General features: G+C 45.1%; 51 protein-coding genes and 1 pseudogene (2 of these 52 only partly in view). 37 read left to right on the top strand and 15 right to left on the bottom strand.

Features of this window, described 5'->3' with window-relative positions; all coding sequences use genetic code 11:
- The 9 genes from AAIH57_RS07960 to rbsB form a co-directional block, all read left to right on the top strand.
- A protein-coding gene (locus tag AAIH57_RS07960) for a YxeA family protein (RefSeq protein WP_430021196.1) crosses the window boundary here: on the top strand, nt 1–31 show its final stretch. Its footprint begins 329 nt before the window's first position; 31 of the gene's 360 nt are visible here — the last part of the coding sequence; its start codon lies off the left edge, out of view; it ends in the stop codon at nt 29–31.
- 197 nt (nt 32–228) lie between these two features.
- Nucleotides 229–1176: a helix-turn-helix transcriptional regulator gene (locus tag AAIH57_RS07955; protein WP_430021195.1), complete on the top strand. Its 948-nt coding sequence runs from the start codon at nt 229–231 to the stop codon at nt 1174–1176.
- A gap of 194 nt (nt 1177–1370) precedes the next feature.
- Nucleotides 1371–1871 (top strand): EVE domain-containing protein, encoded by a 501-nt coding sequence (locus AAIH57_RS07950; RefSeq protein ID WP_430021194.1) that lies wholly within the window; start codon nt 1371–1373, stop codon nt 1869–1871.
- Between the two features lie 362 nt (nt 1872–2233).
- Nucleotides 2234–3223 carry a LacI family DNA-binding transcriptional regulator gene (locus AAIH57_RS07945; RefSeq protein ID WP_430021193.1) on the top strand — a complete coding sequence of 330 codons (990 nt, stop codon included), beginning with the start codon at nt 2234–2236 and terminating at the stop codon, nt 3221–3223.
- Nucleotides 3216–4097, top strand: coding sequence for a ribokinase (gene rbsK / locus AAIH57_RS07940; RefSeq protein ID WP_430021192.1), 882 nt, complete (start codon nt 3216–3218; stop codon nt 4095–4097). The genes AAIH57_RS07945 and rbsK overlap by 8 nt, the downstream gene beginning before the upstream one ends.
- Nucleotides 4094–4495 carry a D-ribose pyranase gene (rbsD, locus tag AAIH57_RS07935; RefSeq protein ID WP_175398967.1) on the top strand — a complete coding sequence of 134 codons (402 nt, stop codon included), beginning with the start codon at nt 4094–4096 and terminating at the stop codon, nt 4493–4495. The genes rbsK and rbsD overlap by 4 nt, the downstream gene beginning before the upstream one ends.
- 14 nt (nt 4496–4509) lie before the next feature.
- Nucleotides 4510–5991: a sugar ABC transporter ATP-binding protein gene (locus AAIH57_RS07930; RefSeq protein ID WP_175398966.1), complete on the top strand. Its 1482-nt coding sequence runs from the start codon at nt 4510–4512 to the stop codon at nt 5989–5991.
- Between the two features lies 1 nt (nt 5992).
- Nucleotides 5993–6964, top strand: coding sequence for an ABC transporter permease subunit (locus tag AAIH57_RS07925; protein ID WP_175398965.1), 972 nt, complete (start codon nt 5993–5995; stop codon nt 6962–6964).
- Between the two features lie 14 nt (nt 6965–6978).
- Nucleotides 6979–7911 carry a ribose ABC transporter substrate-binding protein RbsB gene (rbsB, locus tag AAIH57_RS07920; RefSeq protein ID WP_175398964.1) on the top strand — a complete coding sequence of 311 codons (933 nt, stop codon included), beginning with the start codon at nt 6979–6981 and terminating at the stop codon, nt 7909–7911.
- Nucleotides 7912–8142: 231 nt separating this feature from the next.
- Here rbsB and AAIH57_RS07915 read toward each other — a convergent pair whose 3' ends face one another.
- Together AAIH57_RS07915 and AAIH57_RS07910 are read right to left on the bottom strand one after the other, a co-directional pair.
- Nucleotides 8143–8556 carry a cupin domain-containing protein gene (locus AAIH57_RS07915; protein WP_175398963.1) on the bottom strand — a complete coding sequence of 138 codons (414 nt, stop codon included), beginning with the start codon at nt 8554–8556 and terminating at the stop codon, nt 8143–8145.
- Nucleotides 8557–8590: 34 nt separating this feature from the next.
- Nucleotides 8591–9355: a carboxymuconolactone decarboxylase family protein gene (locus AAIH57_RS07910; RefSeq protein WP_430021191.1), complete on the bottom strand. Its 765-nt coding sequence runs from the start codon at nt 9353–9355 to the stop codon at nt 8591–8593.
- Nucleotides 9356–9556: 201 nt separating this feature from the next.
- On the opposite strand from AAIH57_RS07910, the gene AAIH57_RS07905 reads away from it, so the two are divergent.
- From AAIH57_RS07905 to AAIH57_RS07855, 11 genes are all read left to right on the top strand, one after another.
- A complete protein-coding gene (locus AAIH57_RS07905) occupies nt 9557–10111 on the top strand; it encodes a TetR/AcrR family transcriptional regulator (protein WP_175398961.1) in 555 nt (184 codons plus the stop codon).
- 160 nt (nt 10112–10271) lie between these two features.
- On the top strand, nt 10272–10838 hold the full coding sequence (locus tag AAIH57_RS07900) for a sugar O-acetyltransferase (RefSeq protein ID WP_175398960.1): 567 nt from the start codon (nt 10272–10274) through the stop codon (nt 10836–10838).
- 257 nt (nt 10839–11095) lie between these two features.
- The gene (locus tag AAIH57_RS07895) at nt 11096–12898 is read left to right on the top strand and encodes a sensor histidine kinase (RefSeq protein WP_430021190.1); all 1803 of its coding nucleotides are present in this window, start codon (nt 11096–11098) and stop codon (nt 12896–12898) included.
- On the top strand, nt 12895–14538 hold the full coding sequence (locus AAIH57_RS07890; RefSeq protein ID WP_175398958.1) for a response regulator transcription factor: 1644 nt from the start codon (nt 12895–12897) through the stop codon (nt 14536–14538). The genes AAIH57_RS07895 and AAIH57_RS07890 overlap by 4 nt, the downstream gene beginning before the upstream one ends.
- A 182-nt stretch (nt 14539–14720) precedes the next feature.
- Entirely contained in the window at nt 14721–16091 is a 1371-nt protein-coding gene (locus AAIH57_RS07885) for an ABC transporter substrate-binding protein (RefSeq protein ID WP_175398957.1), read from the top strand.
- Between the two features lie 68 nt (nt 16092–16159).
- A complete protein-coding gene (locus AAIH57_RS07880) occupies nt 16160–17062 on the top strand; it encodes a carbohydrate ABC transporter permease (RefSeq protein WP_175398956.1) in 903 nt (300 codons plus the stop codon).
- Nucleotides 17063–17075: 13 nt separating this feature from the next.
- The gene (locus AAIH57_RS07875) at nt 17076–17903 is read left to right on the top strand and encodes a carbohydrate ABC transporter permease (protein ID WP_430021189.1); all 828 of its coding nucleotides are present in this window, start codon (nt 17076–17078) and stop codon (nt 17901–17903) included.
- Nucleotides 17904–17938: 35 nt separating this feature from the next.
- Nucleotides 17939–18940 carry a glycoside hydrolase family 130 protein gene (locus AAIH57_RS07870; protein ID WP_430021188.1) on the top strand — a complete coding sequence of 334 codons (1002 nt, stop codon included), beginning with the start codon at nt 17939–17941 and terminating at the stop codon, nt 18938–18940.
- Between the two features lie 16 nt (nt 18941–18956).
- Complete coding sequence (locus AAIH57_RS07865) at nt 18957–22037, top strand: glycosyl hydrolase (protein ID WP_430021187.1); 3081 nt, start codon at nt 18957–18959, stop codon at nt 22035–22037.
- Nucleotides 22038–22117: 80 nt separating this feature from the next.
- Nucleotides 22118–24247: a discoidin domain-containing protein gene (locus tag AAIH57_RS07860; protein WP_430021186.1), complete on the top strand. Its 2130-nt coding sequence runs from the start codon at nt 22118–22120 to the stop codon at nt 24245–24247.
- An 86-nt stretch (nt 24248–24333) separates the two neighbouring features.
- Nucleotides 24334–24462 carry a DUF6254 family protein gene (locus AAIH57_RS07855; RefSeq protein WP_246311109.1) on the top strand — a complete coding sequence of 43 codons (129 nt, stop codon included), beginning with the start codon at nt 24334–24336 and terminating at the stop codon, nt 24460–24462.
- 145 nt (nt 24463–24607) lie between these two features.
- Here AAIH57_RS07855 and AAIH57_RS07850 read toward each other — a convergent pair whose 3' ends face one another.
- A complete protein-coding gene (locus AAIH57_RS07850; RefSeq protein WP_175398952.1) occupies nt 24608–25219 on the bottom strand; it encodes a TetR/AcrR family transcriptional regulator in 612 nt (203 codons plus the stop codon).
- A gap of 176 nt (nt 25220–25395) precedes the next feature.
- Between AAIH57_RS07850 and AAIH57_RS07845 the strand changes: the two genes are divergently transcribed.
- Nucleotides 25396–26133, top strand: coding sequence for an SDR family NAD(P)-dependent oxidoreductase (locus tag AAIH57_RS07845; protein ID WP_175398951.1), 738 nt, complete (start codon nt 25396–25398; stop codon nt 26131–26133).
- Between the two features lie 186 nt (nt 26134–26319).
- The gene (locus AAIH57_RS07840; RefSeq protein WP_430021185.1) at nt 26320–26460 is read left to right on the top strand and encodes a hypothetical protein; all 141 of its coding nucleotides are present in this window, start codon (nt 26320–26322) and stop codon (nt 26458–26460) included.
- Between the two features lie 501 nt (nt 26461–26961).
- On the opposite strand, the gene AAIH57_RS07835 is transcribed toward AAIH57_RS07840, so the two are convergent.
- Both AAIH57_RS07835 and AAIH57_RS07830 read right to left on the bottom strand, forming a co-directional pair.
- Nucleotides 26962–27726, bottom strand: a complete 765-nt coding sequence (locus AAIH57_RS07835) for a cytochrome c oxidase assembly protein (RefSeq protein WP_430021352.1) — start codon at nt 27724–27726, stop codon at nt 26962–26964.
- 40 nt (nt 27727–27766) lie between these two features.
- On the bottom strand, nt 27767–28282 hold the full coding sequence (locus AAIH57_RS07830) for a DUF2243 domain-containing protein (RefSeq protein ID WP_430021184.1): 516 nt from the start codon (nt 28280–28282) through the stop codon (nt 27767–27769).
- Nucleotides 28283–28552: 270 nt separating this feature from the next.
- Here AAIH57_RS07830 and AAIH57_RS07825 point away from each other — a divergent pair, with 270 nt between their 5' ends.
- Nucleotides 28553–29143, top strand: a complete 591-nt coding sequence (locus tag AAIH57_RS07825) for a GNAT family N-acetyltransferase (RefSeq protein ID WP_175398948.1) — start codon at nt 28553–28555, stop codon at nt 29141–29143.
- 464 nt (nt 29144–29607) lie between these two features.
- Here the strand turns inward: AAIH57_RS07825 and AAIH57_RS07820 are convergent, their stop codons facing one another.
- From AAIH57_RS07820 to AAIH57_RS07800, 5 genes and pseudogenes are all read right to left on the bottom strand, one after another.
- On the bottom strand, nt 29608–30375 hold the full coding sequence (locus tag AAIH57_RS07820) for an ABC transporter permease (protein WP_430021183.1): 768 nt from the start codon (nt 30373–30375) through the stop codon (nt 29608–29610).
- Entirely contained in the window at nt 30376–31137 is a 762-nt protein-coding gene (locus AAIH57_RS07815; RefSeq protein WP_175398946.1) for an ABC transporter ATP-binding protein, read from the bottom strand. It abuts the gene before it with no gap.
- Nucleotides 31138–31149: 12 nt separating this feature from the next.
- The gene (locus AAIH57_RS07810) at nt 31150–32013 is read right to left on the bottom strand and encodes a pentapeptide repeat-containing protein (RefSeq protein WP_430021182.1); all 864 of its coding nucleotides are present in this window, start codon (nt 32011–32013) and stop codon (nt 31150–31152) included.
- A gap of 14 nt (nt 32014–32027) precedes the next feature.
- Nucleotides 32028–32357: a PadR family transcriptional regulator gene (locus AAIH57_RS07805; RefSeq protein WP_090899236.1), complete on the bottom strand. Its 330-nt coding sequence runs from the start codon at nt 32355–32357 to the stop codon at nt 32028–32030.
- Nucleotides 32358–32778: 421 nt separating this feature from the next.
- A pseudogene (locus AAIH57_RS07800) lies at nt 32779–33795 on the bottom strand (alpha/beta fold hydrolase).
- 145 nt (nt 33796–33940) lie between these two features.
- Here AAIH57_RS07800 and AAIH57_RS07795 point away from each other — a divergent pair.
- From AAIH57_RS07795 to AAIH57_RS07785, 3 genes are all read left to right on the top strand, one after another.
- A complete protein-coding gene (locus AAIH57_RS07795; protein WP_430021181.1) occupies nt 33941–34840 on the top strand; it encodes a LysR family transcriptional regulator in 900 nt (299 codons plus the stop codon).
- Nucleotides 34841–35175: 335 nt separating this feature from the next.
- Nucleotides 35176–36453, top strand: coding sequence for a cytosine permease (gene codB / locus AAIH57_RS07790; RefSeq protein WP_430021180.1), 1278 nt, complete (start codon nt 35176–35178; stop codon nt 36451–36453).
- Complete coding sequence (locus AAIH57_RS07785) at nt 36422–37690, top strand: cytosine deaminase (RefSeq protein WP_430021179.1); 1269 nt, start codon at nt 36422–36424, stop codon at nt 37688–37690. Before codB ends, AAIH57_RS07785 begins: the two co-directional genes overlap by 32 nt.
- Nucleotides 37691–37832: 142 nt before the next feature.
- Here AAIH57_RS07785 and AAIH57_RS07780 read toward each other — a convergent pair whose 3' ends face one another.
- Nucleotides 37833–38702 carry a helix-turn-helix domain-containing protein gene (locus AAIH57_RS07780; RefSeq protein ID WP_430021178.1) on the bottom strand — a complete coding sequence of 290 codons (870 nt, stop codon included), beginning with the start codon at nt 38700–38702 and terminating at the stop codon, nt 37833–37835.
- A gap of 218 nt (nt 38703–38920) precedes the next feature.
- Here AAIH57_RS07780 and AAIH57_RS07775 point away from each other — a divergent pair, with 218 nt between their 5' ends.
- Nucleotides 38921–40612: an ABC transporter substrate-binding protein gene (locus AAIH57_RS07775; protein WP_430021177.1), complete on the top strand. Its 1692-nt coding sequence runs from the start codon at nt 38921–38923 to the stop codon at nt 40610–40612.
- Between the two features lie 228 nt (nt 40613–40840).
- Nucleotides 40841–43102: a glycoside hydrolase family 3 N-terminal domain-containing protein gene (locus tag AAIH57_RS07770; RefSeq protein WP_430021176.1), complete on the top strand. Its 2262-nt coding sequence runs from the start codon at nt 40841–40843 to the stop codon at nt 43100–43102.
- 194 nt (nt 43103–43296) lie between these two features.
- On the opposite strand, the gene AAIH57_RS07765 is transcribed toward AAIH57_RS07770, so the two are convergent.
- Together AAIH57_RS07765 and AAIH57_RS07760 are read right to left on the bottom strand one after the other, a co-directional pair.
- Nucleotides 43297–44646: a response regulator transcription factor gene (locus tag AAIH57_RS07765; protein WP_430021175.1), complete on the bottom strand. Its 1350-nt coding sequence runs from the start codon at nt 44644–44646 to the stop codon at nt 43297–43299.
- Nucleotides 44634–46355 carry a sensor histidine kinase gene (locus tag AAIH57_RS07760; protein WP_430021174.1) on the bottom strand — a complete coding sequence of 574 codons (1722 nt, stop codon included), beginning with the start codon at nt 46353–46355 and terminating at the stop codon, nt 44634–44636. Before AAIH57_RS07760 ends, AAIH57_RS07765 begins: the two co-directional genes overlap by 13 nt.
- A 406-nt stretch (nt 46356–46761) precedes the next feature.
- Here AAIH57_RS07760 and AAIH57_RS07755 point away from each other — a divergent pair, with 406 nt between their 5' ends.
- The 6 genes from AAIH57_RS07755 to AAIH57_RS07730 all read left to right on the top strand — a co-directional run bounded on the left by AAIH57_RS07755 (nt 46762) and on the right by AAIH57_RS07730 (nt 52979).
- Entirely contained in the window at nt 46762–47556 is a 795-nt protein-coding gene (locus AAIH57_RS07755) for an ABC transporter permease (protein ID WP_430021173.1), read from the top strand.
- An 18-nt stretch (nt 47557–47574) separates the two neighbouring features.
- A complete protein-coding gene (locus AAIH57_RS07750) occupies nt 47575–48444 on the top strand; it encodes a carbohydrate ABC transporter permease (RefSeq protein WP_175398934.1) in 870 nt (289 codons plus the stop codon).
- 64 nt (nt 48445–48508) lie between these two features.
- Nucleotides 48509–49546, top strand: coding sequence for an extracellular solute-binding protein (locus AAIH57_RS07745; protein WP_430021172.1), 1038 nt, complete (start codon nt 48509–48511; stop codon nt 49544–49546).
- Nucleotides 49465–50193 carry a hypothetical protein gene (locus AAIH57_RS07740; RefSeq protein WP_430021357.1) on the top strand — a complete coding sequence of 243 codons (729 nt, stop codon included), beginning with the start codon at nt 49465–49467 and terminating at the stop codon, nt 50191–50193. Before AAIH57_RS07745 ends, AAIH57_RS07740 begins: the two co-directional genes overlap by 82 nt.
- Before the next feature lie 84 nt (nt 50194–50277).
- Nucleotides 50278–51993 carry a discoidin domain-containing protein gene (locus AAIH57_RS07735; RefSeq protein ID WP_430021171.1) on the top strand — a complete coding sequence of 572 codons (1716 nt, stop codon included), beginning with the start codon at nt 50278–50280 and terminating at the stop codon, nt 51991–51993.
- Nucleotides 51994–52037: 44 nt separating this feature from the next.
- Entirely contained in the window at nt 52038–52979 is a 942-nt protein-coding gene (locus tag AAIH57_RS07730; protein WP_430021170.1) for a family 43 glycosylhydrolase, read from the top strand.
- Between the two features lie 62 nt (nt 52980–53041).
- Here AAIH57_RS07730 and AAIH57_RS07725 read toward each other — a convergent pair whose 3' ends face one another.
- Nucleotides 53042–53752: a DUF421 domain-containing protein gene (locus AAIH57_RS07725; RefSeq protein ID WP_430021169.1), complete on the bottom strand. Its 711-nt coding sequence runs from the start codon at nt 53750–53752 to the stop codon at nt 53042–53044.
- A 188-nt stretch (nt 53753–53940) separates the two neighbouring features.
- The gene (locus AAIH57_RS07720) at nt 53941–55293 is read right to left on the bottom strand and encodes an MATE family efflux transporter (protein ID WP_430021168.1); all 1353 of its coding nucleotides are present in this window, start codon (nt 55291–55293) and stop codon (nt 53941–53943) included.
- A gap of 136 nt (nt 55294–55429) precedes the next feature.
- Here AAIH57_RS07720 and AAIH57_RS07715 point away from each other — a divergent pair, with 136 nt between their 5' ends.
- The 3 genes from AAIH57_RS07715 to AAIH57_RS07705 form a co-directional block, all read left to right on the top strand.
- Nucleotides 55430–56110 (top strand): TetR/AcrR family transcriptional regulator, encoded by a 681-nt coding sequence (locus AAIH57_RS07715; RefSeq protein ID WP_175398929.1) that lies wholly within the window; start codon nt 55430–55432, stop codon nt 56108–56110.
- A gap of 201 nt (nt 56111–56311) precedes the next feature.
- Nucleotides 56312–56443: a YjcZ family sporulation protein gene (locus AAIH57_RS07710; RefSeq protein ID WP_430021167.1), complete on the top strand. Its 132-nt coding sequence runs from the start codon at nt 56312–56314 to the stop codon at nt 56441–56443.
- Between the two features lie 159 nt (nt 56444–56602).
- Nucleotides 56603–57671: the 5' portion of an MFS transporter gene (locus AAIH57_RS07705; RefSeq protein WP_430021166.1), read on the top strand. The gene runs 194 nt beyond the window's last position; 1069 of the gene's 1263 nt are visible here — the first part of the coding sequence; the start codon lies at nt 56603–56605; its stop codon lies beyond the right edge, outside the window.

Here is a 57671-nt window from a genome sequence, read left to right as displayed (position 1 = left end):
AAATACGTTTAATGCGTTAACTTCTAACTAATTTGGTCATACTTAAACTGCGACTCCAAAGTAGCTGTGACAGCTATTTTGGAGTCGTTATTTTAGTATATTTGTTTAAAAACAATTCATCTAATCGCTAGTAGAAAAACATTCATCTCTGATCTAATTAAGCTATCAGGCAAGAACCTATGATAGAATTAATAAGGCTTAAATAGAGCAATCGTGGGGGAACAGAAATTGAACAAAACGGAACGGCAGCTTGCAATCACGCTTGAATTACAGCGAAGCAAAACGCTAAGAGCAGAAGATTTAGCTACCCGGTTTGAGACAAGTGTACGTACGATATATCGGGATATTCAAGCACTAAGCGAAGCTGGGGTGCCAATTATAGGAGCACCTGGCCAGGGTTATTCCCTAATGGAGGGATATTTTCTGCCCCCGGTCAGCTTCACAGCAGAAGAAGCAGTATCCCTGCTAATGGGGGCTGATTTTATTGAGCAGAGGTTGGATACAGATTACGGTTTGAAGGCTAAGTCCGCTCAACGCAAAATTGAGGCCATTTTGCCGGAATCCGTTCGTAACGAGTCTACACGTGTTCGGGAAACGATGCGACTGCTTCATACAGTGGAACCGTTAACTGATGAAATGATTAAACCGTATCTTAACCAAATACGTAACGCCATTTTGGAACGGCGTAAGATCAGTTTTATGTACCTCAAAAAAATGCCGGGAACGGATGGCACTCGGAAAAATAAGCGTGAGGTTTCTCCATATGGATTGACGCTGCTTCATGAAAATTGGGTTCTAATTGCACGCTGCGACATGCGTCAGGATATACGTCATTTCCGCTTGTCCCGGATGACCGGGCTTTCCGTTTTGGAGGATCACTTTCTTTTGCCGGATGGGTTTGACCTGAGCAGCTATCGACCTCCTGACGACCGAAACAAGCGAGTATTAATCAGGGCAAACCCTGAAATAGCCGACAAGATCATAGAGGCGGTTCATTTTTATATTGAATCCATAGAGGACCACAAGGAAGGTGTGAATTTCCACTTTCGTGTCCGGTATCCGGAGGAACTATTGCATCATTTCCTTGGCTGGGGTGGAGATATTGAAGTAATTGAGCCGAAGTCTCTGCGCTTCAGAATTCAAGAAGTTGCGACAAACATTCTAAAGCACTACTGACATACCCTTGTCAGTAGTGCTATTTTATACTGTGGGTATACCCAAGATGAAGAGGAGTTGCTTGAAGGATGAGAAACACCATGGAAGTATTGAAGTCATTTGAAGCCTCAGTAGCAAGAGTCACCATTTTTATAGCTGGATCGATTGAAAAATAATTTAGAAATTGAATTTTGATAGAGAGTAGGGATAGTGTAATGTCGATGATAAAAAGTCAGAAAAACAGATATTGGATTGGTGTTGTATCGGCTTCTCATGTGAATGCAGCAATAGAGGGTGGGTTCGCTCAGATGTGTCACGGCAAGTCAGCTCCCTTACGTCAAATGGCACCAAATGATTGGCTGATATACTATTCTCCACGTTCAGACATGTCAAAAGGGAAGCCACTCCAAGCGTTTACCGCGATTGGTCAGGTTATGGATGGCAGAATTTACAGACATCAGTCGTCAGAATCATTTGTACCCTTCCGTCGTGATATCTGTTATTTTCCATGTCGAGAAGTCAAGATTGCATCTTTGTTAAACCAACTTACCTTTACCCGCGAGAATCGGAATTGGGGATTTATATTTCGTCGAGGTCACTTTGAAATTGGAGCTGAGGACTTTAAGACGATCGCTGCCTCAATGCTAGTAGAGGAGTGTCTGGAAGATAAACTTCTCCCAAAAGAGTCCTGCAATCAGACAATTCCGCTGCGATAAAGCTCATGAGAATTTTGATCTTGATACAGAAAAGTCAGGTGAAAACTCCAATGATCTACGAAGTGACCTACATCACGTCATTGGAGTTTATCCCTGCGGACTAAATTCCAATGACAACTGGCTCACGAACCTTTAAGTAATCAAATAAACGGCCATGATCTGGAATTCCAACGGATGCAGGCCGTATGATTAGCTTGAATAGATTTACCGATTTGAAAAAAGTATTTACCTTGATGTACCTCTATTCCAGCCCCCTTTCAGAGTGACTTGGATAAATTTCCAGTAACAAAAAGATTGTCAAAATAAAAAAAGTATGATAATTTAATGTCTGTAACCGGTTACACATAGAGGAGAACAATCTTATGACGACAATCAAAGATGTAGCTAGACTGGCTGGCGTATCGGTAGCCACTGTATCAAGGGTCATTAATGACAGGGGTTACGTTCATGCGGATACCCGCAAGAAAGTAGAAGATGCCGTGAAGGCGCTTAACTTCTCCCCCAATGAAGTGGCCCGCTCATTATATAAACGTAAGTCCAAACTGATTGGTCTGCTGCTGCCGGATATTGCAAACCCTTACTTCCCGCAGTTGGCCCGCGGCGTAGAGGATCGGATGCAGGAGCAGGAGTTCAGACTGATTTTCGGAAATAGTGATGAGGACGAACTGAAGGAGCAGGACTACATCCAGACGTTTATCCAAAATAACGTGGTGGGTGTGATCTCTTCAACGAACTACCCTCATTCTTCAATATATGAAAACCTGAAGATTCCGGTTGTATTTCTGGACAGGACTTCGCTGGATAGTCCTTCCGTATATGCGGACGGTAGAGAGGGCGGACGACTGGCTGCCAGAGAGATCATCAAACGTGGAAGCCGGCGGATTACGGTTATGCAGGGACCTTCACATATCCGGCCAGCGCAGGATCGTTTCGAAGGAGCCATCGAAATCATCCGGGACGCCGGTTTGGATTACAGCGTAATCCAGACGACCTCTTTTTCTTTTAACGAAGCAGGGTTATGGGCAGAAGAATTATTCAGCAAATACTCAGACACCGACGGGATCATTGCCAGCAATGATATCGCGGCCATGGCGATACTGCATGAGGCAGCGCGAATCGGACGAAAGGTCCCCGATGACGTGCAGGTGATTGGCTTTGACGATATTCCGATGAGCAGCTTGTTATCGCCGGGATTATCCACCATCCGTCAACCGGCATATGAGATGGGAAGAGAAGCAGCGGGATTACTTATCGGGCTTGTGGAACAAGCTCCAATTGAGAATAAAAACATACAGCTGCCTGTCGGGTTTATCGAACGAGGCACAACGAGAAAGGTGAATTCAAATGGCTAAAATATGCGTAATCGGCAGCAGTTCCATGGATTTGGTCGTTACTTCTTCAAGACGCCCGGGGGCGGGTGAAACCGTCCTTGGCGATAGTTTCAAAACCGTTCCAGGCGGCAAGGGAGCCAATCAGGCCGTTGCCGCAGCAAGGCTGGGTGGCGAGGTAACCATGATCGGCCGGGTAGGTGACGACGCTTTTGGCACAGACATTTTAAATAATTTCAAAGCAAATGGAGTAAATACGCAAAATGTGAAACCGGTTACACATTTGGAGAGTGGAACGGCTCATATCATATTGGCGGAAGGTGATAATAGTATTGTATTCGTTGAGGCGGCTAATCGCGAAGTCACTCCCGCATATGTTAATCAAGCGGCAGAGGTGATTCGCAGTGCCGATATCGTACTGATTCAGCAGGAAATTCCGGAAGAAACCGTGGTTCATGTTAGCGCAATGTGCGCTGAGTTCGGAACACCTCTACTGCTTAACCCGGCTCCGGCCAGAACATTACCGCAGGAAGTCATTGACAATGCTGCATATATCACGCCGAACGAGCATGAAGCTGCGATTTTGTTTCAAGGCATGAGTCCTGCAGAAGCATTGCGCCAATATCCAAACAAGCTGTTTATAACGGAAGGCAGTAATGGTGTACGTTATTTTGATGGAGCACAGGAGATCGTTGTACCTACTTATAAGGTGGAGGCAGTGGATACTACCGGGGCAGGGGACACGTTCAATGCCGCATTTGCGGTCGCTCTGGCCGAAGGGAAGCCTCTCCAGGAGAGCATACGGTTCGCCAATCGTGCTGCATCGTTGTCTGTGACCAAGTTCGGAGCACAGGGCGGCATGCCGACGAGAGATGAAGTGGAGGAGAGTTTGTCATGAAAAGAAACGGCATGCTGAATAGTCACATTTCCAAGGTGCTGTCTGATTTGGGTCATACGGACATGATTGCCATCGCGGATGCTGGCCTTCCCGTTCCTGAAGGAGTAGTCAAAATCGATGTGGCTCTGAAATTGGGAGCACCAACTTTTCAGGAAGTTGTGGAACTGATTGCAGATGATATGGTCATTGAGAGAGTGATTGTGGCAGAAGAGATCAAGGAAGGAAATCCCGAGGCAATGCATTATATTACGGACAAATTCGGTGAGGATGCCGTAGATGCTTCCATCAGCCACGAACAATTCAAAGCACTAACCCGGCAGGTGAAGGCGGTCATTCGCACAGGTGAAGCTACGCCTTACGCTAATTGCATTTTACAATCGGGTGTCCATTTCGGTTAAAAGGGGGTTGCATTATGCACATTCAGATGCAAAACATTCATAAAGCATTTGGCACCAATCAGGTGCTGAGCGGAGTGGATTTCGAACTGAAGGAAGGCGAGGTTCATGCCCTGATGGGTGAGAACGGAGCCGGTAAATCCACGCTGATGAACATTTTGATCGGACTTCATCAGCGTGATCAGGGAACCATCTCCATTGACGGACAGGAAACCTATTTCGGCAGTCCGAAGGAAGCAGAGAAACAGGGCATTGCTTTCATCCATCAGGAGCTGAACGTATGGCCCGAAATGACGGTGCTGGATAATCTCTTTATCGGCAAGGAATTGACATCGTCCTTCGGACTGCTAAATACGAGACAAATGAAAGCGCTCGCTTCAGAGCAATTCGCCAAGCTGTCCGTACAAGTTCCGCTTGAACGTCCAGCAGGAGAATGCTCTGTCGGACAGCAGCAAATGATTGAAATTGCCAAGGCGCTGATGACCAATGCCAAGGTTATTATTATGGACGAACCAACTGCTGCACTTACGGAACGCGAGATTCAAAAGCTGTTTGGCGTCATTACTTCGCTCAAGAAGAACGGGGTATCCATCGTATATATTTCTCACCGAATGGAGGAGATCTTCACCATTTGCGACCGGATTACGGTGATGCGGGACGGCAGAACGGTGGATACGCAACCGATTCCGCAGACAAGCTTTGATGATGTGGTGCGGAAAATGGTTGGTCGTGAGCTTACAGAGCGATATCCGGCCCGGAATCCTTCATATGGTGAAGTGGTTCTGGAAGTTCGGAACGCAAGCAGTAAAGGGTTGTTTCGGGATATCAGCTTCACCGTGAGAGCGGGGGAAGTTCTCGGTTTCTCGGGTCTGATGGGCTCGGGAAGGACAGAAATCATGAGAGCGATCTTTGGTTTGGATGCGATGGACAGTGGCGAGGTCATCATCCGTGGGAAAAAGGCAAACATTCGCAAGCCGGCAGACGCGGTCAGACATGGCATCGGGTTTATTACGGAAGACCGCAAGGATGAAGGCCTGGTCCTTGACTTCTCCATTCGCGAGAACATGGCGCTGCCGAATCTGTTTAGCTTCTCAAGCAAAGGATTTATCTCGGCTTCGAAAGAACAAGATTTCGTCGATACTCTGATTAAGCGTCTTCAGATCAAGACACAATCCTCGGAAACGGCGGCCCGGAATTTATCAGGGGGCAACCAGCAGAAGGTGGTTATCGCCAAATGGGTTGGGATCGGTCCGAGCGTACTCATTCTGGATGAGCCAACGCGCGGGGTGGATGTCGGAGCGAAGCGCGAAATTTATCAGTTGATGAATGAACTGACAGACCGAGGCGTTGCGATCATTATGGTATCTTCAGAGCTCCCCGAAGTGCTCGGCATGAGCGACCGAATTGCGGTTGTGCATGAGGGGCGCATCACTGGCGAGCTGGCCAGGGAAGAAGCAACGCAGGAAAACATTATGACATTGGCCACAGGGGGACAGTGAAATGACAACAATACAGGAAAACAAAACTGCCAAAAACGGCTTCCGCTTATCAAACGTGACACAAAAATTGGGGCCACTGCTCGGTTTGATTATTCTTATTCTTATCGTATCGATATTAAATCCAAGCTTCCTGGAACCGCTTAACATTTTGAATCTACTGCGTCAGGTCTCGATTAATGCGTTGATTGCCTTCGGCATGACGTTTGTTATCTTGACGGGTGGTATCGATTTGTCAGTCGGCTCCATTCTCGCACTATCCAGTGCCTTTGTAGCCAATATGATGTTATCCGGGCTTGATCCGATCTTGTCCATCATTATCGGAGTAGCGCTCGGCGGTGTCATGGGTATGGTAAACGGATTGATGATTACCAAAGGGGGAATGGCGCCGTTTATCGCCACATTGGCGACGATGACGATCTTCAGGGGTTTAACACTTGTATATACAAATGGTAACCCAATTACAGGTCTGGGCGACAGCCTGCTGTTCCAACTGTTTGGACGTGGTTATCTGCTTGGCATTCCGGTACCTGCCATAACGATGCTGATTACCTTCGTGATTTTGTGGACCATTCTGCATAAAACGGCCTTTGGCCGCAAAACGTATGCCATCGGCGGCAATGAAAAAGCCTCCATTATCTCGGGTATCAAAGTAACGCGTGTGAAAATCATGATCTACTCCCTGGCAGGCATGCTCGCAGCCCTGGCAGGTGCGATTTTGACATCTCGCCTGAATTCAGCGCAACCAACGGCGGGTACGTCCTATGAGCTTGATGCCATCGCGGCTGTCGTATTGGGTGGTACAAGCCTCTCGGGAGGACGCGGACGAATCGTCGGCACATTGATCGGTGTTTTGATTATCGGTGTGCTGAATAATGGATTGAACCTGCTCGGAGTGAACTCTTTTTATCAAATGGTTGTGAAAGGCGTCGTAATTGCCATTGCTGTCCTGCTGGACCGCAAGAAAACGGCTTAAGGAGAGAAGCGAATATGAAAAAATGGACTTTAACGCTCGTAAGCATGCTGATGATTATCGTTCTGGCTGGGTGCTCTTTGGAGCCACCGGGTTGGGCTAAGCCTGACTCCGCTGGAAGCAATGGACAGAAGAAAATCGGACTGTCGATTTCTACACTTAACAATCCATTCTTCGTTTCATTGAAGGACGGGGTAGTTGCCGAAGCGAAAAAACAGGGAATTCAGGTTATTGTGGTGGATGCTCAGAACGACTCGGCCAAACAGACGAATGATGTGGATGATCTGATTCAACAGGGAGTCGATGCGCTCCTGATCAACCCTGCGGACTCCGCAGCGATCTCCACGGCGGTACAATCCGCGAACAGTGTGGACATCCCTGTAATTACGTTGGATCGCTCTGCAGATAAAGGTGAGGTAGCGGCCTTGGTCGCATCCGATAATGTTAAGGGTGGACGAATGGCGGCGGAATACTTCGTTGAACAGCTCGGCGAAGGCGCGAAAGTGATTGAACTTGAGGGTGTGCCGGGAGCTTCTGCAACGAGAGAACGGGGACAAGGTTTCCATGAAGTGGCCGACCAGAAACTTAACGTGGTTGCCAAACAGTCTGCCGATTTTGATCGATCCAAAGGCTTGAATGTGATGGAGAACCTGCTCCAGGGCAATCCTGATGCGCAAGCGGTATTTGCTCATAACGACGAGATGGCACTTGGCGCGATCGAGGCGATCCAAAGCTCCGGCAAAGACATTCCGGTCATTGGATTTGACGGGAATGATGATGCAATCAAATCCATTCAGGACGGCAAGTTGACCGCCACGGTTGCTCAGCAGCCGGTGCTGATTGGCCAGCTGGCAGTGCAAGCTGCTCTCGATGTACTGGGTGGTAAGCAGGTGGAAAAATCCATTCCGGCTGAATTGAAGCTGGTGACCAAGGAAAACGCAAACAACTAACATTCAAGATATCCCGTTTTGGCAAGCGCCAGAACGGGATTTTTTTATGCTTGGTTTCAATCGGTGATACCGCCGAATTCCACTTGTTCGGAAGACGGAATAGAATGTTAAATGACATCAAGTTCTTGTCCCGTGTTGATGGACTAAGAACTTGATGTCATTCTCATGTAGAACTCTATTATATATTTATCGAATACCTAAAAGCAGCCTTTGAACAATTGTATTTTGCACTCATTTGCTTGCTTTTTCGTATATCTCATCTGAAACAGGTTCCAACCATTCTGGCGTACCTGCCGTGATGGCAATGTGTTCGAACCAGCTATCTTTTGCTGCCCCATGCCAGTGTTTGACACCATCATGAGTGACAACAACATCGCCAGCTGTTAGGAATTGGGCAGGTTTCCCCTCCTCCTGATACCAGCCTTCTCCGCCAGTAACCAATAATAGTTGAAATCCATCTCGATGGATATGCCAGTTATTTCGGCATCCTGGTTCAAAGGTCACATTCCCAACACCGACATTCACTTTGGGATCAGCGACCAGTGTTTTGAGATAACTTTGGCCCACAAAGTATTGTGCGTATGCTTCGTTTTTCTCTCCAATAGGAAAAATAGTTCCATTTTTGACTGCTTCGTGCTTTGTCATTTTTTGATTCCCTCCAATGGTTTTACTTCATTATCTAGTTATAATCGTTCTCGGTAATAACTTCATTAATGCAGGCTAGTGCATTTAGCGTTCTTGGAAAGCCCATATAAGGAAGACATTGAGTTATCGCAGCAATTAATAGCTCTTTATCATTGCCAACATTTTTGTTTCCCTGTACATGTGCCCTAACTTGACTTTCCGTACCACCCAATGCACTGATTATGCAAAGTGTAACCAGTTCCCGTGTTTTCAGATCAATTCCACTGCGCGTATAGAAATCCCCGAAGCAAAAAGCGGACAGATAGTCCTGTATGTGTCTTTGATTTGACGGTGAACTTTCACGTATTTTTACAATCACATCACCGAAAATTTCCTCCTGTACCTCAAGTCCTTTACCTAAACGATGCTCTTCATTGACAGTTTTCTTGCTTTCAAGCGGCAATGAAATACCTTTGGATTTGAACACTTCATTCATTTCTGAAATAGCATTCAACGTCTTGGGGAACCCAATGTAAGGTGCGCACTGGTAAACGGCTTCTTTTATTTCACTCGGTGTAAGCCCAATGTTCAGAGCTGCGCTAATATGTGCCTTGAACTGAGGCATAGTCTGATTGGTGACATGTACGGCCAAGGTTATTAGTTCACGTTGCTTATCGTCTAAGGGTCCTTGATTATACACCTCACCATAGACAAATCTGCTTAAAATATCATGAAAATCAGGATCTGTGAGATGCAGACCTGTTTCGTCGTTACCAAATAGCTGCTGGAACTTTTCCTGGGACTTGCTGGCTCGATCCATAGTTCGCCTCCTTAATCCTTATCATTGTCCAAGGTTAATATACCAAGGATGATTTGCGTATGGATGCGATATCGCACATCTGTGTATAATATAGGTCGCAATTAAAATTACGACAATAATCAAATGACCAGGAATCGTGCCATTTGGCACATTTTGATGAAATCGTGTCATAAAACTTGAGGGAAGTTAGGTGTAATTCGAATGGATGTTAAGGATAGAAGAGTCTTGAGGTCCCAAGAAGCAATAAAAAAGGCTTTGATCCAGCTGATGACCGAGAAGGATTTTGATCATATAACGATCCAAGACATATCGGATCAAGCCAATGTTGGCCGGAGAACGATATATCATCATTACATGGATAAATTTGATTTGCTCGATAAGCTTATAGAAGAACATATCCATGAGCTAAGAGCGTTGTGTGAATCAGCATCTGAATTGTCATTTGCTGAGGGTAATTTGATCTGGTTTGAATACTTTGAAAAGAACTATACGTTTTTCTCAACGTTGTTGACGAAAAAAGGAGCACCCGTATTTCGGGGTCATTTTCTGAAATTTGTTATGGAGGAGTTGGAAGGAGAAGTAGATGTAACCAAAGGCATAAATCAAGGATTAAGCAAAGAATTGCTCCTTAGGTTCTTTGCGGCAGCTATCGTTGAAATCATAGAAGCCTGGTTCACAAGTGAATTACACGAGCCCACGCATGTCGTAGCAGAGCAGGTAGGATCTTTGTTAGATCGGAACCTGACCATTATCTAATCCTTGAATGAAGATTTAGAACATCGATAAATTCGAAAAAAAAGGATATTAGTTCTTATACGGGTAGTACATCAAAATTGATGTTGACCTAGAGTTAGATCGAAGTGGTACGGTAAAAATACTTACTACTCTATAAAGGAAAGTTGAAGGGAGAAACATAATGAGCAAAGATATCTTTGAGAGAGATCGTTCAGGAGAAATCATTTCAATCAGTGACCCTGAGTTTTATAAAATTGCCGAAGCTATTGAACGTGCACAAAAGCTAATTGCAGAATTAAATACGGGGTACCATAACACCAATAAAGTTAGGGATTTATTTAGCCAGTTAACGGGAGAACAAGTGGATGAAACGTTTGAACTGCTGCCACCGTTCTACACCGATTATGGTCAAAACATCCGAGTGGGAAAAGAAGTATTTATCAACCAGGGCTGCACGTTTATGGATCGAGGTGGCATAACCATTGAAGATCATGTGTTGATTGCTCCCAAAGTCAATCTTGTCACCATTAATCATCCAATCTCACCATCCCAAAGGAGATCCACCGTTTCAACTCCCATCGTCATCAAAAAAAGAGCCTGGATTGGCATTGCAGCAACCATTATGCCGGGTGTAACCGTCGGTGAGAATTCCATTGTATCCGCAGGGGCCGTAGTCACAAAAGATGTGCCTGACAACACGATTGTGGCTGGTATACCGGCAAAAGTGATAAAAACCATAGAGGAATAACCGATAGGGTTGGCATTTTTCAAAAAAGAATCACCCATTCAAAGTCGCTAAACTAGCGACTTTTTTTGTTTAATGCACTCACGGCAGCGCTTCTCGTCATCGTTTCCAATAAAATGGCCAAACGCCATCTTAACAAGAATTGAATTTTCGGAAACGAATAACCTGTTGCTAAATGGATAATCTGTTGTACAATATTCCGCGAATAGGTTTGTTAAATTCAAGGGTAAAGTCTGGATTTCAGGAGAGGTTGATGAAGTTTGATAAGACGACTTCAGTTGGAACGTGGAAAACTTAGCCGATGGCTTCACGGTATCTCTTTCAAACAAAGAGTTCGTTTGTCATTCATGGTTATGATAACGCTTGCAATTGGAGCGGTAGGCATGACAACCTATTGGATTGCATCCAAGGAGCTTCAAAAGAATGCATTTGAATCCAGCCAAGAGACCGTGAACAAAACGACCCAGATTCTGGACGATAAACTGTCTGGGATCTCCAATTCCGTTCGTTCCCTTATGTTCAGTTACGCGTTTAAGGATATGATGCTGGATGTGCAGAGTAATGACATCTCCAATTATTATGTGCATTTGTCCGAGCTTCAGTATGTATTTTCGCAGGTGTCTTTCAACGAACCTTTGATCGAAAGCATTCTCATTGCCACGCCGATTGGGGACTTTTATCCAATGTCGCAGCGCCGTTCCCAGACACAATCCTTTTATGAATCCAGCATGTATTACGACGTAAAAGAGAACTATGGGGGAGTCTGGATCAAGGGGCACACCGACAAGTTTTTTACCGGGAACAGTCGTACGCTGTCCTTTGTGACGAACGGAACGCTAGATAACGTTTCGAATACCAACGTATTTATTGTGGTGAACGTGAATGAAAGCGGGCTAATCGGCACCGTTAACAAACATTCTTCAAATGATGACAGCGACTACTTTGTCATTGATTTGAAAGGGGAGGAAGTGATCCGAACCGCATGGTCCTCCAGCCACAATCTTATGAAAGATAAGCTGCTATTAAATAATGTTTCCGAAGATACACAAGATTCTTTTTTTCATCATTTTGACGAAACCGATTATCTGGTGAACTACACCAGATCGGCCGTCGTTAACCATTGGAGCCTGTTCGGTATACAGCAGAAGGATAAGCTGCTTGAGCAAATGAACGGGGTCAAACGAAGTACCATTTTAATTATGCTTTTCTTTCTCCTTCTTACTTGGCTTCTATCCACGAAGTTGACCGCAATACTGCTGAATCCGTTATATAAATTGCAGCGGCTCATGCGGGAGGTCGAAGACAACCGTCTGAATGTACGCTTTGCAAGTCGTTCTACCGACGAAGTTGCACAGGTGGGATATCAGTTTAACCGGATGCTGGATGAAATCAATCGGCTCATCGATGATGTAAAACTGAGCGAATCCGGAAAAAGAAAAGCAGAAATGCGAGCGTTAACCGCACAGATGGAACCGCACTTTTTGTACAACACGCTAAACACCATCTATTGCAAATCGGTATTAGGAGAAAACGATGAGGTCAATGAAATGATTTTATCCTTGTCTTCAATGTTTCAAATCGGACTGAGCGGGGGCAAAGACTGGAACACACTGGAGGATGAGATTCAACATGTGAAACAGTACTGCCTGATCCAACAAAAATGTTATGAAGGACGGTTTGAGTTTAACGTTACCGTAACGGATGATTCGTTGCTAACCTGCCTTTTACCAAAAATATTACTACAGCCAATTGTGGAAAACAGTATTCAGCATGGATTTAAGGACATGAACTCAGGAGGTAGGATCGACCTGATAATCACCAGGCAGGTCCATGTGCTTCACTTGTGTTTTGAGGATAATGGGATCGGCATGGATGTTGAAAAAGTGACGGAGGGGATGCGACAACCGCCAGTCTCGAAGAAAGGGTATGCCTTGAATAATATTGTAAATCGGCTCAACCTCTTTTACGGCGAAGAAGCCGGAATCGAACTGACCAGCCTTCCTGGCAAAGGATCAAGAACGGAAATATGGATACCGATTAGCGAAGGGGAGGTTGTAGCATGACAAAGGATGGGCCTATGATTAAATTATGCATCATTGATGACATTCGAAGCGTGGTTGATATGATTGCCAAGAAGCCGCCATGGAACGAACATCATATAGAGGTTGTTGGTATGGCGCTGGATGGGGAGGAGGGGCTTCGCCTGGTCAAGGAAAAGAAACCAGAAATTGTCCTCACGGACATCCGCATGCCTAAAAAGGATGGGCTAGCCATGACTCAAGAAATTCTTGAAAATTCTCCCTCAACGAAAATTGTGATTCTGAGCGCGTATACGGATTTTTCTTTTACAAGACAGGCCATTCGTTTAGGTGCATTTGATTTCGTTAAAAAACCCTTTTCCATTGACGAGGTCATACAAATTGTATTAAAGGCAAAGGCGGCTTATCTAGAAGAATGGCAGGAGCAGAGAGAAGTCATGGAACTGAAGCAGAATATGATCAAGAGCTTGCCGGTTTTGCAGCAGGAATACTTGTCACTGGTGATCCATCATCGCACAAATCCGACTACTGCATATCTAAGATGGCAAACACTTGGAATTCAGCTTGATTCCAAGGATTTTAGTCTCTTTATCGTGGAACTGGATCGCTTCATGGACAAATATAAACAGCAGCCTGCACGAGAAGTAGAACTAATCCGTTTCAGCCTCCGAAATATTCTGGAGGAAACGATAAGCAGTTTCACCCGTGGCGTCGTTTTTAGTGAAGCATTAAATCGGTTTGTCTGCCTGATTCATTGCAAGGATATGAAGATGGCCGAACAAATTTCAGAAGCATGTCGAATGAATATGTACCAATTTACGCATTCAACCATTTCAATCGGGATTGGTAGGTGTGTTCCATCTATAGATGAATTACCTGACTCGTATCAACAGGCTATGAATGCACTCGAGTATCATTTCTATACCGATGGTGTAAACAATTATGTGCGTACTACGGAGAATGAGAAAACTCTCCTGAACTACACGGCTTCAACAGAACAAGAGCTGCTGTTCGCCTTACGCGCCGGGCATCACGAAAAGTGTCAGCTGATTCTGGAGCAAATCTTCAATGAGATGTTGCAGCGTGATCCACTGCCCAAACCTCAGCAGGTCGAGCATTTAAGTTATGAGCTGTCATCCAAGATCTGTAGGGTTATGTCGGAGCAATTCCCTCAAGAACGGGTGAAAAGACTGGAAGAACAATGGAATGCAGTGAAGCGTTCAGGACTTGTTTCGTTCCAGATGTTGAGGGATGCGGTGAAGGAAATATGCCTTGAAGCTTGTTCATGGATTGAACAGGAGCGCACAGACGAATCGACGAGATTGATATATCAGGCAAAAGATTATATCTGTACACATTTGCATACCAACTTGACCTTAGATGTTTGCGCTAAGCAGTTCAATATTAGTCCTGGCTATTTCTCGAATCTTTTTAAAAAAGTACTGAACATATCCTTTCAGCAATTCGTGATTCACCAGCGGATGGAACAAGCCAAAGAGATGCTGATCGATGATTATCAGGTACAGGAGATTGCTCAAAGGCTTGGGTACGAGCATCGACGCTACTTCAGCGAAATTTTTAAGAAGCATACCAACATGACACCATCCGAGTTCAAGTTGTACAGTACCGGAAAAGTTAGTACACATACGGATCTGCTGGACTAAGAATCATTATACAGATAAGCCTTGTTTCCGAGCTTTGTTTGGATGCAGGGCTTTTTTTGAAGGAAGCATTTTCATTGAATACCTGCCCTCGATGTGTGGTTACCCTCATTATGCAAGCGAGAAGTGCCCCTTATACTGAGAGATAGAAACGAGGTTTTGTAGATAAAAAGGAGGTAACATGGATGAAGATCAGCAAGAAATTGCTCTTATCCGCGACGTTTTTGATGTTTATGGGGAGTCTCGCAGCTTGTGGCAGCCCAAGCCCTTCGGAGGAAGGAGCGCAGTCTGACAGCAATGCCAAGACGAAGATCACGTATTGGACTGGCGATCGTCATGATTCTGAATTTGTCAAAGAGACCGTCGATACATTCAACCAAACGAACAAGGACAATATTGAGGTAGAACTGGTCATCAAGGGAGACGACTTCGATCAAGCGCTGGATATGTCCTACCAGACCTCCGAGCCGCCGGATGTTATTCGCGTGAAGGAGAATACCATACAGACTTTCTATAAAAAAGGGTTTCTTGCTCCGATCGACGAGTTTCTGACGGACGAAATGAAGGATAAGTTCCCGATCATGGAGGATCTGAACAGTTTTGAGGGTAAACGATACAGCCTGCCGAACTACGGCACAACGATGCGCCTGATCTATAATAAAGAGCTTTTCGCCAAAGCGGGTATAGAAACACCGCCAACCACATTGGATGAGCTCGTCGAAACTGCCAAGAAATTAACTGAAGTGGGTAAGGCTAACGGAACCTACGGGTTCGCTCAAAATTTCAAGAGCCCCTCGAGTGCTTTCGGGCGTTCCGCACGAGTGATTGCAGAGGTGAGTGGATACGGAGGCTTTGGATATGACTTTAAGACAGCCCGTTATGACTTTAGTGGTTTTAAACCCATTATCGAGGCTTTCAAAAAAATAAAAGACGATGGCAGTATGCTGCCAGGCGTCGAATCACTTGATATAGATCCGCTGCGTGCTCAGTTCGCGGAAGGGAAAATCGGCATGTATTTATCCTTTTCCGCTGAAGCTGGAGTCTATCAATCCCAATTTCCGGCGAAGATTGACTGGGCTGCGGCACCCGTTCCATCCATCGATGGTCAGTTCAATGGGGCATCGGGCTTCTTGGGTGGACAGTGGCTAGCCATCAGCTCAGAGTCGGAGCATAAAGAAGCGGCATGGAAATTCCTAACCTACATGTACGACGAATCCATCCTTCAGCAGTACCAGGAAAAAGGGTTTGGAATATCGATGGTTCCTGCAGTTAGTGCGGTTGCTGCGAAGCCTGAAGTGAAAGGCATTGACGGGTTTCTGCCCAACCAGTACGACGGTGTGTGGCCGGTTTATCCGGCAGTACCCGTTCAAGGCATAAAATCAGACGATGCCTTCTTCACATATATGCTTAGTGGTGGTGACCTGGATAACATCATAAACGATTTAAATACACGGTATAATGCCGCCCTAGATGCAGCCATCGCAAACGGGGAAGTGAAGGCAGAGCCAATGGCTGATTTTAATCCTCTCGATCTTGCTGGAAAGTACGCCAAGTAGATGTTATCACGGGATGGATTTATTCCATCCTTTCCTAAATGCTAAGAGATACAAGGAGTTGAGAGGATATGAATAAAGCGAAGAATGCCGCTTTTTCATACAGCTTTCTGATGCCGAGCTTTATTCTGACCATAGTTCTAGGCATTTACCCGATGATATGGGCTATGAGATATATGTTTTACGATTATAAAGGATATGGCACCGAGAGATTCATTGGGTTGGCCAATTTCGAGCGTGCCATGAGGGATCATCAATTTTGGGAATCTGTAGCGAACACGTTCATTTATGCGGGTGGTAAACTCCTGATATCCATTCCACTTGCTTTAATACTAGCCGTTATTCTGAATTGGAATATCAAAGGCAGAAACTTGCTTAGAGCCATTTTCTTTATGCCAACAATCATAAGTACAGCCGTAATGGCAGTCGTGTTTTTTACGATTTTTAATTCCTATAACGGCATACTCAATCAGTTTTTGATGAAATATCATTTCATCCGGAATGCCATTGATTGGCTTGGCGTGGATTATGCGATGCTGACAGTCATTATTGTAGCGGTATGGGGAGCGATTGGAAATTACATGCTGTTATTTTTGGCGGGACTCCAAAACATTCCTCAAGATGTTTACGAAAGCTCTGCATTAGATGGGGCCAACAAATTTCAGCAATTCCGATATATCACTATTCCAATGCTGGGGCCTGTCATGCAGATGATTATCATGCTAGCCATTATCAATGCACTAAAAGGCTATGAGAGTATCATGGTGATGACCGATGGCGGCCCGATTGGAGAAACCAATGTCATGTTCTTATACGTGTATAAATTATTTTTTCCACCGGCAGGCTCGGCAGCAGCCACGCAAATTCAGGAGTTTGGCTATGGTAGTGCAGTAGCTTTTATTACGGCAGTAATCGTCGGCTTGATTACAATACTTTACTTCTATGGCTCAAAAAGAATGAGTCAAAACGATTAAGGAGGAAACGTTCATGAAAATCGCCTGGAATACTATACTATGGACGTTTCTGTTAGTCGTCGCTTTCCTGACATTGTTCCCTGTGGTGATCACCCTCCTCGGTTCTTTTAAAACCAATGCTGAACTTACCGCCGGGGCCACATTTCTTCCAGCGGATTGGCAGTTCTCAAACTATATTGAAGCTTGGGAACAGGCGAATTTCTCTACGTATACGCTGAATAGCCTATTCGTTGCCAGTGCCTCAACGCTCGGAACATTGTTGGTGGCCTCCATGGCAGCATACGTTGTAGATCGGATGGATTTTATCGGTAAAAAGGTGTACGTAGGCCTTCAGGCATTTACGATGTTTGTGGCCATCGGCGCTGTAGTGCTGCGTCCCCAATTCGATCTCATGGTTAAGCTTCATTTGCATAATTCGCTGTGGGGGGTCATTCTGATTTTGATTAGCGCCCATGCTTCAGCATTTTTCATTCTGCTTAGTTTTATGAAGGGGATTCCCAGGGAATTGGATGAAGCTGCCCGGATCGACGGGTGCTCGCCCGGCAGAACGTTCTGGAGAATTATCATTCCTTTGCTGACACCAGGCCTTGGCGTTTGTGCGTTGTTTGCTTTTCGGGGTGCATGGAATGAATATCTGCTCCCGTTTGTGTTTACGCTCAGCAAACCCGAATTACAGACGTTGACTGTTGGCCTGGCCAATCTAAAATACGGTGTCGCCGCCGCTTCACAGACCCACTTCATGATGGCTGGAGCGTGCCTCTCCATTCTTCCAATTCTTATTGCTTATATCTTTGCTAACAAATCCTTCATGCAGATGACCGCCGGCTCTTTAAAGGGCTAACGGCACTCTATCGATAAAACTGGGAGGTTCATGCCATGAATTCGCTACAGATTGGAAATCTTGTCTCAAGTTCCGTCATTAGGCGACATCCAGATAACCCGATTCTGGATGCGTCTCGCATTCCATACCCGACTGCGCTCGTGTTTAATGCTGGAGTAACCAAATTCAATGGGAAATATGTCATGGTGTTTCGCAATGACTACGGCAGCGCAGAGCAGCAGATTCTTGAGCCCCATCACACCACGGACCTAGGAATCGCGTTTAGCGACGATGGGATCAACTGGGAAGTACAACCGAAGCCGTGCTTTAAGCTGCATGACCAAGAGATGATACGTGCATATGACCCAAGGCTTACTGTGCTCGGCGGTCGCTGTTATATGTGTTTTGCCGTGGATACACAACATGGTATACGCGGAGGCGTTGCAGTTACAGACGATTTTGAACACTTTGAAATACTCAGTCTGTCAACGCCTGACTTGCGTAACATGGTGCTGTTTCCCGAGAAGATTGGTGGTAACTATATACGACTTGAGCGACCATTTACGGTTTACAGCCGAGGGGGAAAGGATCGGTTTGATACATGGATATCGGAATCGCCAGATCTGAAATACTGGGGGAATTCCGACCTGCTCCTAGCTGTGGAAGACGTTCCTTTCGCCAATGACAAGATAGGTCCTGCTGCGCCACCGATCAAGACGAAGCAGGGATGGCTTACCACCTTCCATGCCGTGGATCTTGATCCTGCAAGAGGCAAGAACGGATGGGAATCCTCCTGGAAAAAACGGTATACAGCCGGCTTAATGCTGCTTGATTTGGATAATCCGAAAAAAATCATCGGTATGTCTAGAGAACCTCTACTTGCACCAGAGGTTTCATACGAAACCCATGGAGGATTCCGCAACAACGTGATTTTCCCTGGCGGCATGATTTTAGAAGAAGATGGCGAAGTAAAGATTTATTACGGTGCCGCAGACGCTGTGGAATGTTTGGCGACGGCTCATATCGATGATTTGATTAAGCTATGTCTAAACGAGTAGTGGAGGTGGAGAGACAATGACCGTATGGAACCTTTTGAAGAATCCTCCTGCTTGTTATCGAACATTACCCTTTTGGTCTTGGAATGATGATCTGGATCAGCCCGAACTTATACGACAGATCGAAGAAATGCATAGAGCTGGTATCGGAGGTTTCTTTATACATGCCCGCGGTGGTCTTACGGTACCTTACATGGGTGAAAAGTGGATGGATGCAATTCAGCTCTGTATAGAGAAAAGCCAAGAGCTCGGAATGGAGGTGTGGCTGTATGACGAAAATGGCTGGCCCAGTGGGTTTGCCGATGGAAAGGTGCCTGCTCGGGGGCATGCATATCAGCAAAAGCTGCTGGCTTACGAGTGGGGTCCTTTTAAACAAGAGAACAAAAATACGATAGCTGGTTATATTCAATGTGGTGATGAACTGCATCTTTTGGCTCCGGAGGATCGCCGAAGTCCCGACTTAAGGATATATTATGAGGTGAATCCATATTATATCGACACGCTAAGCAAAACTGCAGTGAACGCATTCATAACCACCGTCTATGAAGTGTATTGGGCCAGATTTGGTACTAGATACGATTCTGTATTGAAAGGGATATTTACCGATGAACCGCAGTTTGGCAGGTGTAATCTTCCTTGGTCATTGGAGCTTGAGCATGAATTTGAAACCCGTTTCGGGTACTCACTTCTCACAGCTCTTCCAGCACTGTTTTGGGAAAGCGAAAACTATCGGAAAATAAGAAATGATTATTGGTTGTGTGTCACCACAATGTTTACTGAAGCCTATGCCAAGCAAATTGGTACCTGGTGCGGGAAGAGGGGATGGCTGTCCACCGGCCATGTCGTCGATGAGCAAACACTTATGAGTCAAGCCACCTCGGTAGGTGATCCACTTTCCTTCTATGAGCATCTGCAAATACCAGCTTGTGACTGGCTTGGCCGATCCGTTAGCGAAGAGCCTCTTGTTCCCAAACAAGTCAGCTCTGTCGTTCGGCAACTAGGCAAAAAACGGGCCATTACCGAGAGTTACGGTTGTGCAGGATGGAATATTGACTTTCAGGATCTGAAGCGGATCGGGGAGTGGCAGTTTGTCCATGGGATGAATCTCATGTGTCAGCATTTGCAGGCGTACACGCTAAAAGGAATGCGTAAAAGGGATTATCCCCCATCCTTATTCTACCAGCAGCCTTGGTGGGAGCACTATCATCACTTTAATGATTACTTTGCCCGTTTATCCATGCTGCTTGTTGAAGGTACACGTCAAGCGGAGGTGCTGCTCCTGCATCCGATCAGGACCGCCTGGGTTGAACAAGCGGGACTGGACTCAACCAAAATTGAGTTCTACCATCAATCGTTTGCACAGCTATCACGTTGGATGTGCCAATCGTTTATTGAGCATGATTACGGGAGCGAGGGAATCATAGAACGACATGGCAAAGTAGTAAGTGGACAGTTCATTATAGGTGAGGCCGACTACCGGGTGGTTGTCATTCCGCCAAGTGTCACATTAAGCAGCCACGTCGTGCATCTGCTGCAGCAGTTCGTTCTTCAAGGCGGGACATTGATTGCATTCGAGCCTTATCCGTACCTGATAAATGGAGAACGGAGAGCCGAAATCAGTCATTTAATAGAAGCTGCACGGAAACCCGCGTACAACCGTTTAACTCTTGAGAAGATGATTTCCAGTGCGGTTTCGCCATCGATTTCTGTTAACGATAGACATGGGGTTCCGATAACAACAGATATGGTTAATGTTCAGACACTCAAACTTGACGACGCTTACCTCTATTATTTGGTCAATTCCGGTAAAGAATGCTACCCGGATTCTGAGGTGACTCTTTATCAAAAGGGAAAGCTATCTTTAATTGATTTGGAGAGTGGAAACATCAAACCTTTGAATCAAAAAATAGTAGAGGGCAGTACACAGGTGAATCTGACCCTGTATCCCGGTCAGTCCTATATGATTCGCCTTGTCCAGGAGGAAGTGCAATCGCTCGTTGAAACGGTAACGAAAATGCAAGCTGATTATTCCGATTGTCACATTCAGCATTTGAATACAGATTGGAAAATCCATGATATGGATGAGAACAGCTTAACGCTCGATATGTGCAGATATCGTCTGGAACATGGTGAATGGTCAACGATGATGCCCTTTATTTTTATTCAGGAGGAGCTGCAGAAAATCGGGTCTGCCGTAAATATCGAGTTGGAATTTGGTATTAACCTGGCATTTGATCCCACCGATGGACGGGAAATGTTTCTGGTTTTGGAAAATCCGGAGAAAGTGCGCATCGTTGTTAACGATAAAGAAGTAGCATCGAATAGTTGTGGTTGGTGGAGGGACATTGCTTTCAGGAAGATAGATATTAGAGGCTGCCTTCGTTATGGACGGAATAGTATTCATCTCATGATGGATTTCTGGAATTCATCTGAAACGTATGAAGCTATGGAGCGGGCTGGTCAATTTGAATCCGAAGCCAATAAGCTTACATTGGATACGGAGCTCGAAAGCATTTATATTATCGGCGATTTTGCCGTAGCATCGGAATCAGGTTATGTGGACGGGGAACTTGGAGTCATGTATACGGATGGACCATTTATGCTTACTGAATATCCGGGAATATGCTCGATTGAAGATGATTTGGTCAGCCAGGGTTTGCCTTTCTTTGCAGGGAGCATTCGGCTAACGCAGACGGTTTCCGTTCGTTCTGATGATCAGGCATCCTGGTTATGGCAGTTCGGCTCTAAACCTGATGCGATTATCACCCAGTTAAAAATAAATGGTGAAGAAGTTCACACCTTCCTATGGGAACCTTATGAGGTGGATATTACTAGATTTCTCCGGTCCGGAGATAACTTCATTGAGCTCCAGCTGACCAATAGCTGCAGAAACTTACTCGGCCCCCATCATCACATAAAAGGAGAACCTCTCAAGGTTGGTCCGGACAGCTTCAAGGATAAGGCAGGATGGACGGATAAGGACCTCGACAAAGACACTCATATTTTCCAAAGCCGCTACGCATTTGTTCGGTTCGGCCTGTCTGACGTTCCTAGATTAGTTCGCATGACGAATGATTTAGTATCAGAGCATGTTTGCTAAAGAGGTCGGAATGCACGAGAATGCTGGTTCAGAAAATGTGTATTTGTTTTCAACGAATGAGCGAAAAGGAGGCGTATGTCATGACAAGGGTTAAAAAATGGATTTGTGGAATTTTTGTATTTATGCTCGTTTTTACCTTGCTGCTGTCCATAACTGCAATTCCGCAAGTTCAAGCGCTGGAGGCCGAGGAACAGCATGTTTCTATGATCCCTGCATCCATCTTTCCTTATGAGCCCTCAGATCGTTATGCAAGCTCCGTAAATTATACCCTCAAAGCAAATGGAGTACCTGTTCCCGTGGTCAAGGGCTTCAGCGACTATGACTATGCACATTTTTCCATGTCCGATGGTCCTGTCACTTACGAATTAACAATCCTGAACACGGACAAGGTTCATGAGTACTCCATAAGTCCGAAGAAACTTGGAATTCAAGCTGACAAGATAGAGGGTAGAACCATCACCTTCACGACTCAATCTGATGAGTACTTAATCGTAATGATGAATAATCGCAAGACGCGTATGGTCATCGCTGCAGATCCGCTCGAAACGGACGTTCCTGCATCAAGTGGTGAGGGTACCTTCAATATTGGTAGCGCTCCGTATCATGTTGGTTCTTCAAGTTCTTCCTTAACACAAGTTTCTTCAACAACGGCGGCGATCCAGCAGGCGATTGATGATGCTAGTCAGTATGGAACCCATAAAGGGGGTAGGGTACAAGGCACTGTTTATGTACCTGCAGGAACCTACTATATTGGCAATTTGGTTTTAAAAAGCAATACGGCGATCTACATGGAACCCGGTGCTGCTTTTGTGTCTACAGGGAGGACCGCCGATTATACAGAACACTGGTTCAAGAATTCGATGGGTCGACCGGCAACCTGGTGGATCTCAACTGCATTTCAGTCCGAAAACATTCGAATCTATGGACGGGGTACAATTGACGGAAACGGGCAAACCCTGCATGACGACAAAAGCTCCAACGGCAGGGGGATGATTAATAATCTGGTTGTTCCGATTGACACATCCCATTTTGTGATGGAGGGTATTGTCATAAGAGAATCAGCGGGCTGGGCTGTAGTAACCGTTCGTTCCGATGATTTAACCTTCAGAAACCTAAAGCTCTTCAACAGTTTGGGTATGGGAGAGAACGATGGAATAGATATTTGTGAATCGCAAGATGTCGTTGTACAGAATGCGATTGGCATCTCTCTCGATGATCCTTTTTCTACAAAAGCTTGGAAAGAAGATACCGATATAGCTTCCGGGAACGTACCTTGGCCGGGTAATCCTGAACCCGTTCGTAATGTGTTATTCGAGGATACGATCGCATGGACATTATGCTATGGATATAAGATCGGTCAGGGTGTCATGCAGGATCAATCCAATATCGTATTTAGAAACGGCGTGGTTTACAAGGCAGCTGTAGGGTTCGCCATACATCATAAATACGGTACCGGCACGGTGAATGACGTTAGATTTGAATCCATGGACGTCGAAGATATCAGCGGTAAGAACGAAGATAATAGTGCCTGGATGACCATTTTTACTGTGGATGGAAGCAATAACGGTGTAGGGCCGATCAGAGACATCCTAGTAAAGGATATTACAGTACGTGATGCTGGAGAAAGTTTTGCCAAGATTAAAGGTATGGAAGGTGCCGATATTACGGACCTGACCTTTGAAAATATCTATATGCCCGGAGCAAGCGAACCGGCGACTACGCTTCACGAAATGAACTTTTTGAGCAAAGAACATTACAGTGATGTCACGATTAAACCTGTTCAAAATGAGGAACCGCTCCCAAGAACCAACTTGGCACTTCAACGTCCAGCCGTGGCATCATCGAATGATGGGGTAGAGAATACTGCACCTTATGTGAACGATGGTAAGTTAACAACGCGTTTTGGATCAAAGCGGGGAGTGGATCCCGGTTGGATATACGTGGATTTGGGAGAGAGCAAAACGATAGATGAAGTCAGACTCTTTTGGGAGACCGCTTATGGGAAAAGTTATCGAATACAAGTAAGCGAGGACCCAAGTCATGAGGCAAACTGGAGAGATGTATACAGCACTACAACAGGCAAAGGTGGCTTGGAGACAATTACTTTTGACGAAGTAGAAGCACGGTATGTTCGAATGTATGGAACGGTTCGGGCAACCATATACGGATATTCGATTTGGGAATTTGAGGTGTATGGTCCTGAAGAGTAGAATACCAAAATCTGAATGAAAATCATTCATTAATGACATTCTAAAGAAGTAGTATAACTCTAATTTTCCAGAGGAGGAGATCTTTTATGGCTCGCCAGAAGAAAAGGCAGGAAGCTGCCTGGAAGTCACGAAAGCAAGAACAGCATCCTCATGGTAAAATCAAATCGCTTAAAGAGTTATCAAGCGAATATGATGAGAAGAATACTACGATTTAAGGGACTGACTGCCTGTGAAATTTGCAGGTAGTCGTCACAATTTAATTCATGTAATTCTAAGTCTAATCCTATGTATCAGACAAAAACCGCAGTGCCGCTCAAAGTCGCTAACATTAGCGGCTTTTTTGGCTATTGAGTGCTGTAATCAATCCAACTTGTCTCCCACATAATGAAAAGAGTGAATATGCGTCTTGGTCAGTTCGATCACGTTCTGGATAAACGCCTCACGGGATTCGCGAAATCCGCTTAATATCCAATTGTTCAGTAGTCCGAAGAAGCCATATGCCGTATAGTACTTGAAATACTCCATATTCACTGGAGAGTTATTGATCGTCTCGAAGATAAATTGTTCCTCGTAGATTTTGAGTATGGTCTGTGGGAAGCCTGTATGCAGACCAGGCAACGTATCATCATATCGGATCAATTCAAAGAAGTCCCGATGTTCATGAATGTAGTCCACGATTTGGAAGGATTCCGAATTGAGCTTGTTGGTATAAACCTTTTGACCGTGCTTATATGGCCGGCCTACGGAGCACCTCAGACCTACGAGCATCTGAGTCAACAATTCTTCGGCGATCACAAATTTATCTTGGTAATGTAAGTAAAATGTGCTGCGATTGTAACCTGAATGGTCAACGATGTCTTTGACAGACACAGCATGGTAGCCCTTTTTCTTAATGAGTTGGATTAGCGCCATTTTAAGGTGCTCCTTGGTGCGATTGCGAGGTTGAGATGTCACAATAAATTCATCATTCATTCAAAAAATCTCCTATATAAATAGACATTGTTCCACGAAGTGTCGATGTGGTAGACACATCCTCGTATCTTAATGATTGGATTGTTACGATTTTAAGCATACAATTAGGTTTGTAAACGTCATATAGCACTATTTGTATAGGTGCTATTCAAAATAGTATACTGGAGGATTTAATCATGAGCAAACTTCAAGACAAAGTGGCAGTTATTACAGGAGGGGCATCCGGGATCGGCGCAGCGACAGCACGCTTATTCGTATCAGAGGGAGCCAAAGTGGTTTTGGTGGACCTGAATGAAGAAAAAGGCAAGGCGTTTGAGCAAGAACTGAAAGCGCTTAAAGCGGATGCCCTTTTTATTAAAGCGAACATCACGAGTGAAGAAGAAGTTGCTGATATTTTCAAACAAACCATTGAGGCTTTTGGTAAAGTGGATATCGTATTCAACAATGCAGGGATCGGGCGTGTTCATCCTTCGCATGAGCTTGACTATGCCGAATGGCGTAATACAGTAAATGTGGATCTGGACGGGGTATTCCTGGTTGCACGTGAATCCATCCGCGAAATGCTCAAAATTGGTGGAGGAACGATCGTTAACACGGCTTCCATGTACGGATGGGTTGGTTCGCCGGGTTCTGCAGCCTACAATGCAGCAAAGGGTGGCGTCGTGAATTTGACTCGTTCGCTGGCGCTGGAATATGCTGAACAAAATATTCGGGTGAATGCACTTTGCCCAGGTTTCATCGATACACCGATTATTCCGGAAGAGAGCAAGCAGGCTCTGTCTGCGGCAACACCAATGAAACGACTCGGACAAGCAGAGGAAATGGCTAAGGCTGTTCTCTTCCTGGCTAGTGACGATTCATCCTATATGACAGGGAATAGCCTGATCGTGGATGGAGGATACACTGCTCAATAAGAGTGATGTGTATTTCCAGGGTCTAAATTATAGAAATGCAAAAACCTGAAGAGCTAACTTCAGGTTTTTTGTTGTTTAAACGGGAGCAGGTCCGAAAGGAGTGGTCATATTGACAAATCGGTATTTCCTTTGGATGAACATTCCAATTATGATTCGACTCAGTTGGAAACATCGGGCAGGGAAGAGTTGAGTCAATTTGGTGAGGTGTCCGATTATAGCGGGGAGTTGGTTGAACATCCGCTTGGTTCCGCGGAACTGTACCTCCAGGCTTCCGATTTTGCCGGCCCGGTTCTTGTTTCCTTATCTACCGTACAAAGTGCGAGGTAGCTTAGCATTTCTTTTAGTATTTAAAGTAAAGTTATACCCATTTAAAAGTCGTTAAATTGAAGGTTTTTTTATGGGTTAAAACTTTTATTTCGCGGCTTTTTTGTTTTAAGGAATGAAGTTTCTGTCCCAAGTCAATGACACGAATGTGTGCTCATTGCCGTAATGATTGGAGCAATTTGCGGACAAACCATATAAGTAACAGAATAACTAGGATCAGAATGATTAATCCTGGAATACCAATACTACTAAACATAACAACCTCCTAATATTATCCATGAATTATTTCGGTTCATTATAACATAGGAAAGAGACAGAACATTTTAAGCTTTAATAGATGTCACTGAAAACGAATCGAAAATGAGTTTAATTTCTGCTTTTCACAATACATGGTTGGTTTGCGGGCAGAGTCCTCTTGTATTTCTTCCAGGATTGGAAGATAGAGCATGGCTGTTCTTGTTGACTCTTATTATGACAAGATAATGATATAGCATTTTAAAATAATTAGTTCCGGCTTATGGTCAGGCCAGTTCGAGGACGAGTTGCTCTAAACCAATGCAAACATAATATGAAGATAATCACCATATCAACGGCATCTCCACCATAGTACATGAGCATGCCTCCGAGCTTGGCTTGATCCAAAGGTACGCCGATAGGAGGGGAGGCATAAATCATCTTCGATAAAACGCCATGACCTGCCAAAGAAAACATGAGTATCATTGAACGGTACAAAAAAGAGAATCGGTGGGGTGCAGGATCAATGTAAATGATGGACACCGTGAACAAATAACCTGCTGCGAATATATGGAAATGAATGATAAGAAACAGAAGGGTATTTTCATGCATAAGCGAGTACAAGTTCGTGGTGTATAACAGCCAAAGTCCCCCTATATTAAGGAGTGACGTAACAATAGGGTGAATCAATATCCGGGACGGCCAGCTTCTCAGAATACGTGTAAGAGATCTGGCTGCAGGTACGCTTAGTGATTTCAGCAGTAGAGTCATCGGAGCCGCAAGTACCAGAAGCAATGGTGCCAGCATACCCAAAAGTAAATGACTGAGCATGTGCGCAACAAAATCAGTATGTCCAAGATTAGCCAGGGGTCCAGCCACGGCAATAACTGTAAAAAGCACACCAAGCGACCAACAAACCGTCCGGTAAATGGGCCAGGGCTTGGTACGATTGGAACGGAATGCAGCAAGGATATACATACCAAACGCGAATGCAAATGGTAGGGCTAGAATCACTTGAGGTACAATCCACGCCATAGGTTCCAGCTCAGTTCCATGGTTGTGATGAATGTGAGTACTAATGTTCATATGAGTTACCCTTCCTTAATGGTTGTCTGCTTCTTGTACGATAAATAAGACTGAGCCCTATCAGGATCATTAAAACGGCTAAGATGTTCCATATCGAATCGTAGAAAATAACATTTTCCACATAACGAATCTGATGAATTCTCATTAGTTTGTGTTGGATGAGCCCATCGTACAATTGGAAGCTTCCCGCTCCAAGAAAAAGGCCACCCCACCATCTCGTGAGCCATATTGCGTTTCGTCTTCGAAGATCAGCAAACATGAATAACCCTCCGATCGTCGCAAACCAACTAAAAGCGTGAAACAGACCATCTGATATCAGACCAACATCTGTTGTCGACTTGTCATAAAAATGATGCCAACGCAGCAGTTGATGGAAAACGGTCTCATCAATAAACGCAACAAAACCAATCCCGAACAGAATCCCGGACCATAGATTTCGGTTAGCATAAACGAAGCGATTCATGACATTGGAGTTTTTATGTTTACCTTCCGTTTTAATCCCCATGTTTACTTCACCTCCACTATAAAAAAACATTACTTTATTATCCAATATACCCACATAAATGGATTGTACTCAGGATTAAAGAAAGCAGTTCTTAAGAGTACGTAAAAAGGTTGATTTAACCCGCAAATGTGTACTTATGGAAATAAAATCATATATTTGATAATTATGCATATCAAATTAGTAAATTATGCATTCCAATTTATTTGTATTCTTGCTAAACTTTGTTTTATAATAAGGTGTTTTAATGGAGGAGTTCAAAGGAGGATTTACATGGTATCCAAAAACACCAACTATAGCATTCTCATTGAATGTGAAGATATTATTCTTCGCGAGTATCGTTTGTCCGATCTTGAGCGTATGCAGGAAATCACATGGCAGCCGGAAATTCACGGGTTTTTGCCAGGGTGGAATGTTCAACAGGAAGTTCGCCAAGACTGGCTGATGAATTACGAAATTCCAACTAACAATGAATTCATTCAGCGAGTACAAGAAGGCAATGATATTGAGGATCTTATTTTAAGATTAGGGATTGTACTAAAGGGGACTGGTGAATTCATTGGGTGGTGTTGTTCAGGGATCAAGGACGAGCTTCCGGAACCGAATAGAGAGGTCATGTATGCGATCTCGAAAGATCATCGGAATAAAGGTTATGCGTCTCAAGCTGTCCAAGGAGTCATACAGTATTTATTTGAAAACACAGAAGTTGCCCAGTTAAATGCGATTGCGCTCCTAGAAAACAAACCTTCCAATAAGGTCATTCAGAAAAATCATTTTGTTTTCATTAACGAGATTCAAATTGAGAAGGATAAGTATAATCATTATCTGCTTCACAAGTCAGATTGGATAAGCCTCAACAATTAAGCACGTTTGAAAAGTAGGATCGAATAACAATTCTAATGATTAATGGCTTGGGCGTACCGTTCGGGTGTCGTCAGTGACAGGGAAGGGACATTGTTCTTAAATACATATGAGTATAGCTAAACATAATTAAATCATTCAAGAAGAATAAGTAATGTAAAAACTGCACCTCAATGGTTAGATGAAATCTACATTGAGTGTGCAGTTTTTAACGTTTCGATTAAAACACGGGAAGGAAGGAGGAACAAACGGAATAAACAGGTTTCACTGACCTACTCAAGTCGAGAGCACAGGATAAATGTAACGTAAAAGGTGGGTTTGAACTTGGAAGGATAAATGGTTCTAGAGTGTAATCAGTTAAACATACTTAACTCATTATTGTAATCACAGGAAGGTGTATTGCACAGGGTGAAATTATTATAGAGTGGGAAGCCAGTTGACAGTTAAAACAGAAAGCTGAGGGTTTCTTATACCCGCTTTTTATACACTCTCATTGCAAAGATATATGCTACAACCAAGATCCCGACACACCAGGCAAGTGCGACCCAAATATCATTGCCTACCGGCTGACCCAACATTAATGCACGGATCGCTTCCACGATCGAGGTTACCGGCTGGTTTTCAGCAAAGGCGCGAACGACCGAAGGCATCGACTCGGTGGGTACAAACGCAGAACTGATAAAAGGGAGGAATATAATCGGGTAGGAGAAGGCGCTTGCGCCATCCACAGATTTGGCGGACAGTCCGGCAATCGCTGCGACCCAGGTTAATGCCAACGTAAACAGAGTGAGTATGCCAGCTATCCCAAGCCATGACAGTATCCCTGCCGGTGAACGAAAGCCCATAACGAGCGCTACGAGAATGATGACTATAACCGACAAAAAGTTGGATAACAGAGAGGTCAGCACATGGCCCCATAATAAGGTAGAACGTGAAATCGGCATGGAGTGAAACCGTTCGAATATGCCCCGCTGCACATCAATGAACAGACGGTAAGACGTGTAGGATATACCGCTAGCAATAGCGATTAATAGTATACCGGGCAGTAGATAATTTACATAATTATCGGTTCCGGTTTGAATGGCTCCACCAAACACATAAACGAAGAGCAGCATAAATGCGATGGGCATAATGGTGACTGTAATAATGGTGTCCATACTGCGGAAAATATGCCGCATGGAACGTCCAAGCATGACGCTCATATCGCTAAAAAAGTGTTTTTTCACCGTTTCCATTTAGTTAGCCTCCTTTTTGCCGATGATGGCGAGGAATATATCTTCCAATGTGGGCTGTTTTTCGACATACTCCACCTTTGCAGTCGGAATCAGCTTTTTAAGATCCGAGAGGGTGCCGCTGGCGATAATTCTTCCCTCATGCAGAATGGCAATCCGATCGGCCAGCTGCTCCGCTTCTTCTAAATACTGCGTGGTCAGGAATACCGTCGTACCTCCGGCCGAGAGCTCCTTCACAATCTTCCAAACCTCAATACGTGCCTCGGGGTCAAGTCCGGTGGTTGGCTCGTCGAGGAAGATGATCTGTGGTTTTCCCACTAGGCTCAAAGCAATGTCGAGCCTGCGGCGCATGCCACCAGAATAAGTGGACACCCTGCGGTCGGCGGCATCTGTCAGTCCAAAACGTGTAAGCAAATCGTCTGCAACCTGACGGGGATTTTGGAGGTATCGAAGTTTGGCAATCATGACCAGATTTTCTCGTCCGGTTAAAATCTCGTCTACGGCGGCAAATTGCCCAGTCAAACTGATCGCCTGCCGCACATTGTCGGGTTTGGTTTCCACATCGAACCCGTTTACGGTGGCAGTACCGCTATCTTTCTTGAGCAGTGTGGTGAGAATTTTGACAACGGTTGTTTTGCCCGCACCGTTGGAGCCGAGCAGGGCGAAGATGCTTCCTTTTTCCACCTCGAAATCTACGCCCTTAAGGACTTGCAGCTGCTTGAAGGATTTTTGCAGGCCATTCACATGAATTGACTTGTTTTGCATAGGATCTCCTCCTTAGATAACTGTAACTTTTGACAAATTGGCATCCATGCCTTTAAGGGCGGCATATGTCAGTTTATCCATCATCGCACCGTCAAAGCAGATGGTTTTGATAATGCGGTAATATTTTCTGGACCATGAAGACGTTGGGAAAGACACGTTCTTGAGAGTCGCATTTTTAAACGAAACTTCGTTCAGTGCTGTCTTTTCAAACTTGACGCCGATAAAAGTTTGCCCGTCAAAACGCATCCCTCCCAGATCGGAAGATTTGAACTCCACGCCGTCGAAGATACAGTTTTGGAAAATGGTTTTTCTAAGGTCGGTCAAGGAGAAGGTGACGTCGGTCAGTCTTACACCTGTAAATTTTGCGCCATCCAGTCCTGACTTGCTGAAGATTGTGCGTACAAGGATCGATCGATTGAAGCTCACATTTCCTAGGTCAAGGGTGGATAGGTTGCAGTCCGTCAGATTTGCGCCGTCGAATTTGGCATCCCTTGCATCGCTGCTGGCAAATGAGCTGCCGGTCAAGTCCGCGTTCGTGAAATTAGAGCCTCGCAACGCGCTGGACTTAAATTGTCCTTTATGGGCGACAACACCAGCAAAGTCGCTCGTTGGCAGGTTACTCGCGTTAAAGTTCGTCACCACCTGCCGCTCCAGAGAGCGGGAGAGGTTGGCGACCTCCTGTACCGTTTGCTCAATATCGCCGATGCTCTCAATGGTCATCTCAAAAGCAGTTTCATCATCCTTGCCCTCAGCTTTAAGATCACGGAACCTCTCCTGTAAATCAGAGTGAAGGTCTGCTTTCAATTCGGTAACGCTTTTCACCTCATCGTACGGTGCAAAAACGCCATTCAAATACTGGGTCAACTTCTCATTCATAACCTCAACACTCCTCATAATAAGTTTTCAAGAACACGCTTGGCGTACTCCCAGTTGTCTTTGTTGCTAGCATGCGTTGCCTTACCTTTTTCGGTAATCCGGAAATATTTACGACGTCCACCTTGAGATTCATCGCCCCAATACCACTCGATATCGCCCTCCGCTTCAAGTCGCCGTACGCTGGAGTACATTGTGGCTTCTTTTAATTCGTACTCACCGCCCGAGCGTTCGGCAATCATTTTAACAATCTCGTACCCATATCTGTCAGCTTCGGATAAGAGCCGTAATATCATCGTATCGGTATGGCCGCGCAGTAGGTCGGATGTAATTTTGTTCTGGCTCATGTAATCACCTCGCATCTGTATAATACGACACACTACTGTGACTGTCAAGGTAGTATTATAAATAAAATACATTGATTGAAAATTTGGGCGTATTTTTTCTGTTACCTAAAAGGATTTTTCCCGTTTTCGTACTAAAAAGCGGATTCAATTTTGGAGAAGAGGAGCTTGCGGAGCACCTTAAGGAGTTTAGAGTAGTTTGCACCGAAGGCTCCTTCCGATGGGGGAAACAATGAGTCAACTGCAGCACATATATGCCGACATATCGTCGGATGCAAAAAAAGACCACTTCATGATCGAAGTGGTCTGATGCGAAATAGCTAACATAAGGAGATATATGAACAAGAATACGGAGTAGCGCACTGGAGTACACATAAGAGCGGTCATTTGATCTCCGAAACAGGCGAAACTTCATTCCAATCCTTTATCCATTTGTACTAAGCGCCAACAAGCGTTTTAGATTATCAACTATAAATGTATTGTCAGCACTGTTGATCCCACGTCCGGCAAAGTGGCCCCAGATCGACTCGATCGGACTAAATACAGCATTGGGAATAAGCTTAGCCTCGTATTCGTTATCATCAGCTGTACAGAAGAGATCTGTGCTTCCAGGCATGATGCAGGCAAGCGCTTTTATGCTTCGAAGTGCCTTATCGAAATCCCCGTTATACGAGGGGTTTGCACTAATATCTGCAAACTGGCCTGTCCATAACATGGTCAGCACATTATGCGGATCCATTGTCATAAAGATATTTTCCCAGAAGCCTGCCACAAAATCTGTCACTGTATCATATCCCAGCTCGCGATAAAGTTCCTCTCTGTAAAATGCTTGTGAAAAGCCCCATCCCGCATAGGCTCGGCCAACAGCGCGCATGTCTGCTGATGTCAATTGGTTTAGCTTACTTGAATCGAAATGAGCGACAGCCATAAGTGGAGCTCACTCCATCCATGACCACAAAGGTATGAGGCCAAGTCTTCGCAACTCCGGCGATAGGTGCAATTCGCTCCACCATGTCGGGATAACTTGCTCCCCATTGGAACGCTTGAATGCCTCCCATTGACCATCCTAGGACGAGAGCGATCTTTTGAATGCCGAATTTTTCAGTCACCAGCCGATACTGTAATTGTACGTTGTCATAGATGGTTACCCTTGGAAAATTAGCCCGGTCAAATGGTGGAGGTGTGTTGCTGGGAGAGGAGGATAATCCGTTCCCCAGCAGATTCGGAACGATAATGAAATATTTCTCCGGATCCAGTGCCATGCCGTTTCCAATCAACCATTCATTTTGAACATGCTGGTCACCAAATGCCGTTGGATAAATGATGACGTTATCTTTTTTTTCATTCAATCTTCCATACGTCTTATACGCAAGAAAAGCGCTTGGCAACGTCACACCTGATTGCAAAGTTACGTCACCCAAATCAAAATTTCATAGTCCATTGTTTTGTCGCTCCCTTCAAAATAGAAACCACACAGGTAAAATGTAATTTCTTGTAGTCAGTATAGGCCTGTGGTACCCTCAAATAAAGTGAATGAAATTGAAATCTGCATTCAATAATTTTGATAGTAAAAGGGAGATCGTACGATGGAATTACGCCAACTGAATACGTTCCGCACGGTGGCATCCACATTGAATTTCACTCGGGCTGCGGAAGTGCTGAATTATGTCCCCTCGAACGTGACGATGCAAATCAAAGCATTGGAGGACGAACTTGGTGTTCGTCTTTTTGACCGTCTTGGCAAACAGCTCGTTCTCACAACTGCGGGTAAACGTTTTTTAACTCATGTCCAAAGCGTTCTGGACAAGCTGGATGAAGCTCGCAGCGACATACATGACAATGAAACGCTGAGTGGTACCCTAACGATCAGTGCTAACGAGGTTCTTTGCGCTTATCGGCTTCCCGTTGTTTTTCACCTATTTCGTTCGCGTCATCCCGGAGTTCGACTTATCTTTCGGTCTGTTCCCAATCAGCAGCTCAAGGAAACGCTTTTTGAAGGAACGGCGGATGTTGTTTTTATGTTGGACGAGCCCATTCGCTCAACGGGACTTGCAGTGGAACCGATGCTGGAAGAAACATTCCGCTTTTTCGCCACTCCGGACCATCCACTTGCGAAACGAACTGCACTACAGCTGGAGGATTTTCACGGTGAAGTTTTCCTGACCAATGAAAAGGGCTGCACCTATCGAACCATGTTTGACCGGGCATTTGAGCAAAAGGGCATTGATAGTATTACATATTTGGAGTTTCAAAATGCCGAAGCCATTAAACAATGTGCAATAGCGGGAATCGGTATTGCTTTTCTTCCTGAAATAACAGCCGAAGCTGAAGTTCAACGCGGTGATCTTGTTGCTCTTCCATGGCAAATACCTGACTTGCACGTATATACACAGATGCTATGGCACAAAGACAAGTGGCTTTCACCAATCCTGTTATCGTTCATAGAAGCAGCAAGAGAGGTTATGGCAGTAGAGGAGGAGAACTAAATTTATAATTTTTTTTATAGATTAATCCGCGGGCTGACAACGTTCGCATAGCTGGTTTATAACCAATGGATAATAATGACATTGACAACTGCGGGCTTTTTCAAAATAATAGAATGTAATTGAATACTGGTACCTTTAATTCAGTCCAGAGAGGCTGGCAAGGGCAGCGGATTTTTATAATCACGCGTGGAACAGGGCATATTCCGTCTGGGGATGCTCCGCGTCTTCGCGCGGGTTATGATGCAAAAAAGAGGCTACTTGTCAGTGAGACTTGACGAGTAGCCTCTTTTTTCTGCTTTCTTGGTATCAGGACACTTTAAGTTGGAGGTATTCTGATGAGCAAACAAGATCAAGAGTTTTCGTGGCAAGAGGTGCCAAAAACGCAGAGAAACCAATTTTGGAAGACGTTATCCGTGATGCTCGGATTCACCTTCTTTTCGGCAAGCATGCTGGCAGGAGGAACCTTGGGAGTCAGCTTGACGTTCATGGAGTTTATTGGGATTGTACTGGCGGGCAATCTGGTGCTTGGTATCTATACGGGAGCGCTGGCACATATCGCTGCCAAAACGGGACTGTCCACGCATTTGCTGGCCAAATATTCGTTCGGTGAGAAAGGGTCATACTTGCCATCGTTCCTGCTCGGCTTCACGCAGGTCGGATGGTTTGGCGTTGGAGTGGCCATGTTCGCAATCCCGGTTGCAAAAGCAATGGATTGGAATGTGTATCTGTTGATTCTCCTGTTTGGTCTCGCCATGACGGCAACAGCCATCTTCGGTATGAAGTCACTTGTCATTCTGGGCTATATTGCGGTCCCTGCAATTGCGATTCTCGGCGGTTACTCCATGCTAGAAGGCGCAGATACGCTTGGCGGTTTGCAAGGACTGCTCGATTACACACCCACACAGACACTGACTGCGGCAGCGGCATTAACGATTTGTATAGGTTCATTCATTAGCGGCGGTACGCTGACACCCGATTTTGCCCGGTTTTCCCAGACGTCCCGGCAGGCAGTTACCGCAACGGTTATTGCCTTTTTCCTGGGTAACTCACTCATGTTCCTGTTCGGCGCTGTAGGCGCAATGGCGTATAACCTGGCAGACATCTCAGAGGTCATGTTCCTGCAAGGTTTGATCATTCCAGCGATCATCGTTCTGGGGTTGAATATCTGGACGACAAACGACAATGCCTTATACGCCTCCGGGCTCGGTTTTGCCAACATTACTAAAATTTCGAAAAAGCTCATTGTTATCGTAAACGGTACCGTGGGTACCATATTCGCCATGTGGATGTACAACAACTTTGTTGGTTTTCTGAATGTGCTTGGCGCGGCGGTACCGTCCATCGGGGCGATTATCATCGCGGACTACTTTTTCGTGAAGCGCAGAAATTATAAACCGTTTGCCGACATGACTTTCAAGAAGGTAAACTGGATAGCGATGGTAGCTTGGGCCATCGGCGTTGCGTTCGCTCAGCTGGCCCCAGGAGTAACACCATTAAACGCACTGATCGGTACGGCGGTGGCTTACATCGTGTTGATGCTGATCGTATCTGCCAAACAATCCAAAGAAAAGGGGAAAATAAATGATTATACAGAACGCGAAATTGCGGGGTAAAGAAGGTCTATGGAATATCGTCGTGAAAGACGGGAAGTTCGGACAGATCACACAAGCGCAGGAAGCAGCTGCAAACGAGGAAGTCATTGATGTCAACGGCATGCTTGTACTGCCGCCATTCATTGAACCTCATATTCATCTCGATACAACGTTGACGGCGGGCGAGCCGGGATGGAACTTGAGCGGAACGCTGTTCGAAGGCATCCAGCGTTGGTCGGAACGCAAGGCATTCCTGACGCATGAAGACGTCAAAACGCGCTCCAAAACAGCACTGAAATGGCAGCTTGCTCAGGGGATCCAGCATGTACGGACGCATGTGGACGTTACCGATCCAACCTTGACCGCAGTTAAAGCGATGCTTGAAGTGAAAGAAGAAATGGCACCATACATGGACATCCAGCTGGTCGCTTTCCCGCAGGAAGGCATTCACTCCTACCCGAACGGCGCAGAATTGCTGGAAGAGTCACTGAAAATGGGCGTTGACGTGGTTGGCGGCATTCCGCACTTCGAATTCACGAGAGAATATGGTGTGGATTCGATGAAGGTTGCGTTTGACCTTGCCGAAAAATACGACCGTCTCATCGACATCCATTGTGACGAGATCGATGACGAGCAATCCCGTTTCGTGGAAGTCGTTGCCAAGGAAGCTTACGAACGCGGACTGGGTTCCCGTACAACAGCAAGCCATACGACGGCGATGGGGTCATACAACGACGCCTATACGTACAAATTGTTCAGATTGTTGAAGATGGCTGACCTGAATTTTGTCTCCAATCCTCTGGTCAACATCCACCTGCAAGGCCGCTTTGACACGTATCCGAAAAGAAGAGGACTGACTCGCGTCAAAGAGCTGCAGGAAGCGGGTCTTAACGTATGCTTCGGTCACGATGACATCTTCGATCCATGGTATCCGCTGGGCACGGGCAACATGCTTCAGGTGTTGCACATGGGGATCCATGCTTCCCAGTTGCTCGGTTACGATCAAATCGTAAATTCGATTGATCTCATTACTAAGAACAGCGCAAGAACGTTGCACATTGAGGATGTGTACGGCATTGAAGAAGGGAAGCCGGCCAACTTTATCGTTCTTGAAGCAGAGAATGAGTATGAGGCCATTCGCAAGCAGGCCGGAGTTCTATATTCGTTCAGAGGCGGCCGCAAAATCGCGGAAACGAAGCCGCGGGAGACATCGATCATTCTGGATGGCGATTTGGAGAAGATCACTTTTAATAAATAATTAATTGAAGCGTGCTATGCATCAAGCAGAGCCAGCGTATTAGTCAAACAATCCCCTCATGGTGGACAGGGCAAAGAGAGCGCAACATTGTGCAATCTTCCTGAAATCCAGAGGGGATTTTTGATTGTTTGCAATGAAGTCCTTATGTTAACTCACTCTGTCTGAACAACTTAGGTGACATCTTATACGTCTGCCTGAATTGTCTCGCAAAGTAATTGCTGTCATTGAACCCGGATTGGTAGGAGACCTGCGTAATGGACAGATCGGTTAATCTCAAGAGTTGACAAGCTCTCTCCAAGCGCAAACGTTTGAGGTAAGCCATTGGGGACGTCTGGTAAAAAGATTTGAAAATTCTATTCAGATGCCTGATAGATATATTGCATTGTGAAGCAATTTCCTCCAGTGTAATCTGTTCCAGAAAATGGTCTTCAATATATGATATTGCTGCAGCCAAATGCATGAATTGGCCATCGGATGACTTTCCATTCGATTGGTGGTATCTCGATAAATAGACTATCAATTCGGTTAGTTTTGAAGTCAACAGAGTTTGGTAGGCGGGCTGCTTCAAATGATATTCATTGATCATGTCGGCTATAAACGATTCGATGTAATCGAAATCGTTTAACGACATAACCATTTGACTTTTTTCCGAAGGGGAATTTCGATAAAGCGGTTCCAAAACAAACATCGAATGGTAGCCGTCAAAAGTAAGTAAATCAGATCCGAGATGGTGCTGTAATATTTCAGGTCTAAACATGATATTGCATATTTTAAAATCACAAGGGTCTTTATAGGCATGGCTCGTTTCACCACTGATAACAAATACATGACCTTTTTTAATGAATGAAACTTCATCATCTACGATATGGGTTGCATGTCCATGAAGAACAACGACAAGTTCAGCGAAATCCATATGTTTATGTAAATAAAAGTCTTCAGAATGACCTCCGTATTGTATGAAAAACGGAAATTCTTCGTCACGGGTAAACCATCGCAAAGGAATCTTTTTCAATATATCCCCACCTCAACCACTGAATTCATGTCTATATCATCCTATAATGATGTCTTAAAAATCAAGGTTTGGGTTTTCATTTCCATACTAGTATAAGTGTGAGAAAACAAGATACAGCCAACAAAGGAGGATCATTTTTGAAGATGACTCTGTCTCAAATATCTTGAAAGCGCATTCCCAATTTGAAAACACTGAATAATTATAGGGGGCAGAATAGAATGAGAAATGTCTCAAAAACGTTTGGAGCATGCCTTTTGACAAGTATAATGATTATTTCTGGATGCGGAGATTCGACAGACAATTCCAGTACGAGCAACAGTAATTCTAATGGTCCGATCACATTTACCTTCTTCGGAGCTGACGCAAGTCCAAATTGGAACAAGATGCAGGATGAGGTAGGCCAAAAAATCTCTGAAAAAACAGGTGTAACCATTGATGCGGAGTACGATATTTCAAGCGGTGGAGGGAACGACCGCATCTCGCTTATGGCTGCCAGTGGTGATTATCCGGATTTGATTTTCCCCAAAGGAAACTTAACAAGACTCGTTGATGCTGGGGCCATGATTGATTTGACGGAATTAATCGAAGAGCACGCACCGAATCTGAAAAAAATTTATGGAGAGCATTTCAATCGTTTAAAATATAGCAACGACGATCCTTCAATTTATTGGATACCGACCAATGGTGCCATTGACCAAATCAGTTTTGATGCTAACAATGGCGCAGCCATTCAGCATCGCGTAGTCAAGGAACTGGGGTATCCGGAGATCAAAACCTTAAACGATTTCGAAAAGGTGTTGAAACAATATTACGAGAAACATCCCACAACAGAAGATGGGCAACCAACGATCCCTTTAACACTAAGCGCAGACGGGTGGCGACGAATGATCACCGTAACCGATCCTGCCGCTATGGCAACCGGAGGCCCCGGGGATGGCGAGTATTATATCAACCCGGACACTTACGAGGCCATTTTGCATTATAAACGGCCTGAGGAGAAGGAGTATTTCCGTTGGTTGAACAAGATGTTCAATGAAGGTCTACTGGATAAAGACAGCTTTGTTCAGAAGGATGATCAGTATAAGTCCAAAATTGCCAGCGGTCGTGTACTATCGCTGCTGGATCCAAACTGGGGCTATAGTGACGCGGAAAATGCACTGAAAAGCGCGGGCAAGGACGATATGACATACGGATATTACCCAGTGACGCTGGACGAAACCTTTAAACGAAAAGACTTCCAGGATATCGGTTTTGACGGTTATGGCATCGGCATTACAGTTGACTGCGAAGATCCTGTTCGAGCCATTAAATTCCTGGATTGGATGTCTTCCGAAGAAGGGCAAATTTTAAGAAACTGGGGCATTGAAGGCGAGCACTACGTTGTGGAAGATGGAAAGCGCACGATTCCGACAGATGTTCAGGAGCGGAAAAATAAGGACAACAACACATTCACCAAAGAAACGGGCATAGGGCTGTACTATATTTTTGGCGCTCATTATGGTGATGGTGTCAAAGATTCGACGGACAATTACTTCACGACCAATTATCCTGGACAGATTCAACAGAATTATTCCGAGGTGGAAAAAGAAGCTCTTCAAGGTTATGGCATCACGACCTGGAAAGATTTGTTTCCTTCCGAGGAAGAATTCCCTGTAAAAGAGTGGGGTGCGGCTTACAATATGCCGATTCCTTCAGATAGCGGGGATTACAATGTCGTATATCAAAAAACGCAGGATATTATCCAGAAACGGATCGCTGAAGCAATCACCGCCTCTCCGGACGCCTTTGATTCCATTTATGACAATATGATCAAGGAAATTGATGATGCAGGAGCAGTAGCCATGGAGAAACAATATACGGAATGGATTAAAGATCGTGTCAGGTTGTGGACGGGTAAAAATATAGAATGATATTAGGTATCAGATACAACCTAGAGCTACCAATTACCGAAAAGGAAAAAAAAGTCGCTGCTTAGCGGCTTTTTTGCTTTTAGAGGATAATATTGGTACAAGTGAATAATTGAAATTGTTTTGAGCTATAACGAATGGTGGACACGCCAGTTGACACCAATAAACGCAACAAAATGTATATATGAAGCGTCTATTCATCATATATAGACAACAGCAGGGGTGAAACAGATGCAAGTAAAACTAATGACAATGATCGGTGCCGTTCTCGGTTCTATGCTCGTATGGGCAGGCAGTGCAGCAGCGGAAGCAAAGTTTGTCGATCTGCAGCATTCCAAGTGGGCAGAAGATGGCATTGCATATATGTCGGAACGGGGAACAGTGGCTGGCTATGGCAATGGGATATTTAAGCCCGAGGGGCTGGTCACACGTGCACAAGCGGTCACTTTTATGGTGCGGGAGCTATATCCGCAAGAGCTTCAGAAAGCAGTGCAAGGCACGGCATATTCGGATGTTCCGACAACACATCCGTTTTATCGCGAAATCGCCATAGCGGCTAAACATAGACTTGCCAGCGGATTTCCTAACGGCACCTTCCATCCGGATGCTCCAATTAGTCGCGCAGAGACTGCGGCATTCCTTACACGTGCATATCCACTCGTGGAAGGCAAGCAATCCGTAAGTTTGACAGATACGGAAAAGCATTGGGCAGAAGCGCCTATTCTCATCTTGAGTTCAAACGGTTTGGTTGGCGGATATTCAGATGGCACCTATCGTCCGAATCGATCTGTCACACGAGCGGAATATGCTGTATTCATGGCGCGAGTGATTCGGTTTGAACGCGAAGCAGCTATTCAAACGCAAGATTGGGACAAGCTGATATCCTATATGACCGTAAGTGAGCAAGTCGGCCAAATGCTCATGCCTGATATTAGGCAATGGAACGGTAAAGTGACAACCACTGTTAATGAAGGGCTGAAACGAAGTATTCACGATCAGGATTTGGGCGGACTTATTCTATTCGACAAAAATATTGTAGATGTTAGGCAGGTCACAACGTTCACACACAATATCCAAAAGGAAGCAGGAGACATTCCTATGTTTCTTAGCATCGACCAAGAAGGAGGCGTTATTAAGCGAATCCCAGGCGGGACGAATCTGCCGGGGCAAATGGCGCTTGGTGCAACCGGAGACACAGCGCTAGCCGAAGCGGCCGGACAGTTGACAGGGGAGGAGTTGAAGGCACTGGGGGTGCAAGTCAATTTTGCACCAGTGCTTGACATCAACAGCAATCCTGACAATCCGATCATCGGCATGCGGTCGTTTGGCTCGGATGCGGATTTGGTAACACGGCTTGGTCTCGCAGCGATAACGGGACTACAGAAATCAGAGGTGATTGCGGCAGTCAAGCATTTTCCGGGGCATGGCGATACGACAGTAGATTCCCATCTCGGAATGCCGGTGCTGCCACATAACCGTGAGCGGCTCGATGCAGTAGAACTGAAACCGTTTCGGGCTGCGATTGAGAACGGGGTAGAGATGATCATGACCGCACATATTGCTTTCCCTGCAATAGATAACGAGCATGTCACTTCACTCAAAGACGGGACTAGCGTGCCGATCCCTGCCACGTTATCCAAAAAGGTACTGACCGGACTGCTTCGGGAGGAGCTGGGGTATGAAGGTCTCATCGTTTCGGACGCCTTTACCATGGATGCAATCGCAGAGCATTTTGGGGAGAACCAAGCGGTGGAACGTGCTGTCTCCGCTGGTGTTGATATCATTCTTATGCCGCAAGATTCGGCAGCTGCACATCAAACGCTGGTGAATGCGGTGAATAGCGGCAATATCCCAACCGAAACCATTCATTCTTCCGTGAAGCGAATTCTGGAATTGAAAGCGAAGTATGGATTGTTTGAACGCAGCGAAACCCTTACCTATAAGCTAGCCAGACTTAACGATATCATTGGATCGAAGGAGCATCGCACCGTAGAACGTGAAATCGCAGAGCGAGCAGTTACATTATTGGCCAGCCGCGAAGGTGAGCAACCGGATCTAATTCGGCAAGGCGATCAGGTTGTTATTGTCGCAGCAGAAGAGGATCAGGCGAAGCAGCTCGAGAAGCAGCTGCTGCAAGCCGCAAACAGTCTATCGCTAGAGACGGAAATTGCTGTGGTGAGCCAGGGGAAAACGAATGAAGCCCTTCAGGCGATAGGCAAGGCGGATTACGTCATCCTGGCTTCGTACCAGTTCCGTAACGTAGCCAGTCAGTTCGGATGGTCCGATTATCAAACCTTAATCGATGCGATGAACAGGAGGAATCAACGATACACGCTGTTGTCGCTGGGCAACCCGTACGAGACAATTTATTTGAATAATGTGCGCTCGGGACTTGCCGTATACGGAAAGCAGGAGCCAAATACAAAAGCGGGGATCAACGTGCTGCTTGGCCAACAGAAACCAGGCGGCAAGCTGCCAGTGAAAACGCCTTGAAAGCAAAAATGGAGAGGCTCAGCCTCAGAGGTTGATGAAGAGCCCCGTTGAAAGTCGCTATTAGCGGCTTTTTTTGTTATACCGGTATAATTCCTTGTCCTGAGCAGGACAACTTCTAACTTGGGAGGTCGTAGAGGTGAGCACTGGCGCGTGACCTCAGCACCAGCACTAACATCACACCAGTGCTTGCAGTTTTATTGGTGGATTATGTTTCTGCGGTATTGGTAGGGTGTAACCCCGTATTCTTCCTTGAACAACTGGATAAAATATTGATTTTTTTTGTAACCGACCATTTGTGCGATATCGGCTATGCGGAGTTCAGATTCCTGCAGCAGCCGGGAAGCCTCCTCCAACCTTTTCCTCGAAATGTAGTTTGACACATTTTCTCCTGTCTCCTGTTTAAAAAGTTTGGAAAGGTAGACAGGATGAAGATGTGCGACTTTTCCCAGTTCATCCAGGCTAAGGCCATGTGAAAGATGGTCTTCGATGTATGTTTGCACTTTGTCGACAATGGTTTGAATGGACATCTGCTTGTTGTTCCTGATCCGGCTGACCTTATCCATGAGGGTCGACCAAAGTTCGTCAGGGTCTCGCAGCCGATTAAAAATCCAGTCTGCAGTTTCAGATGCATCCCGATTATTATCCGCCTGATATAGATAAAGGATGGTCTCCATGAGAAAGATTATTTTGTGCTTTCTGAGATGGATTCGATCATATTTTTTAATGATGTTTCCGGCAGACTCCCATTCACCGCATGATGGAGATGGATTGTATAACTCCATGAAGTCACTTGAGTGCACGTGTTCGCTTAGGAAAAATCCGTAGAATTGTTGGCGGGTCTCGTTTCGATCTTTTAAGCAAAAGGGCGGTGACAAAAGCGAGTGTTTCAATGTGATGGTCAGTTCCCCAGCAATTTCTTCCGGAACGAAAGCGACCAATTGGGTACCCGCAGTCCAAACAAGACGGTCCAACTTGTCTCCAATCGTATGTTTTACAATATCCACATGTGCTTGTGTGAAATTATCCATCTTAAAGCCGCAAAATTGGCGCGCCCCTAAAAAATCAGTGTAAGCATCAAATTTGGCCCGTAAGGTTTCGTTTTCTCCAAGAAGCGAAAGCAGATACCCCAAACCATCGAAGTTTTCCCATGCGACGGGTTGAATGGGCCGTGTTTTTATAATGTTCTTGATGGCTTTAGACATGGCTTTCTCCACATCATCTTTGTCTACAGGTTTGAGCAAATAGTCGAGTGCACCCAAACGGATTCCTTGCTGCGCATATTCGAACTGGGAATAGCCGGAAAGAATGATGACTTTGGTTGGCAGGCCATTGTTTTGGATATGTTGAAGCAAATCAATCCCCGATACCTCGGGCATGCGGATGTCAGTGATCAGAATATCGATATGGCTCTGATTCAACATTTCTCTGGCTTCAATCGAATTGGTCGTCGTCTCGATCTGAACGATGCCGAAGGATTTCCAATCGAGCAAGTGCTTCATATACTCAACGACATAATGTCCGTCATCAACGATTAATAATCGCATAAAATTTCCCCTTTCTCCGTGGGATTGTGAATGAGCAGCAGGACGGACAAGCCTCCCCATTCATTGGTGGAAAACTGCAGACCGCTTAGCTCGCCATACGTATTTTTCAGACGCTGGTTTACATTCCAGAGCCCAACCCCTCTAGTTCCTTCAGGTGAGGCGCTGCTCTCAAGCCGAGCTTCCAGCATCCGGATCTCGTCCATCGTTAGACCTTTGCCGTCATCCGAAACCCTTATCTTAATCAGATCCTCTTCCTGTTTTACATCGATCGTCACCTGATGGGCTCCCTGTTGACCTTCAATTCCGTGTTGAATCGCGTTTTCGACTACGGGCTGAATGATCAGCGGCATGAGGGGAAGGGAAGCCAGTTCCGGCGGAAAATCGATGTTGTACTCCATTTTTTTGCTGAGAGCCATAATGACCAGGAAATGTTCCGCAAACTGAAGTTCACTTTCCAACGTGACTTCATGCCGATCCAATTTGGTTAAATAGCGGTAATATTCGGCCAGATGCTTGCTCATTCGCATGACGGAATCCGGCGAAAACTGGGCCACCGACATGATGAAAAACAAACTGTTGTATAAAAAATGAGGGTTAATCTGAGCTTGTAATTGTTGAAGTTCCGCACTTCTTCTCAGTTCCGTTTCGGTCTTCAAGGATACGAACAGATCCTGGATTTCGGCGACCATATGGTTAAAGCTTCTGAAGAGGCTGTAAAACTCTTTGTCGGTGTTTTCGGTAATCCGTGTGTTATGGTTCCCTTGCTCGACTTGTAAAAACTTCTTCTCCAGCAGACGGATATTGCGGTAATAGTTCCGGTAGAACGTAAAGATGACAATCAGGCCGAGCGTCAAAACCGCTAAAATGCTGGCGAGGAAAACTTTGCGGCTGCGGTCAAGCGGCTGCAGGAAATCATTTGTCCGTGTGTATGTAATCAGGTAGGTGTCGATCGGTTCAATATATCGGGATAGAACATAGTAGTCATCCGAATTGGTATGATAATCATATTTTAAGGTTGCCTCGGTCTGGGGAGAAAGCATATGGGTAACCGCTTTCAATAGATCATTGTCGACTTCTGATTGACTCCATAATTGCTGGTGATTAAACAGAAAAAAAGCGTTCGAGCTGTCATTATTCACGGCTTTTTTCAGCAGGCTTTTCAAATATTCCGTATTGAGCTTCACGCCAACGACATACTGAGCTGGTTCAGTTTGTCCTGGTTTTTGGATGTAAGGGTAGACGGCAAAGTAATACAAGCTTTCGTCAATGATTTGCCATCCCCGTTGATCAACATCCTTGAACGGAAGTCTTGCCTCCAGCGTATTGTTGGTGGACAGGAACGTTTCCTCAGACTTCCAGTAGATGCCGATCGATTCAATGGATCGACTGGAAAGTAGCGTTTGCCGCAATCGATCAACAATATCATTTTTCTTCATTTGGGAATCATAATTGCTCAACTCGATCACCTGGCTCTGATAAAAGCGGACATCACTGTCTGCCGCAAACTGAACCCCATACATGTTTGCCTCATACATAATCCCGTCTAGAATGCCCTTCACATAATCAAGCTGGTTCTTGGAAGCGACAATCAGGTTTTCTTCCAGTGTCTTTGAGCTCAAACGGTTCATTACAAAAAACAAACTCAGCGTCAGCAGCAGAAAAAAAACAAAGAAATAGATAAATCGCTTCATGTACATTTTTCTTATCATATGATTTCCCTTTCCTAATGCAACACTAGAAGTTATAACTCCATGTCGGTGTAACTTTAATATAAGCCAAACCACTGGAAAGCGGAAGAGCAGCGAATTACTAAAATGAAAGCGGTTTAAAAATGATTCAGAATGGGGTGATGATCTTGAAATTTTGGCATTTTGGTGTGAAAGCGCTTTTGTTAAGCTTAACTGCGAGGATTGCTTTCCCAGTGTCATCATAGAGGAGGTATGCAACATTAACGAGATTGGTACCGTTACATCCGCAAAAAAAACAAAACTTAAGATTTCCCATCGAAACTCGTTGAAAAAGGAAGTCAGGAAAAATTGGCCTTTGTATGTACTGTGTATTCCCGCTTTAGTGTTTGTCTGCATCTTTTCTTATGGCCCCATGGTAGGGTTGCTGATGGCGTTTCAGGACTACAAACCGTGGCTTGGCATCGGAGGTTCCCGGTGGATCGGGTTAGATAATTTTGAACGGATTTTTCAGTATAAAGAAGCGACACAAGCGATCGTCAATACGCTGATTATCGCCGTTTCCAAAATTATCGTTGGTATTATTGTTCCAATCATCATGGCTATTCTGCTGAGCGAGATCCGAAATATTGGCATTAAGAAAAGTGTACAGACATTGGTGTATCTGCCGCACTTTTTGTCGTGGGTCACAGTGGCAGGGTTGATGATCGACATTCTCGGATTAGACGGAGGCATCAACCAAATTTTGACCCGGCTGTTCGGGATCGATCCGATTTACTTTTTGGGTGATCCTGATCTTTTTAGATTCACGGTTGTGGTCAGCGATGTGTGGAAAAGCTTCGGCTTCGGCATGATAGTCTATTTGGCAACGATAGCGGGGATCAATCCTTCCTATTACGAAGCGGCAGAGATCGACGGCGCCACACGTCGGCAGCAAATCAGGTACGTTACCTTACCTAGCATGCTGCCAATGATTATCGTCATTTCCACGCTTAGTCTGGGGAATATTCTGGACGCGGGCTTTGATCAGGTCTTCAATCTGTACAACCCGCTTGTCTACAGTACGGGAGATATCATCGACACTTATGTCTACCGTTCATCCTTGTTAAATGGACAGTACGGGTTCGGGACCGCGGTTGGGTTGTTTAAGTCGGGTATAAGCCTGATCTTGATCGTTGTATCCTACAGACTGGCCTACAAGTATGCCAATTATAAAATATTCTAACAAGGAGGGAGAGGGATAATGTACCATAAGACAACAGGCTATAGAGTATTCTCGTATTTTAATTATGCGTTCATGATTTTGGCAGGACTAGCGTGTTTTCTTCCCCTGCTGCATTTAATGGCGCAATCGCTCAGCAGCAAGGCAGCCATTAGCGGCAACATGGTGTCATTTTGGCCGGTCGGATTCAACGTGGACGCCTATGTTAAAACGTTCAACAATTCCAATTTCATCGGCGCCATGCTGACCTCCATTACCCGAACGGTTTTGGGGACTACAATCAGCATGTTTATCCTTACCTGCGCAGGTTATGCCCTGTCCAAGGAATTTCGGGGGCGCAATGCACTGATGTGGTTTTTTATCTTTACCATGCTCTTCTCTGGAGGATTGATACCTTCTTACATTCTGGTGACAAACCTGGGATTAAAGGATACCATTTGGGCCCTCGTATTGCCGGGAGCTTTCGGAGCCTATAACCTGATCCTTCTCGTCAATTTCTTCAAAACGATTCCAAAAGCTTTGGAAGAAGCAGCATTCATTGATGGAGCATCCTTTTTCGTGATCCTCAGCAAAATTTATTTACCGTTGTCTCTGCCTGGACTTGCGACCGTATCCTTGTTCATTATGGTTGGACACTGGAATTCCTGGTTTGACGGAATTCTGTATATGTCGGATGCGAGCAAGTATCCGCTGGCTTCGTTCCTGCAGACGGTTGTGGTGCAGAGCAATATGCAGAATATGGCGATGAGTCAGTCTGAGGTGGCAGCCATGTCGGAACAAAGCATCAAAGCAGCCCAAATTTTTGTCAGCACGTTACCCATCATTCTGGTCTATCCTTTTTTGCAACGATATTTTGTTAAGGGGATCGTGCTCGGGGCTGTGAAAGAATAGTTATGATGACGAAAAATTGGATCAGAGAACACAAATTGAGTTTGAGTGAAGGGGGCATGTTTCCATGAAGAAAAGAAATCATTTATGGAAAATGGTAAGTCTGGTTATGTTATCGGCTATTCTTGTTGCTGGCTGCAGCAAAGGGGAAACTGCTTCTGAGTCCGCACCGGCATCGGTGCTCAAGGATGGAAAATATGATCCTCCGTTTACGATTACCATCGCGAAACAACAGGATGAAAATGCCGGCAAATACATCAATGGTGAAAGTTTGAATGACAATGTGTTGACCCGTTGGGGCGAACAAAATCTCGGCATCAAGATCCAAACGACCCTGCTGGGTGGTGACGCTTCCCAGTACAATACCAAACTGCGGCTCGCACTGACGGGTTCCGAGAAGCTGCCGGATGTTCTGCCGGTCTATGACACCATGCTGATCAATGATTTGATCGAATCGGGACGGGTCAAGGAGATCACGGAAGATATTTCAACCTACATGCCTGATCGGATCAAAGAAATTTACAAACAATACCCAACCACCTTCAATCCTGTGGTAAGAGATGGCAAGGTTTACGGAATGGCCATTGCGCCGAATTTGACGGAAGGCGAGGTCATGCTGATCCGCCAGGACTGGCTGGACAAATTGAAGCTGAAAGCTCCGACGACGATGGAAGAGTTTGAGCAAGTCATCGCTGCGTTCACTACTGAGGATCCGGATGGTAACGGTAAACAAGACACATACGGCTTTACTTTCTCAGGAAAGGATTCCTACAACACGGGCTGGGTCAGCGATCCGGTGATGATATTCAGTGCATATACAGGCAAACACCTTCCAAGACAATGGTATAACGACAACGGAAAACTTACCTATGGATCGGTTGCTGAGGGTAATAAGGATGCCCTTGCTAAGCTGCGTGATTGGTATTCCAAAGGGTACTTGAACAAAGAATTGGCCACCCAGGGCGCCTGGGACGCACTATCCGATTTCACTGAAGGAAAGGCAGGCATTATCATCGGCCGTCCTTGGCTTTACGACAGTGTGAAGGACGTGGAGAAAAATGTGGAGGTGCGAAAATCAGTGCTTATCCAACCATTCAAGGCGTAAACGGCGATAAGACCTACCAGTCTGCCCAGTTGAACGATGGCGTGTTCATGTTCAACAAGGACTTTCAAAACATGGAGGCATTCTTCCTGTACTACGATAAAATGTACGATGCGGCGTTCAGCACTGGCGATTTCAAATATGGCTACGCTCAGGGATACGATTACGATATCGTCAATGACGAAGTGACATTCGATCCAACGAAATTCAATACGCCATTGGAGGCTGTACAAGGTGTTGGGAAAATGGCATTTACCAAAAATACACCGAGTGTTGACGGTCCCGGCAAATCGTACTTCGATCTGGCTAACGGTGCCAAGCCCGATACGGGTGTCCTTATTCAAAGCGCTTCAAAGGATCAAACCACCAAAGACGGATATCGGATCTCCTATGAAAATCGGGATGTCTTGCTGCCAAATGAGTTTAATGGTCCGCCCACGCCAACGATGCAGAATGTGTGGGAACAGCTTACCACCATGGAGCAAGAAACCTTTACGAAAATAATTTACGGAAATGAGCCACTTGAAGCGTTTGATACCTTTGTCAAACAATGGCACGAAAAAGGCGGAGACCAAGTGATCGAAGAAGTAAATGAGTGGTACAGCCAAGCCAGGGAGACGGATGTCATGTCACTGATGAACCTGAAATAAAAGTCCCACTTCATAGAGGTCAATCTTCCGGGAACAAGGAGGGTTGACCTGTTAAAGGGGAGATAAAGAAGGAGATGATGAATCATGATCAAAGGTAAACCAGGAATTGCACTCATCATTGTATTTTGTTGGTTCGCATTTCATTTATCGTCCTCAGCTCAAACTGCTCACGCTGCTGCAAGCGAGGAGACAAATATTGCAGCAACACTGTTTGTGCTAAAGAATGAATCGGAAGTTTCCAATGCCAAAATACATTGGGCACCTGTTAACGGAGCGACCGAATATGAACTGTTTAGATCCGAGAACAACGGACCCTATACTCTGCTGCAGACCTTAACCGGTACAACAACGGATGATTATGACCTCAGCATAGGAAGCACATATAGCTACCAAGTGAGGGTTTATGGCGGCAATTCCCTGTTAACCTCCGCCGTTTCGCCTGAATATACCCCTTATACTCTTCCGGATAACCTCACCACTTTTGATAATACAACAAAATCAACCCTATCACTCCCAAATGAACTTAAAGTGGGAGATACCTACTACAGGTTCAATTTTGAACAAAAGTCATCAGGTGGTTTTGGTCAGATGATTCAACAGACGTCAACCGACGATATCACCTATGGTAACGACAAAGTGGTCCTTTCATACACGGATCATCCCGATCTGGCTAATAGTAAATTTGAAGGGATCAATATTCTATACCATGCCCCCTCCAATAAATTTGTCTTTTGGGCTCACTATGAAAATAGTACAGACTACACACTTGCCAGGGTATCGGTGGCTTCGGCCACGCCGGGAGAAAACTTTACATTTCACAAAAGCTTTCGACCCGAAGGAAACGAGTCCAGGGACATCTCGATTTTCAAAGATGATGATGATTCAGCTTATTTGATCTCCACGGCGAATAATAATTCGGACACCATTTTGTACAAGTTGACCTCCGATTGGCTTGATGTGGATCATCAAGTTTCGGTTATTTATCAGAATCAGCACAGGGAACTGCCTAAGATGATTAAAAAGGATGGCATTTATTATTTGTTTTCTTCCCAAGCTGCAGGTTGGTATCCAAGTATCCCTCTGTATTCCTCAGCAACAAGTATCGATGGAATTTGGTCTGAATTACGAACCATCGGCAACACTTCTACCTTTTCGGCACAATCGGGTTCCGTCATGCGAATAAAGCCAAACACTGGAAATCAGGTTGTAATGGTTGCTTACCGCTGGATGTTTGGCTGGGCAGGTACACAAAACGGAACAACGGAGGAACGACTGCTCCCGGTTTGGTTCTCCAATGGTTACGCGTTCTATGATTACTTTGATCAAATTTTGTACAATGCGAACGATGATGTCGTGGTTCCTGTTCAGAATGGAAAGCTGTTGTCGCAAGGCAAACAAGCCACTGCGCAAACGGCTGCCGGAACTAACCCGGCGAATTATGCGAACGATGGTAACTATCAAACCGAATGGATCGGCACAGGCAGTTCCTGGCCACATTGGTGGAAAGTAGACCTTGGCTCAGTTCAACAAATTAATAACGTGCAAATTTCCTGGTGGATGCAAAAAGGCTCCGAAGGATTTTACAAATATAAAATTGAAACGAGCACAGACAATGTGAACTGGACCGAAGCATTGGATCGAACCGATAATACATCGTACGGCTTCACCTCGGATAGTCTTTCGAGTACTGCCAGATATGTACGAATTAATATGCTAAATGCGACACTTCATAACAACCCTAACAACTGGTACACCCCAAGGCTGTGGGAAGTAAAGATATTTGGAACAGAAACCGATTAACGATGTTCCCAAACATCAAATATAAATGGAAGAGAGGTAGCTGTGTGAATAATAGATTAACCAATGGTGAGATTTGGAATGATTCAAGCGGTCAGCCGATCCATGCCCATGGTGGACATATTTTATTTCATGACCATTATTATTATTGGTATGGTGAAGACCGCAGAGACGATATTTATGTTAGTTGTTACCGTTCCAAAGATCTTTTCAACTGGGAGTTTCGAAATCATATCATTACGACTTCTACTCCAACTGCACCCATTCGTGTTCGAACTAATATGAAATTAAAGAACGACAAAGGTGGAAAAGTGAACCTGGAGCGACCTAAAGTGCTTTTTAACCCAGCGACAAAGAAGTTTGTTCTATGGGTGCACTATGAGAATGGAACGAATTATAATGATGCTGCATGCGCGATCGCCACATCGGACTCTCCGGATAGCCATTTCGTATATCATGGCAGCTTTAATCCTTATGGGTATATGTCGCGAGACTGCACACTCTTTCAGGATGATGACGGGACTGCGTATTTCATTTCAGCTGCCAGAGACAATGCGGATCTTCACATATATCGGCTGCATGCAGATTACCTTAATGTCGAAAGCCTTGTCGGAAAGCTGTGGCAGGGGGAGTATCGGGAGGCTCCGGCCGTTTTCAAGCGAAACGGAAAGTACTACATGCTGACCTCTTTTTGTACGGGTTGGGAACCGAATCAAGGGAAATACGCGATGGCGAATTCCATGGATGGTCCGTGGGGAATGCTCAGCGATTTTGGCGATGAAACTACGTTTCGAACCCAACCGGCATTTGTGCTGAAGCGATCAGCGCAGGATTACCTTTACTTTTCGGATCGCTGGAACGCCTTGGATTACTTTCAATCCAGCTATGTGGTGCTGCCCATTGAATTTGAAGGGGATATTCCTGTCCTGAATAATTATTCAACATTAACTTTAGAAGGGGATACTCATTCCATTGTTTTTAAACGGTAGAGGAAGTAGCTCTTGTGGGGATAAATCGATCGATTTATCCCCTTATTGAAGAGTAGGATCATTCATGTCACATTTCTGCTTATCATTCGTTTGTTCTTTTTCTTTCTCGGAATGATATAAAGTGTTCCATCTTCACGATACTCTGCGTACGCTATATCCTTAATATGATGATAGCCCTGTTTTTGCATCTCCATCATTACCTTCTCCGTATCAATTTCCTTTCCTCTCATCGACATTTTCAGAAGTTCCCCTTTATCAATCACTGTAATGGAAAAAGAATCGGATTGCGTTTCCAATCCCAAATCTTGAGCAGTCGGAGGTTCATATTCGGGCTTGCGAAGGACGGACAGGGACCCGTCTATTTCCAAGACGGCATGTTTGACTTCCTGGAGCGAAAAAACATTCTGTTTTCGAAGCATGGAGAGCAATTGTTTATATTCGATATCATATTTTTTTATCAAACTCTGATTTACTTCACCGTTATCAATTAAGAGAGCGACCCGACCTTCTGCTACATACCCGAATTTCACAAATCGGGTGGTTGCTTTCTCAAAAAGATAAGAGAGGGCAGTCCAAACGGCCAATGCAAATAAAAGGTGAGACACCTTTACCTGATCGTCATACAGCGTATTCCCTACAATTTCACTCAATACTAACGAAGACAGGAAGTCCAGCGGTGTAAGTTGACTAAGCGTTTTTCTACCCGTGATAAAAGCGATGGCCCAAAGTCCGAAAAAGCTAATTACGAGCTTCATTGTTAAATCCATAAACATATCTATCCAACCTCCCGAAAAGAACCAATCATTGATGAACAATTACCCACTTCATTTGATTAAAAACATCAAACCATAAAAGATGACATTCATCCTGAGCAGGAAGACTGGGCGGAAGGGTCATGAATGAGGAAAGGCCATAATAACAATCCGGCGTACGTGTTGCCTTCTGGCGGGTTATCTGTTTTCTACTGCATTAAATTACTTAATTCTGGCTGCAACTTGGTCCGCAAAACATACATCATAATGGCACCAACCAGGAATGCAACGGCATCTGCAATGACGAGCGACCACACGACCCCGTGGAAGCCGTTCATTTGATTAGCAATATACAGCACAGGAATCAAAGTAATTCCTTGAATAACTGACATAATAAACGCGGCGGTCCCTTGCGCTGTTGCTTGGAAGATTCCCGTAAACAACGTGGTCATTCCTGAAATGAAGAGGGACAGGAATGAAACGTGAAGAATGTAGCTGCCCATCTCAATTAATTGTGGGTCATTCGTAAATAGACTAATCAAGTGGTCGGAAGTCAGATAGACAATGATGCCGAACGCGACTGCTAACGCCACAATCGCTTTGATCGTAAATCCAATGGTATGCTTCATGCGTAATTTATTCGCTGTGTAAGTAAATGCAATCAACGGTACGACTCCCTCGCATAAGCCCATCAAAATAAACTCTGGAAATTGCAATAAGCGTGATGAAATTCCGTACCCCGCTATGGCTTGATCCCCATATTGGGCAAGAAAGAGGTTTACGATCAGTGACATTGCACCCAAGAAAATACTCATAATAAAGACGGGTACTCCAATTTTAAATACATTGCTCAGAATGTCTTTGCTAACCTTGAACCATTTTACGGAGATGGTTAAGTACTGGCTCTTATAACCCATATAAAAGGCGTAAAATACACTCGCTACCAAGTTAGAAATGACCGTCGCAGATGCAACACCCATCACACCCCAATGGAAGACGAAAATGACTAACGCATCAAGAATGATATTCACGACAACACTGAGAATCATACCGATCATCGACGTGATGGCGGCACCCTCCGAGCGCACGATATTCTCCAGGGTGAAGAATAATACGACGAATGGTGAGCCAATGAGCATAATCGTGACATAGTCCTTTGTAAAACCGAAGGATTCAGATGTTGCCCCTAGGCCATGGACGATTGGATCAATCAACGGGAGACCGGCGGCCATTACGATAACACCGAGAACTAAACTGCTGTAAAAGGCGAATGAAGATACATGCTTTACATCATCATATTTATTCTCTCCTAGCAAACGAGAGATGAATGTACCGCTACCCATGCCAATCAGATTGCCTAGCGCCATAATTACTGCGAATAGCGGCAAAGTTAGCGCAAGTGCGGTTAACATCGCTGTGTTGCCTAATGTACCAAGGAAATAGGCATTCAAGATTGAATAGATCACACTCATTGACGTGCCTAGCATCATCGGTACAGCGAAATGAGCTACGGCTTTTGCGATAGGTGCTTTTTCAAAGTAATGCAGGTTTTCTGTATCCATGTGGTTCACTACTTTCTTTGTTAATTTCGGTTCAGTCTAACAGTGTTAGATTGAACCTTACAGTGTTAGATGTTATCATGAACCCACGGACCTGTAAAGTATAAACTTACACTGTTAGATAAAAGGGCGGATACCAATGAAAAGACAGCAGCCTCAGATTTCGGAAGATAAGATTTTGGAAACTTCGTGGAAGCTTCTCGGGGAGGAGGGCATTGAGAAATTCAGCTTGAGACGATTGGCCGATCGGCTGGGGATTCAGGCTCCCTCTCTGTACTGGTACTTTAAGAGCAAACAGACTCTTTACCAGCGCCTAGCCAACCAGATATCGAAAGTGATTCTGGAGGAGTTCGACTCCGAGGGGGACTGGAAGGAACAAATGGAGGGACTTGCGGTAACGGTACGAAGTGTGCTCCGCCGATACCCTTGCTCCACGCAACTCATGATGATGACGCTGCCTCACGAGCCGGACATGATCCGGTTCACCAACCGCATGCTACTCTGCATGGAATCGACGCCACTTGAGCAAGAGGAGAAATTACAAGCGGTTCTTACACTTGTGAACTATGTTTTTTACTTCGTGCTGGATGATTATCAACATCAGCGTAATATCTCCGCTGTTCTTAAGGACCAGGAAGTATTTCCGGAAGGGGAAATGCTCCCTCTTCTGGACTCTATGAGTGAGACGGAAGCGGGAATATTCCGCAGGATGTACAAGGGCGGAATGTTTGAGCTGATGGGAACCGACGGGGCGTTTGACTTCGGTTTGAAGCTGATTCTGTTGGGGATAGAGCAGGTAATAAAGGAACAGGAGAAGTAGATAGAATAGTGAAGTTGTAGTAAAAATGCTAAAAAGGACGAGAATATGGCTCTATGTTTTCTTAAATGGATGTTCCAATAAGGGTTTTCCGGAAATATATAAGAAAAGAAGAATAGGAGTTTAGCCCCTTTTTATTTTCGCCTTGTCAATTGAACAATTTCTGCATAATCTAACACATACCACAGAAGAGGGGGAAGAAACATGAGTGAAGTTGGATATGGCAATGGCAATGTAGGAGGAATTGGTGGAGGATATGGTGGTTTCACATCCATCGGAGCAATTCTGGTACTCTTTATTTTGTTGGTCATCATCTCCAAAGCTTTCTTAGTTTAATATCTAGCTTAATAATGTCCGCCAGCATTCGCTGGCGGTTTTTATGTTGTCATCTGCTTCATTCCGAAACGTGAGATAATTTAGTTCGTTCCAATCATTACAAATGCTGAGATAGAATATATAATACGATTAATTAAGTACATAATGAGGGAGGAATATATGGCTTCCAATTCTTTTCGGCAATTAACCGGCAACGCCAAGGGCTGTCTCATCTACGAACCGCTGTTTCTGATTCCTTACAGCATGTATGTCACCTACAGCTCCATTTTCATGTATCAGCTAGGGGTAACGGAAACAGGAATCGGCTGGATTACTTCCATCGGATTGCTTGTACAGGTGCTCTCTTCCTTTCTTAGCGGATACCTTACAGACCGGATGGGGAGAAAGCGCGCTTTGCTCTATTTTGATGTGCTCAGCTGGAGCGTCGCTACACTGTTATGGGCTATTTCTCAAAATTTCTGGTTTTTCGTATTCGCGGCCATTGTAAACGGGTTTCAGAAGGTGCCACACACCGCGTTTTATTGTCTGCTGGTTGAGGACACGGCTCCGAAAGAAAGAACATACGTATTTACTTTACTGCAGCTCATTAGTGTAGTGGGGGGATTGTTTGCACCACTCGGTGGATTGCTGGTTTACCATTTTTCTCTCGTACCCGGGGTTCGAATCATGTTTGTGCTCGCCTGTATTATGATGACGATTCAGTTTATCGGACGCCATTATGCAACGAAAGAGACGGATATCGGTTATCGTAAAATGAAGGAAACCAAGTCAATGAGCATCAAAGAGGGAATGTCTGACTACTTGTCCGTAATGAAAGTGATGCTTCGCAGCCCATTGCTGCTGATCATATTTGGCGTCTATATCCTGTTTAACTTTCAGACAACGGTGAAGACGACATACGTCTCCATATTTATGGTCGAATACTTACAGCTTGGGAGCGGACTGATCTCTGTTTTTCCAGCGTTCTCCTCTGTGATCATGTTAATGTTTATGCGCTGGATTATGCCTCGGATCAACGAGTCGCAAGTGAATCGTACCATGGTGTGGGGATTCGTCATTTCCGTTCTGTCCAATGTCATTCTCGTCATTGCTCCAAAAGGTGACCTGATCATACTAAGTGTGAGCACGATCATCGCTGCAATTGGAACGATGATGACCTATCCCTATTTGGAGACCGCAGTCGCGAATGCGATCGACGATGAGAATCGTGCCAAGATATTTGCTCTGC

The sequence above is a fragment of the Paenibacillus sp. MABNR03 genome (assembly GCF_050455445.1).
In the GTDB taxonomy this organism is placed as follows: Bacteria; Bacillota; Bacilli; order Paenibacillales; family Paenibacillaceae; genus Paenibacillus; species Paenibacillus xylanilyticus.
Note: the sequence above shows the minus strand (reverse complement) of the source record. Positions and strands in the feature narration are given on the sequence as shown.

Excerpts from the sequence above, each read along its gene's own strand:
- AAIH57_RS07710 (WP_430021167.1), top strand. The coding sequence starts at position 56,312 with ATGAGTGAAGTTGGATATGGCAATGGCAATGTAGGAGGAATTGGTGGA.
- AAIH57_RS07950 (WP_430021194.1), top strand. The coding sequence starts at position 1,371 with ATGTCGATGATAAAAAGTCAGAAAAACAGATATTGGATTGGTGTTGTA.
- AAIH57_RS07890 (WP_175398958.1), top strand. The coding sequence starts at position 12,895 with ATGACAAAGGATGGGCCTATGATTAAATTATGCATCATTGATGACATT.
- AAIH57_RS07745 (WP_430021172.1), top strand. The coding sequence starts at position 48,509 with ATGAAGAAAAGAAATCATTTATGGAAAATGGTAAGTCTGGTTATGTTA.
- AAIH57_RS07885 (WP_175398957.1), top strand. The coding sequence starts at position 14,721 with ATGAAGATCAGCAAGAAATTGCTCTTATCCGCGACGTTTTTGATGTTT.
- AAIH57_RS07770 (WP_430021176.1), top strand. The coding sequence starts at position 40,841 with ATGCAAGTAAAACTAATGACAATGATCGGTGCCGTTCTCGGTTCTATG.
- AAIH57_RS07905 (WP_175398961.1), top strand. The coding sequence starts at position 9,557 with ATGGATGTTAAGGATAGAAGAGTCTTGAGGTCCCAAGAAGCAATAAAA.
- AAIH57_RS07805 (WP_090899236.1), bottom strand. The coding sequence starts at position 32,357 with ATGAGCCAGAACAAAATTACATCCGACCTACTGCGCGGCCATACCGAT.
- rbsD (WP_175398967.1), top strand. The coding sequence starts at position 4,094 with ATGAAAAGAAACGGCATGCTGAATAGTCACATTTCCAAGGTGCTGTCT.
- AAIH57_RS07860 (WP_430021186.1), top strand. The coding sequence starts at position 22,118 with ATGACAAGGGTTAAAAAATGGATTTGTGGAATTTTTGTATTTATGCTC.
- AAIH57_RS07755 (WP_430021173.1), top strand. The coding sequence starts at position 46,762 with ATGGCGTTTCAGGACTACAAACCGTGGCTTGGCATCGGAGGTTCCCGG.
- AAIH57_RS07785 (WP_430021179.1), top strand. The coding sequence starts at position 36,422 with ATGATTATACAGAACGCGAAATTGCGGGGTAAAGAAGGTCTATGGAAT.
- AAIH57_RS07760 (WP_430021174.1), bottom strand. The coding sequence starts at position 46,355 with ATGATAAGAAAAATGTACATGAAGCGATTTATCTATTTCTTTGTTTTT.
- AAIH57_RS07945 (WP_430021193.1), top strand. The coding sequence starts at position 2,234 with ATGACGACAATCAAAGATGTAGCTAGACTGGCTGGCGTATCGGTAGCC.
- AAIH57_RS07875 (WP_430021189.1), top strand. The coding sequence starts at position 17,076 with ATGAAAATCGCCTGGAATACTATACTATGGACGTTTCTGTTAGTCGTC.
- AAIH57_RS07915 (WP_175398963.1), bottom strand. The coding sequence starts at position 8,556 with ATGACAAAGCACGAAGCAGTCAAAAATGGAACTATTTTTCCTATTGGA.
- AAIH57_RS07835 (WP_430021352.1), bottom strand. The coding sequence starts at position 27,726 with ATGGCGTGGATTGTACCTCAAGTGATTCTAGCCCTACCATTTGCATTC.
- AAIH57_RS07855 (WP_246311109.1), top strand. The coding sequence starts at position 24,334 with ATGGCTCGCCAGAAGAAAAGGCAGGAAGCTGCCTGGAAGTCACGAAAG.
- AAIH57_RS07925 (WP_175398965.1), top strand. The coding sequence starts at position 5,993 with ATGACAACAATACAGGAAAACAAAACTGCCAAAAACGGCTTCCGCTTA.
- AAIH57_RS07725 (WP_430021169.1), bottom strand. The coding sequence starts at position 53,752 with ATGTTTATGGATTTAACAATGAAGCTCGTAATTAGCTTTTTCGGACTT.
- AAIH57_RS07815 (WP_175398946.1), bottom strand. The coding sequence starts at position 31,137 with ATGCAAAACAAGTCAATTCATGTGAATGGCCTGCAAAAATCCTTCAAG.
- AAIH57_RS07845 (WP_175398951.1), top strand. The coding sequence starts at position 25,396 with ATGAGCAAACTTCAAGACAAAGTGGCAGTTATTACAGGAGGGGCATCC.
- AAIH57_RS07720 (WP_430021168.1), bottom strand. The coding sequence starts at position 55,293 with ATGGATACAGAAAACCTGCATTACTTTGAAAAAGCACCTATCGCAAAA.
- AAIH57_RS07930 (WP_175398966.1), top strand. The coding sequence starts at position 4,510 with ATGCACATTCAGATGCAAAACATTCATAAAGCATTTGGCACCAATCAG.
- AAIH57_RS07850 (WP_175398952.1), bottom strand. The coding sequence starts at position 25,219 with ATGAATGATGAATTTATTGTGACATCTCAACCTCGCAATCGCACCAAG.
- AAIH57_RS07900 (WP_175398960.1), top strand. The coding sequence starts at position 10,272 with ATGAGCAAAGATATCTTTGAGAGAGATCGTTCAGGAGAAATCATTTCA.
- AAIH57_RS07825 (WP_175398948.1), top strand. The coding sequence starts at position 28,553 with ATGGTATCCAAAAACACCAACTATAGCATTCTCATTGAATGTGAAGAT.
- AAIH57_RS07820 (WP_430021183.1), bottom strand. The coding sequence starts at position 30,375 with ATGGAAACGGTGAAAAAACACTTTTTTAGCGATATGAGCGTCATGCTT.
- AAIH57_RS07765 (WP_430021175.1), bottom strand. The coding sequence starts at position 44,646 with ATGCGATTATTAATCGTTGATGACGGACATTATGTCGTTGAGTATATG.
- AAIH57_RS07750 (WP_175398934.1), top strand. The coding sequence starts at position 47,575 with ATGTACCATAAGACAACAGGCTATAGAGTATTCTCGTATTTTAATTAT.
- AAIH57_RS07830 (WP_430021184.1), bottom strand. The coding sequence starts at position 28,282 with ATGGGGATTAAAACGGAAGGTAAACATAAAAACTCCAATGTCATGAAT.
- AAIH57_RS07775 (WP_430021177.1), top strand. The coding sequence starts at position 38,921 with ATGAGAAATGTCTCAAAAACGTTTGGAGCATGCCTTTTGACAAGTATA.
- AAIH57_RS07880 (WP_175398956.1), top strand. The coding sequence starts at position 16,160 with ATGAATAAAGCGAAGAATGCCGCTTTTTCATACAGCTTTCTGATGCCG.
- AAIH57_RS07910 (WP_430021191.1), bottom strand. The coding sequence starts at position 9,355 with ATGGATCGAGCCAGCAAGTCCCAGGAAAAGTTCCAGCAGCTATTTGGT.
- AAIH57_RS07715 (WP_175398929.1), top strand. The coding sequence starts at position 55,430 with ATGAAAAGACAGCAGCCTCAGATTTCGGAAGATAAGATTTTGGAAACT.
- AAIH57_RS07865 (WP_430021187.1), top strand. The coding sequence starts at position 18,957 with ATGACCGTATGGAACCTTTTGAAGAATCCTCCTGCTTGTTATCGAACA.
- codB (WP_430021180.1), top strand. The coding sequence starts at position 35,176 with ATGAGCAAACAAGATCAAGAGTTTTCGTGGCAAGAGGTGCCAAAAACG.
- rbsK (WP_430021192.1), top strand. The coding sequence starts at position 3,216 with ATGGCTAAAATATGCGTAATCGGCAGCAGTTCCATGGATTTGGTCGTT.
- AAIH57_RS07870 (WP_430021188.1), top strand. The coding sequence starts at position 17,939 with ATGAATTCGCTACAGATTGGAAATCTTGTCTCAAGTTCCGTCATTAGG.
- AAIH57_RS07795 (WP_430021181.1), top strand. The coding sequence starts at position 33,941 with ATGGAATTACGCCAACTGAATACGTTCCGCACGGTGGCATCCACATTG.
- rbsB (WP_175398964.1), top strand. The coding sequence starts at position 6,979 with ATGAAAAAATGGACTTTAACGCTCGTAAGCATGCTGATGATTATCGTT.
- AAIH57_RS07810 (WP_430021182.1), bottom strand. The coding sequence starts at position 32,013 with ATGAATGAGAAGTTGACCCAGTATTTGAATGGCGTTTTTGCACCGTAC.
- AAIH57_RS07735 (WP_430021171.1), top strand. The coding sequence starts at position 50,278 with ATGATCAAAGGTAAACCAGGAATTGCACTCATCATTGTATTTTGTTGG.